This is a genomic window from Vibrio sp. 10N.261.54.A5, assembly GCF_041471145.1.
Taxonomy (GTDB): Bacteria; Pseudomonadota; Gammaproteobacteria; order Enterobacterales; family Vibrionaceae; genus Vibrio; species Vibrio crassostreae_C.
Genome location: NZ_JBFRNU010000034.1, coordinates 1 through 57,671 on the forward strand (window position 1 = coordinate 1; position 57,671 = coordinate 57,671).

Here is a 57,671-nt window from a genome sequence, read left to right on the forward strand (position 1 = left end):
AAGACTAAAAGCAGATTCGGGATTCGAGTGGCGGGATGCGAAAAGACTAAACGCAGTTGCGGGATACCCGTGACTAGTGAGAAAAGATAAAAAAGATGCGAGTAAGTGGCTCTTCGTATCACTCATCTCGCATCTCGTATCTATCCGTTAGCCGATAACGCTAATCGGGATCTCAGCCAGTTGGTTGCCTTGGTTAGCAGGGTAAACGATGTATTCACCGTGATACTTCACCGCAGACTTATAGTCCGTGACTTTGTGAAGCATGAAACCCGCTTCCATCGCCGCCTGGATGAACTCGGCGTGGTTACCACGAACAAACCAGTTCATCGGCTTTACCATCAACTCACCGTCGAAAGAGTCGTCACACTGTTTGCCACACAAAGCAAAAGAGTGCTCGCCATCGGTGAAGAATTGAATCTTACCGCCAGTCGTTAGCTCATCTTCACTCGATACGCTCCAACCCATCTCGTACATTTTGTCCATAAACGCTTCAACATCACTGTCTTTTAGCGTTTTAGGCTCTTCGCCTTCAGGGAAAAAACGTCCGTAAAACGCAGAAATACGTTTAAAGGTAAAAGTTAAATCAGAGTTGTTGCCTTTTGAGCGACCCTGTTTCTGCCAGCGAACTAAGTCAGGCACAATCACGCGATCATAAGCTTGAGATTTAATCGCTTTTGTTACCCAACGAACAAGATAAAGGTTGTTCGCGATAGGTGCGTCGATCGCTTTACCAGACTTATGCAGAGCATACAGCTCGCCCAGCGCATCGTTCACTAACTTCTGAATTTCAATATAGTATTTTGACATTATGCCTTCTTTCCTAATGTCCAATATAGTAATGCTGACAGTATTGCACATGCTGCCATCATCATAGCCATTGGCCCTGCAGTGTCACTTGGTAGCATAGCAACAATTGCCCCCACTACAGAACCAGTACCAAATCTTAATGTGCCTGCAAGCGAAGAAGCTGTGCCGGCCATATTCGGGTATCCGCTTAAAAGCAGTGCCATTGAGTTACTACCAATGGTAGACAGTGTGCCGATAAACAGCATCACGAATGGCACAATACCCCACAAACCGATATCTAACATCCAACCGACTAACAGACCTAAGCCCGCAAACAGTTGAATGGTTAAACCGACTCTGAGCATAGCGTGAGAGCCCACTTTCTTAACGATTCGACCGTTGATGCTCGTCATCAAGATCATAGCAACAATATTCAAGCCGAACAGGTAGCCAAACAGATCAGGGCGAACGCCATAGATATCGATGTAAACGAATGAACCTGCCGTTAAGAACGCAAACATCCCTGAAAATGAGAATGCACCAGAGAAAATCAGGCCCATCGCCGTTGGGTTCTTACACAGTCGAGCATAGTTACGAATCGTTGTTTTAAAGCGCAATGGTTGTCGGTTTTCTGCAGGAAGCGTTTCTGGGATCTTCATCGATACCGCCAGAATCACGATCACCGCAAAAATAGCCAGAACCCAGAAAATTGAACGCCAACCGAACCACAACGCTAAGTAACCGCCAATCATCGGAGCAACCAATGGCGCAACTGTCATCACCAAAGTAACGAAAGACATGGTTCTTGCGAAATCTTCACGATCGAACATATCTCTTACCACCGCTTGGATGATAACGGCCGCCGCAGCACCAGCAAAACCTTGAGCGGTACGGATGTAAGTCAGCGCTTCAATGCCATGAGTTGTCGCACTCACCATAGAAGCGATAGCAAACAAGAATACACCAATAAGCAGTACAGGCTTGCGACCATAGCTATCCGCCAACGGGCCATGTAACAACTGCCCCAGCGCGAAACCTGCGGTATAGGCTGTTAGCGTGATTTGTACCTCACCCGCCGTCACACCAAGATCTTTAGCAATGGTCGGCATCGCTGGCAGATACATATCAATGGCTAGCGGAGTAAGTGCACCAATCGCACCTAGAATCAAAAACAGCACTAAGCCTAATTGAGGTGTTTCTAGTTGGGAGCTTTGGCTCTGTGAGGTCGATGTTTGCATGGTTCTCCGAATGTTCAACTGATAGAGCTAGGGACTAGCGTGAGTACGCGAGTCAAAGATTGGCTGAGACTTTCCTAGTACCAGTCAACATCATCAGCCGACGCTATCCATGGTCGGCTTTACAACGAAAGGGCTATTTCCAGCAAAAGTGGTCTCTTGTTAAGAACAATTTCTTGTTAAGAGCAACTTCTAGCTAAGGACTACTTCCAGATTGAATCGACTTCTTCTTGCGTTAGGTAACGGTATTCACCTAACTCTAAAGATTCGTCCATCTCAATTTCGCCAATACGTTCACGGTGTAGTGCTTCTACCTTGTTACCAAGAGCAGCAAACATACGTTTAACTTGGTGGTATTTGCCTTCGTGAATCGTTAGCAGCACTTCACGCTCTGCACGAACTTCTAGGTGTGCAGGAAGTGTTAGGCCATCTTCGCTCTTAAGCTGGATGCCCTCTTTGAATTTTTCAACGTAATCGTCTTCAACAGGTTCAACCAACCACACACGGTACGTCTTCTCGCACTTGTGCTTTGGCGAAGTGATACGGTGAGACCACTTACCATCGTCTGTAATCAACACAAGACCTGTTGTATCAATATCTAGACGACCAGCAAAGTGCAGCTTGTCCATTTTGATTTCATCAAGTAATTCAAAGGCGATACGATTTGCGCCATCTTCATGCGAACAAACAAAGCCTTCTGGCTTATAAAGCATGATGTAACGTGGGCCGTGAACATTCAGTTCATTGCCTTGCCATTCCACAACGCACTCTTCAGTTACCTTGAGCGAACCGCTTTTTTGAATGACATCATTTACTGTCACTGCCTTGGATTTTAATAAGTGTGTTGCTTCTCTTCGAGTGACGCCTAACGCATCGCACAGAAATTTATCTAAACGCATGAATACCTCAACTAATCTAAGTCGGGTATTATAGTCACCTTTGCTCAATTAGTTGAGCTATTTCACACTATTTGTTTTCTACCCTACAAGACGCGATATGTATACACTCCGCCCGTACCAAGCTGATTCTGTAAAATCAGTGATTCATTACTTCAGAAAACACCAAACACCGGCTGTTCTTGTGTTGCCTACAGGCGCTGGAAAAAGCCTTGTGATTGCAGAGCTAGCAAGGCTTGCGAAAGGTCGAGTGCTGGTACTCGCTCACGTTAAAGAGCTGGTCGAACAAAACCATGAAAAGTATGAAGGTTATGGGCTAAAAGGCTCAATTTTCTCTGCGGGTTTAGGGCGAAAAGAGACAGACCAACAAGTGGTGTTTGCTTCGGTTCAATCTGTGGTTCGCAACCTCGATTCATTCTCTAACCAATTTTCACTGTTGGTTATCGACGAATGCCACCGTGTTCCCGATGAAAAGACCAGTAGCTACCAAAAAGTGATCACTCACTTGCGCGAGAATAATTCGGGCATCAAGGTGCTTGGACTGACCGCGACCCCCTATCGTCTTGGTATGGGTTGGCTTTATCAGTATCACACGCGTGGACAAGTACGCTCTGAAGAGCCTAGGTTTTTCAGAGATTGTATTTTCGAGTTGCCGATTCGCTACTTGTTGGACGAAGGCTTTCTAACACCAGCACGCATGATCGATGCGCCAGTATTAAGCTATGACTTCTCACAGCTAAAACCTGCAAGTACAGGCCGCTACAAAGAAGCCGAACTCGATATGGTGATCGAACAATCTAAACGAGCGACCCCACAAATTGTCGACCAGATCATTGAACTGGCCAAAGACAAGTTAGGGATCATGGTATTTGCTGCCACTGTTAGACACGCACAAGAGATCCTTGGCTTACTGCCTGAAGGTGAATCGTCAATCGTAATCGGCGACACACCAACTCTCGAACGTGACCAAATCATCAGTGACTTCAAAGAACGTAAAATCAAGTTCTTGGTTAACGTATCGGTATTAACCACAGGTTTTGATGCCCCTCATGTGGATTTGATCGCGATTTTGCGCCCGACAGAGTCCATCAGTTTGTATCAACAAATCGTTGGCCGTGGCTTACGCTTATCGCCGGGTAAAAAAGAGTGTTTAGTGCTCGACTATGCAGGCAACAGTTACGATCTTTACCAACCTGAAGTGGGCGACCCTAAACCCGACTCAGACAGTGAAATCATCACCATCCCCTGCCCTGCATGCGGCTTCAACAATAACTTCTGGGGCAAGCTAGACAGCAATGGCTTCTTGCTAGAGCACTTTGGCCGTAAATGCCAAGGCTACTTTACCGATGAAGACACGGGCGAACGCGAACACTGTAATTATCGCTTCCGAGCCAAATACTGCGGTGAATGTGGCGCTGACAACGACATTGCCGCGCGGATTTGTCATGAGTGTGATGCAACCTTGGTCGACCCAGATAAAAAACTGAAAGAAGCACTGAACTTAAAAGATGCGTTGGTGTTTGAGTGTTTAGAGATGGACTTGAACGTTCTTAAAGACGATAAAGGAAAATCGCAGCTTAAAGTCACTTACCTTGGAGAAAACCAAGCTCAAGTGCATGAATTTTGGTCACTAACCACCAAGAAACAGAAGCAGAACTTTAAGGATCAGTTTGTTCGCCCTCACCTTGCCGACAGACACCGCCCTTTTGAGGAAGCTTCACCAACGAAAGTGGTTGCTCACCAACATAGATTCCGCCCACCGCAATTCGTGATTGCACGTAAAGTCGGGCGTTTTTGGAAAATGAGAGACAAGATATTCGAAGACGAGCTTCAGCAACGTTAACATCTCATTTTTTGAGAACCTAAATCTCATTATTCATCAGGTTCACTTTCTGTTCAGAATTACTTTTTTATACTGAACGCTATCAACCTTCTCTAGGATTCGCTATGTTTAGTAAAGTTATGATTTCTATGTTTTCTTTAAGCTTAGGCTTATGTGTCGCCGCTAGTGCGTGGGCTGACTCAGATCATAACGGTCATGATCTTGTGCAAGATGTCCATAAAGCGGGAACCCGTATCGAATTTGAAGAAGATCAAGACGAAGTCTACGAAGCCGTACGCGAAGGCTATATTCGCCCTTTCTCAGAAATGTATGCGGCCGTTGAGAACGATCTTCATGGCAGAATCATTAAAGTAGAGCTAGAAGAAGATGACGACATTTGGGTGTATGAACTAAAAATCAATTACCAAAACAACATCATCAAAGTCGAATACAACGCAGAGACGTTAGAAATGCTCATGATTAAAGGACGAAACTTTAAAGACGCAATTAAGCACGGTGAATAAGTAAGAGCCGCAACTTTACATTGATCACGACGAGCAATTAAGCACAACGAACAGTCATTACAAGAATTAAGAAGAACAATTATGAAAATTTTAGTCGTTGAAGACGAACCTCGCTTGGGCCAACAAATTCTAGAAACCCTTGAGGGAGCCGACTGGGTTCCAGAGCTTTCTCAAGACGGTATCGACGCACTCTACCGTGCAACATCAGAAGAGTGGGATGCTATTGTTCTCGATTTAGGTCTACCTAAGCTGGACGGCCTAACCGTATTAAAAGGCATTCGAGACGAAAACATTAACACGCCAGTGATTATCTTAAGTGCGCGTGACACGCTGACCCAACGTGTAGAAGGCTTGAATGCAGGCGCTGATGACTACCTAACTAAACCATTCGAAATGGTCGAGCTGATAGCCCGCATTCGAGCTCAACTACGCCGAGCGTCAGGCAGTGCTGCTCCTATACTTCAAATTGGTGATTTAAGCCTAGACACACGCAGCTCAAAAGTGTTGTGGCAAGGTCAAGCGGTTAGCCTCACGGCGCTAGAATATAAAGTTGTCGCGTACTTCATGCATAACCAAAACAAAGTTATCTCGCGCACTGAGTTGGTTGAGCACATCTACAAGCAAGACTTCGACCGCGACTCAAACACGGTTGAAGTGTTCATCGGTCGTATTCGTAAGAAAATCGCACCAAAGATCATCAAAACCGTTCGTGGCCTTGGCTACCAACTGAATGCTGAATAATGCTGTATTTAATTAAGCTAAGAGCAATCTCCAATTAGTGGACAGCCTGTGCTGATCGTTGTTGTTCTCATAGCAAGATGAGCAAAGACAGGCTGGTAACGTATGAATCTAAAAAAACGAACACTTAAAAACGTCAGTCTAAAAAGCCGCTTGCTCCTCGCCGCGGCTTTTTGGCTAGGTGCGATGATATTAGCGGCTGGTGTCGGGATTCCGAAACTGGTTAACGACTACCTCGTCGATGACATGAAGCAGCAGCTTGGCTTAACCATGGATGAGTTAACCGCCAATATCGAAACCAATGACAGTGGTAACCTGATCATGGCAGAGCGTCTGTCTGATCCTAGGTTCAACCAGCCCTACAGTGGTATTTATTGGCGCGCCGCTACCCAAGAGCAGATCATTCGATCTCGCTCGCTATGGGATAAAGACCTCACCATCAAGCGTTCACCGATTCACACATCAGTCAAAGGGCCAGAGAAAGAAAAGCTGATTTACATCGAGCAAGATATCTACCTGCCTGAACTGAGCGACCCTGTCACGATCACCATTGGTATTGATGAAGATCCATTAGAATCCACACTGACAGAGCTTACTGGTCAAGTCTGGTTGATCCTAATGTTGCTGTTTGTTGGCGTGCTGATGTTGATCGGTATTCAAGTCAGTTGGTCGTTATTACCGCTCAGCAAGATGCAACGCGAACTGGTAATGCTAAGAAACGGCGAGCAACAAGGGTTAAGCGATAACTACCCGAAAGAGGTTTCTCCATTAGTCTCTGACCTCAATGCCCTGCTCTTTCACTATCAAGAGTTATTAGAACGAGCTCGTAACCACGCGGGTAACTTATCTCATGCGTTGAAAACACCGCTTTCAGTTCTAAAAAATGAGATAGAGCGACTTCCAGAGGATGACAAGGCACTGCTGCAACAGCCCATTCATCAGATTCAAAGCCAAATTGATTATCACCTTGGCCGCGCTCGTATGGCAGGTGCAATGAACATTCTTTCGGTGAAGTCTTCACCTTGTGAGCGTGTCGAAGCTATCTCAATGGCGTTTGATAAAGTCTACGCTGCCAATGAAGTCACCATGATTAACGAGCTAGACTCTGAGATTGAAGTGGCAGTAGAAAAAACCGACCTTGATGAAATGGTCGGCAACCTACTCGAGAACAGTTACAAGTGGGCGGGCAGCATTATTCGCGTCCATGCAAATGAACTCGACGATGGCAACATAGAGTTGGTGATTGAAGATGATGGCCAAGGCATTCCTGAAGAGAAGCTTGAGCAAGTGACCAAACGCGGCGTTCGACTTGATGAAACCACACCAGGAACAGGCTTAGGGCTTAATATCGTAAATGAAATGGCACACAGTTACCGAGGCAGCCTAACGCTCAGTAAGAGCTCAATGGGCGGCTTAAAAGCTTCTCTGGTGCTTAAAATAAGTAAAGGCTGAACAAGCTAAGTAAAAGTTAAACACAATAAGCCCTAACGTAATGCTAGGGCTTAATTCTATCGACCTTATATACAACTCTATATATCGTTCACAGCAACATCCAAAGTTTGTGAATTATCACTAAGGGTCGTTGCTCCAATCGTTAATACCCGGCCATCAGTGTAATAGTCATGATCATCATTGATCACTTCCACCGTTGCTAATGGGTACTTGTCTAACTCGATGTCTGGTAGTAACGTCCGTATCTGATTAGCGAGCCGATCTCGCTCTTCATCAACATTAGGGTCAATGTTATGAAGGACGGTCACAATGCCAGAGTAAGGGGTGACCTTAAGGCCATCATCATAGCTAATTGCACCTAACCACTGAGGTTGGTTAGTTTTAATATCAACACCTGCGCGCCACCAGCGAATATGGCTGCGCTTCATCAGGTTACCCGGCAATTGAAAAGCCATATCTTGCGGCTTGTCTCGCCAATATAAATCAGACACTGGCGGCGTTTTTTCTCTAAGCAATGCGAGATAACCAACCCATTCAATCTCATTTCGAGAGAAGGTTTGATTCTCTATCCAGCCTAATTGCTTCATTAAGTCTCTTGGGGTTGCTCCAACATAAATTACGTTGATCGCTTGCGCCGAGTAGAACGAAGATTTACCGGGGAACGCTTTATAGGTAACCGAGTTCCAGTCGACTTTGTTTATTTGAGCCGTCTCTGGTTGATTCTGAAAGTCATCCGCTTTCCAGAAAAAGTGAGCGTAGTTCGCAAACAATACCCACGCCAACAACAGCGCACTAGACTTAAGTACTAAGCATCGCCACTTCATTCGGTAACCGATAATGGTGAAGACTAATACCGCGAACACACCAACGATCAAGCTATTATGCTCCGAGATAAATATGTTAAGGCTATTAAGCCACGGGAAGTTTTCAACGCCGTGCGCCAGTAACATGCCCCAAGCAATGAACTGCCCTCCACCAAGGGCCAAACCGATAAACGCCAACACACTAAAATTACGCCACGGTACACGATGCGAGCCAGCTATAAATGGCACAACCCAAGCGATAGGCCCTAATAAACGAGCAAAAAGAATGATGTATGTGCCTTTGCGAGCAACCAGATAGCGGCAGCGCGCAATTAATCTTTTGGTTTTAGGGCGAAACTTAATGAGCCTTCGTTGCACCTTAACACCGTATTTATAACCAATGAAATAACTGAGTTGATCACCAAGCAAACCACCTAGCATCACCAAAACCAACGCCATCCATGCACCTGAATACAGTTGAAAGCCCGCTGCGATAAAGAACGGCTCTCCCGGTACAAATAGGTTTGGGCCAATGAGAGCATCACCCAATGCTCCCAGAAACAACCCTAGTCCATCAAACATAACAACCTCAACGCTTACTGTTCTTTGTAGTGACCAAACTTGTAGTTCATCTCGTTATTACGCATTTCTCCTTTAAAGAAGCGTCTTACATTGGCTTTAAGATAAGTAGAGCCTGTCTTCACAACGCCATCTTGGTCTAAGCGACGTGGGTCAAAACCAAAAGTCATATTTAGGAATCTAAATCGCCATGTTTTGCTCGCACGTTTTACGTAGTCACAATCTTCACACAGGACGATCTCTTCATCAAAACCGCCGATCTCATCATGCGCCCGTTTAGTCGAGAAAATACATGCGCCAATCGCCGTCGGGAAAAAGAACTGAGTAGTAAACAAGCCTGCGTTAAATAGCCCGTAACCAAACTTGTGTACAAGCGGCAAACCTTTCGAGCTCATGTACACACCCGCCACTTCAAGCTTCTTCTCTTCTAGTTCATAAAGCGCTTTCGCAAGGAAGTTTCGAGGCAAGCTCACGTCAGCATCTAAGAAAAGGATTCGGTTGTATTGCGCCAATGAAGCACCCGTGTTTCGGCCAAGGCTCACACCACGGTTTTCCATGTAATGCACCGTTAATTTTGGCAACGCGTTTTCATAAGCTTGCGCCACTTCTCTGGTGTTATCTTCACTGTTCGAGTCGACAACAATCACTTCAAACTCTTGGTGGGTTTGCACGCTCAACTCTTCCATTAAGCGGCTAATGCGTTTCTCTTCGTTTAGCGTAATTACGACAATGCTTACCGGTTTCATATTTTCACCTATTCATTCTGCTGTTTAATTAACACTAAGATTAACGAACTAAGACTTAACCAAGTCTTAGGCAAACATTCATTTTCCGTTCATTAACTTGATGATTTAGCAGTGATATAAATAGATAAGGATTGCGATGTAAAAGGGAGTAAAATGCGCTAAACAAGCGTTAGCGAACGTTTTATCTCCAAACGAACCCATTATCGAAGGAAATTCACTTTGAGATGGGCTTCTGACTTGCTCATATTGGAATGTGATGTTAGTATCCGCGCTCGCTTAAGCATGAACTTTTATGTTTAAGCATTACCACACACTCAAGGTCGCATTGAGGTGTGAAGTTAATTTTTACTAATTTGAGAGTAAAACTATGAAATTTGAAGCAGTAGTACGTACTGAACTAGGTAAAGGTGCGAGCCGCCGCCTACGTCACGCTGGTAAATTCCCAGCTGTAATCTACGGTGGCGAAGCTGAAGCTGTAGCTATCGAACTTGTTCACGCTGAAGTGATCAACCAAATGGATAAGCCTGAATTCTACGAAGCAATCACTCTACTGATTGACGGCGCAGAAGTTAAGGTTAAGCCACAAGACGTTCAACGTCACGCGTTCAAGCCAAAAGTTGAGCACATGGACTTCATCCGTATCTAATTCCCTACCAAGGAATAAGATTGGATTAATCCAGCCTTCTGCATAGAAAAGATAATCGATCTTACCAGTCGAGAAATCTAGAAATTCGAAACCCCGATGCTACCAACATCGGGGTTTCACCGTTTTTGAGCCCTCAAAAACGTCGAAAACATGTTATCGAATCCAAACTAAAGATACCTACCCACGCGCTCTACTTCTTTCAAAGCAATACCATCGGCTGCTATACCAACAGGAGCTGAACCTAGTGAATACCACTTAACATCATCAGCCTCTTGAGCGGTGATATCTCCTTCCCAGTCACTCACGATAAAATAATGAATCAACTGAAGTTCCTTCGTAGGATGGTAAAGCGAACACAAGTATTGGTAATCAATCGGAACAACATTAAGCTCTTCATCGATCTCACGAAAGAGTGTCTGAACCTGGTTTTCACCGTGTTCAATATGGCCGCCAGGTATAGTGATTAAGCCGGGATCGGTCTCCTTAGACTCACTACGCTTTTCTAGTAATACCTGCGATTCCTTCAGCATGATAAAAGAAACACACTCGTGGACATCCATCTAATTTTCCTAAAGCCGTTACAAAGGTAGTTAAGTTTGTTGTTCTAGCTTGTGTTAATGCTTAATTTACAACAAGCTTTTTACTCAGCCTTTCATACAATTCAAAAGCTTCTGTTTTAGATATCAAATTTCCGAGAGCGTATTGATGAGCTAGCTCAATATCGTCGCTTTGATTGGAGTAATAGCGCTTGGCGACTGCAGCACACTGGCTCAGGTTGGTGTACCAGCTGCCGTCTTGCTCAGCCACAAAGTAATACGCAACTCGAACCAACTTCTTTCCAATCACCTTAGCGACATCCGCATCAGTCATTGTTTTGAAACTCGAGGGCATTTGCTCAAGAAAAGTAGACAAGTCACCATTGAGAGCTTGAGCGATTTCAATGCTTGGTTTGTATAGTGGGAACTCATTAGATAAATCATTCCCCCAAACACAACAGCAGCAATGCTTGATCCAAAAGTGCCAGTGATACTTTTCCGTGGGTTGCAGAACATCCCGCAGGAAGCCAGGATCGATATCAAGCTTGGTCACTTGCGGATAGGTTTGGGGTATGGTGTCGGAAAGTAGGTTAAATACTTCCTTTTCTCTCTGACCAACAGGCGTAGCAAGTACGATAGAAACATCCAAATCAGAGCGACCAACAATGGCCGTTCCTCTAGGCACGCTTCCATACAAGTAGATACCATCAACTTGACCTGGAAGTTCTCTTAGCAGCGAATCAACGACTGCTGACACCACTTCTTGAAATTCAGGCGCAATGTTCTTTGGCGAATAAAGATTTTGAATGAACCCTTCTCTATCGAGCCCTCTATCTAGCTTCTGCATACCACTTTCCATCACTAAGCCTTTTTCCAATCAGAACGTAGAACCGCCAACACAACTGTATCCCACCATTGACCTTTGAAGAATCGATGATCTTTAAAACACGCTTCTTGTTTCATTCCTAGTGACTTACATAATTTAATGGCAGCCAAGTTCTTGCTGATGGTTTCGGCGTAGATGCGGTGTATGCCTAACTCTGAGAAACCAAAATCAGCGAGGGCTTCAGAAGCTTCTATAGAAAGCCCTTTTCCCTGAGTTTCCCTCGATAAAGCACAGCCCATTGAAGCTTGTTTATCGCGTTCAAGACGTAAACAAACAGTTCCAATAAACTTCCCCGAGTCTTTGCTTTCAACCGCTAATTGAAAAGACTGGCGTGGGACTTCCAAAGCCTGCGCAACAAACAACTGAGTTAGCTCTCGATATTTGTTAGGTTCGCAATCACTTTCATCATAGAAACGCTGATACTTAGCGTCTTGAGACATCGCAACAAAGGCACACTCGTCTTCGAGACTCATATCTCGAAGAATCAACCTGTCAGTTTCCAGCTTAAACATCAAAATTCCTTTTTATCTTATAGCCTTGAAGGGAAAAGTCGCGGAGGTGTTTACTCGTATACTTTCCCGTTATGCTTCAACCAACCATGAGTGTGATGATTACGAGGGTCTTTGTGCGTCCAGTGCATTACGCCACCTTTATTGTTCCATTCATATTCACCATAAAATTCAACTCGATCGCCCTTTGCCAGTCCCTGAACACGAGGCGCTAAGTCAATATTATGTGCGACTAACAAGGTTTGTCCGCTATCGAGTCGCAAAATGAATTTCTGATGTCGAGAGCCTTTATTATCATCAGGAAGTACTCGATACACCGTACCCGATCCGCGCACCTGAACGTCGCTTTGGTGATCTTCGTAAGCTTGCTTAAGTCGCGTATCATTCGCTTGAACATGACTGATGCCGAAGCTAAGCAGCACCAAAAGTAGAGCGCAAAATTGTTTCATTCCTTTCATTTCCCATATCTGTGTGTTGATTTGGGATACTTGCTGGGCATCCCCTCTTTTAACGATGCTTGTACTGAGTCGGACAATAACCTCTCGAAACGTCCGAACTGCGCAGTTTTACATGCTTGGTCGAGCGCCCAGAAACACGTGAGCGCCACAGCTTAAAACTGCCAAGCTTGAGATGGCTACGCATAAAACGAATCACTTGCGATTCATTCAAACCAAATTGCTGTTCTATTGCTTCAAACGGCGTTCTGTCTTCCCACGCCATTTCAATAATTCTTGATTCATTCTCTTTGGATAACATCATACATACTCTTCCTTAATAAACTGGGAGAAATACGCTCGTTCCAAATTTAAAGATCACAGGACAAACACTTTGAATTGAACGCGTTATAACGTTCGATAAAACAACAGGCTACCAACTAGGCAATCATGGGATTAAATAAGCTTGTGCGAACTCTCTAAGCACTCTCGCATTATTGTGGTATTTGCTATCCCCGCACTTTGTGCCATCTACTCTGATGTCCGGGCTGGAATATGCAGGTATAACATCTCGCTCATAAGACATCACTGTGCCTCTGTCAGCACAAATTGTACCGAAGGAATATTGAGGAGCTCTTGGATACGTTCCAGAAATGTAACTTTCTATACTATCAAAATCTTTCAATAACGTTTTATAGTCATGATTAGCACCACTTAAATGGCCAATTTCATGCTCCATTAAGTAATCAGGGCAGTTTATCGCTAAAGAAAAAAAGTAGGATACCGAAGAAGACATACCACAATAATCAGACTCAAAGCTAAAATTATAATTAGAAAATACTATCCCAGTAAAAATGGGGACGCCGTCTTCTGTTGTTTCTGGAATCGGTTCTTCCATCGAGAGTTTTAATAACCTCTCTGCTGCGCCCAAATCTTGAAACCAAAGGCTGTCGATTTCAGACGTATAAGTCACCTTAGTGACTTTTCTCGTCATAGGGACGCAGGAGTTTTTTAACACCAGATTCGAATAGCTTTCCCATGTCGCTATTTTAGAGGCTATAAATGCTTTGGAATATTCATCTAACACCGATTCATCAACATAAAGGTGGATTTCTGTATTCAAAACCTCGCTCTGTACACAAGTAGGAAACTCGATGCTTTGAGCATTGGAGAGTCGACTATTGCTCAACACTATAATCAAAACACAACCAACTAACTGGATGAGCCTTTTAAAAGAACTCTCACTGACTCGTGTATTCATTTCCACCCTCTCCCTATATTCAAAACCACAAAGAGCATCAAAAACGCCGTGACTTAAGATTCATATCAACCCCCATTACACATATAAGCATTGGCCTCTCAAAGTAACCTGCACTACCTGTGTTTTTCAGAAAATAAAAAGCTCGCCATACAATGACGAGCCTTGTTGATTATGGGAGCTTAACGCTTATAAGACCTTAACCTTAACAGATCTAGCCACTAAGACAGCTGATCGCGTAAAGCCAATTCAACGTTTTTCAATACTTTGAACTCTTCTCGAGTACAACCGCGCGCCACGGAAACCCAATGGTCGCCAGTTTCATCGGCCCCTTTAAACTCTGCACGCAACTCATATCGTCGCCATGTAACAAACGCCAAAATAAAGGTCAGTGCAAGCATTGGTAAACCGAACTGAGGAACAAATGCCCAAGTCGCCGCCGAGAGGACTAAAGCCAACGAAACGATATTGATTGCGTTTTCTTTAAGACCCAATTGACGAATTTCTAACTGTTTGATTTTACGTAAGCTATACACATCTTTTTTAACTCGGAGTTCATCAGAACCCACCAGAAAGTCTGATGCTTTGTATGACCTACGAAGTCGCACTAAATTCGCTAACCTGTTGCGTGTTTGGTTCTTATTCATCGCCTTTCTCCATGTTATTTAAAGGTTAGTAAAAACTAATATAATCATGAAGTTAATGAACGAATGCTTGTTTTATAAATCAAACCAATATTAAAATCAAGCCTATGCAATTAATAACAATTATAACAACACCACTTAGCATATAAAATTCAAATAAAAAGAAGGCTTATTGAGGAGTCTACTCATCGTAAATCGATGTACTTTAGTTAAGTGAGATATAGGCCGATAATATTTCCAATAACCGACCAAACATACCAAACGGCGGGCATAATTCCTCCTGCTTTGTAACCACTTATTTCAACGCGATTTTTGCGACAAACTTCGTGTTCAAGGAATGCTGAACAGTGGTCACATAACGCTCCACTTGTCATAGGTCGCATAACTCCCTTGCCCACTATCCATCCGGCTTTTAAATACCTGAATCACTCAATTGAACATATCAATATAGCTTATCGATTAAGCAATTGATCTCATAATGTAGAGTCTGTACGCTTACACTATGCACACGGTTACCTAATGAAGATCACGATGAACGAACTACTGACATGCGGTATGGAACAGAAACAACGAACAACGGTGACGAGTTTATTCGCAAGAAATGGATTTAAGATCGCAACGACTGACTTTGATGATGTGACTTTCGAACGTGAAAATGTGTTGGTCAACGTTCGATTTGATTCCTCTTCTAACGTTGAATCGATTTCAATTCTAAACAACTAACGAGCTCACAAGCAGGTCGCTAAAATAATTGAATGGCCAACATTCGAGTCATTTTAGCGTATCTTGCAACCTGCCATTTTCTACTTCATCCCCATCCTCTTCTTTTCAAAAGCCACCGAGTGACAATTAAATCAATAACTCGCAATTCCATGAGCTTGGCTTATATTTATTAATACCCTTTGAACAAAAATCCGAAATGATGCCTATGTTCCTAACTCGGTTAATTTATGTCAGTACGCTTTCCGAATGTTGTGATTCCAAAGCATTGGAGGAGATACTCGCTATCTCGCGAGATCATAATCGGCAAAGCCATTTAACGGGGCTTCTCAGCCATAATCAAAAGTACTTTCTTCAATGTATTGAAGGGTCTAGAGAGGCCGTTAACCACACATACAATCATATTCTTAACGACGAGAGACACAATCACGTCGCAATACTTTATTTTAAAGAGGTTGATAGCAGAGAATTTGGAGACTGGTCGATGGGAGACATTCCGCAGTCCAATTTAACCGAGCTGTTGAACTTACAGTTTTCAACATCTGATCAATTTAACCCGTACGAAATGTCTGGCGAAAGTGCTTATCGAATGCTTTTAGAGTTAAAGCAAAATTTGCCATCTGAATAGATCTTCGACCCGACTTAATCCGTAGAGCGAGCAACAAAAAGCCCCAACGTATGGGGCTTTTTGCGTTTTATTGTAAAGGCAACTATTCGTTATTCTTCGGTGAACTCTAATCGCTCTCGCTGCTCACCGCTTCTTGTTCACTGCCAGCAAGAGCTTGCTGTTCGGCGGTAATATCAGATTCTTTGAACACAATGAACGCGCGGCGGTTTAATGCATCGGCTTTTTCAGAGCGTTCATTAATCGCAGGCTGCAACTTACCAAATGACTTCACTTCCCAGATAAACTGCTTAGGATCGAGTTTGGTTTTGAGGTATTCAACCACCGTTTCTGCGCGGCGCTCTGCCAGCTTTTCATTGTAAGAAAGTGAACCCGATTGGTCGGTGTGCCCTGCCACCATTATGCTGCCTTGCAGGCCGCTCAACTTCGTTGTGAAGTCATCTAACTGAGTTAGATCTTCTTGCTTGAGTACTGACTTATCGAAATCGAAGTGTGGCGTCATTGCCATATAAACTTTACGTTCTGGTTTTGGTGGCTCACAGAAAGGCATCTCTTCGTACTTCTGAGCTTCTTCAAACACAATAAATGCACGGCGGTTCTCCGCTCGGTCTTTATCTGTCTTACCAAACAGAAGAGGTTGAGTCTCACCAAGATGTTTCACTTCCCAGTCATATTGCGTTGGGTCTAGTTGCCCTTTCAAATAATCTGCGACCGATTTAGCACGGCGCTGTGAAAGACGTTCGTTGTATTCCAGAGAACCTTTGTAATCAGTATGGCCGACAATCGTGATACGCCCTTCGAGGCCTCTGATCTCTTTAACAAAGGTATCCAAGTTGATCTTATCGAGGTCGCGTAATTGGTATTTATCAAACGCAAAATGCTCTGCGATGGCGATGTGCACCTCACGCTCTGGCGCCAAACACTCGCTGATTAAAAACTTAGACACATCGATGCCTGCGAACTTGTCTCGGTTCTCCTGGCTCACATAGGTGTCGGTTGCACAGCCGGACAGCAGCAAAGTACTCATCACTGCGCTTATTAGGAAAATAATTGTTTTCATCTTACTCTTTACTGTCACTTTGAATTCTCAACTCTTAACTTTCAACCCGCTTTGGGGCATGCTTAGATCTTACCGACTAAGTTAATAAACACGCCGGATGCGTCGTAGTCGTCATCATTGGTTAAGTCACTATCAAACGCAGAGAAGTTATAACCAATCCCCATTTTGAAGTTCTCGCCGATGTGCTTGTTCACCGAAACTAACGCACCGTGTTCTAGCTCATCGTTGAGTGTGTCTGTTTTCCAGTGGTATTCACCCGTCACATCCCACTCTTTCATCACACGGTAAGAAGCGCTTAATCCGTATAGGTCGATATCGCTTTTAACCAGCTCATTCGAACCAGATGCTCGTTCAAAAGCTTGCTGTTTGTCTTTATGGGCGTACTTAGTACCGATATCCCAGTGTTGGTCAATCGAATAGATCGCCTCAACTTCAATGATCTGACTGGTTTCGTCTTGATAATCCACATCGCGATCCAGTTGATCGAAATCTGCAATATACGTGTAGCGGCTCAGTAAATTGAGTCGATCGTTGTAGATCGGACGATACGCGAGGCCGCCAGTGGCTTCAGTAAATTGCGCCATAGTTTCGCCCGTAGTCTCGCTTTCGGTAATGGAGTAGTTGTACTTGCCGAACAATGTGTACTCTTCCGTTAAGTGATGCGTATAACGGTTGGTCGTCACGATTTGTTGAAGTTCTCGCTGAGCGATGTCAGGGTCGTCTTCACTCTTATCCACTCGGTATTCAAATTTGTGGCTAAGGGTTATGTCATCTAGGTCAATTGAGGCATTGAAGCTGATAGATTCACGCTCTGTGGTAATGTTCTGGTCATCTTCAATTTCACCAAGCTGATAACCAATCCCCATCTCGACATCTTCCGTCACATCGTAGCCAAAGCCGTATGAGTCGATACGGCCATGACCATCATTTTCATCAACAAACTGGTTCTCTTGGTAAAAATCGACACTGCTGGTGAGATCTGCACGCTGACCAACAATCACGTTGTTTTGGCCTTCGTAGTTATCATCTACATAAGTTACGTAGGTTGAGTGGTCATCGGATACATCGTAAGTCACAGTCGCTTCTGCTACTTGGCCTCGGTCGCCATCGGTGTATTCGCCACCAAGAGACAAGTCTTCCAACACTTGGAATTCAGCACCAATCGACGCGCTGTCGTTTTCATCATAGTCATCCGACTGGTCGACGGTCTTTTGCCCTTTGACGTAAACGCTGTTCTCGCTGTCCCACATGTATTCCAAACGCACACCTGCTAAGGTCGCATCGCTGTGCTCGTCGTTTTGGTTAAGCTCTTCAGTTTGTTGCCCTGCCGCCGAAACCTTAATGTGCTCGGTGATTTTAACTTGAGTCTCAATCTCAATCATTTCAGTATCTGTTTCTAGATTACCATCGACATCGCGCTCTTCATTGGTCGAGAAACGAGATAGCACCGCCAAGCGATCAGTTGCTTGTAAACGAAGTTCAGCACCGTATGCCTCTTGCTCTAAATCATCGCTGCTGCTCGCGTAGCTGTATCCCGCGTCTTTGTCTCGATACCAAAGTTTCAGGTCATTACCAACGGCACCAAAGATGGTTGGGGCAAGGTCATAAAGGCTGGTGACAGCGGTGATTTGGACACTATCACCCTCGCGGTCTTCCAACGTGTCGCCAATGGGCGTAAAGGTTAAACCACCATCAGTAGAGACGAAATTCGACTCGGTTTGCCTACCTTCACTATGTGCAAACTCAGCCTTAATGTAGGTCCCCTCAGTGGCACGTAGCGTTAAGTCCGTTCCATAAGACTCGTAATCTTGATTGTCCTTTTCTTGAGTCGCATACGTCACGCCAGCACCAACGTAATCGTTGATCCAACCTTTAGCACGACCACCGTAAGACATCGCATCTAATGAATCTGAACCTTGTGGGACGTACTCATAGTCGACAACCAGAAAGTTTTCGTAATCATCGCCGTTTTCAATCACGCTGCCAAAGCTGTCGGATAGAATGTTATCGAGTGGCTTGGTCAAAATAATGCGACCTTGGTACGGGTCAAAGTCATAGTCGACGCCCGGCTCAAGTGGGATTTCATTCTGCACTAGGCCAGATTCATCTTTTACTTTGACGTAAACTTTGTCACTTCCCGGTACCGCTTCACCATGACGAAGGAAGTACAGAGAACCGCCTGTGCCCAAGAACTCATCGTGTGCATACAACGAGTCTGCTTCTGCGGTAAAACCAACCATGTTCAGACGATCTTCACCGTATTGTGTAGTATCGCGAGTGCGATAATCAGCTTTGAAACCATAGAGGCTACGGTTGTAATCGTTGTTCTCAGTGCCTGTTAAACCCGTGTTGTAGTTACCCCACAAGTATTGAGACTTATCGTATTCCACATTGAGGTAAACCTTGCCCTTGGTGTTGACCACTTTTTCGATGTTTGAGCTGTCACCATAGTTACCGTAATAAAGCTCATCGTCGTCTTCGAGGATATCGAACACATCCGAATCGTCTGAGGCGAACGGATGTTTGAACATGTCTTTGATTTCACTTTCTCGCGTATCAAAGTGAGTTGTTACACGAAGTTTGTCGCCAAATTTACCCTGACCAAAGTACGCTAAACGACCTTGGTTATAGATGTCATTTTGATACTGGTCATCGACACTTAATGCATCGCTATTACCAGACACATTATTCTTACCAACATAAAGATCAGCCAAACCGGTTTGTGCGTAGTACGTATCTGGAATACGAACGTACAGCTTGTAACGACGTTCATCACCGTTATCAAACACAACCTTGGTAGGGAAAATGTAGGAGTCTGTTGGTAAGTACTGCTCTGCATATAAGTTGCCATCTTCGACATCAAATTCATCTTCACCGATGATGACTTTATCTACGCCTTTCAAGCCAGTGCCGATGAACTTCGCTAAACCCGCATTGGTCGGGATGTTGTGACGCATCAGCTTTGCCTGTCCGTAACTTTTACCTTTGCTCTCTTCATCGTCGTTATCGTTTCGGTCGATATCGACTTCAGAGTCCGGCTTAACTAAGTCAGTCACACCAACGGTGGTCACATCCATGTTGCCATCTTTGTCCCACGCTTTTAGGCGGAACATCAGCTGCTCACCGACCTCAAACTGATAATCAACATCAGTTTGACCATCCCAATTGATGTCAGAGTCGTTCGCCAGTTTATCGCCTTCAAGCACAGCGATTGGCTCAGACAGACCAAAGTCACCCACTCGGTACACTTCCAACTGGTACTTTTTGATGTAGTAACCGTAGTTGGTGGTAATGGTGAAACCGACGCTGTCACGCAGTGTGCCTTGTTCGACTTCTAATTCATCGCTGACACTGACATCTAATACTGGGTCAAAGCGAGTGATGTCACGGCTTGCCCAAATAGCGCCTTGCTCTAAGTAAATACGCGAGCTGTCTTGGTCTTGGTTCGGCTTGGTGATTTCAATGCCAGTCGTCTCAGAACCGAGTTTTTCAAGCTTACCTGTGTCTTTCGCTACCGCCATCACAGGAATGGCCGTTAACACACACGTCGCTAAACGAGACTTACTAAATACTTTCATACAATTTCCAGTTACGGTTCCAATGGCTTACTTCTGTTCACTTTGTTGGTCTTTGCGATGAACGCTAAAGTTGAACTTGGTGAGCTTGTTCGGGGTAATTCGCAACACTTTTGGGTTTTCGCTCACCACTTCCATGGAGGTGGAGAGCGAATCAGTGTCCAACTTCACGAGGAAGTTCTTACCTTTCTTATTGAGTACCCATTGGTCGGGCACGTGGTAACGACCGTACTGGTCTGTGTAAATAACGATTCCCTCAACCGTCATCAACTTAACGCCCGGAATACCATCTTCGTAAATACCTTTGTTCTCGATAACGATTTCCCACAGGTAATCCTCGCCATCGCGATACAGGTTTCTGGTTACGTTGAGGTTTTCCGCGCTCAGTCCCTTTTTCTTGTCTGATTCATGCTTAAACTGAATCTGACCTTGTGCGTCGAACTCGATACGAGAGCCCGCATCGGTTGTGACGTAGAAATCAAAGCTTTGCTGTGTGCGAGTTTTAAATTGAATCACCACTTTGCTGGTTTCTGGCAGTGTTCGGTTCACTGAATGTCCCCAAAGGTCACCAAGCTCCAAACCTTGTTCAAGTGCAGTGGTTATCGCACCATCTTGAATAGCAACGTCTTGACCATCACGAATGATGTGCGTCGAATCAGCGATGTAGCCTTGTGTTGCTAAGTTCGCAGTTAGCTCAACATCAAACGCGGTTGCATCAGCTTGGAATCCATCTTTGTTATGATCTTCAAAAACTTTACCGATGATCGATGAGGTATCGAACACCTTGTCCGGCTCAATGGTCACTTTGGCGGTGTCTTCATTAGAAACAGCCGAGCCATCAACCTTCGCTACTGCGGTGTTGATGTAATCACCAAAAGTGGCACCTACCGACACACGTAATAAGTAACGAATACGCAGTTTTTCACCCGGGTCAAAGTTCAACGATGTGAACATTAACTTACCTGTGTCTGATGGTTCTTGAGAGATAGCCTGATCGTCTTCCGTACCAAACTCACCATCAATGCCGCTTAGCACAACTTCTGATGTATCCACGATGTATTTCAGACCACCTGGGTAACGGTCTTCCACAGTCACGTTCTTAAAGTAAGATTCATTGTTGTTCTCAACGATGATCTCGTACTCAACCGCATCACCCACTTGCGCGGTATCTTGCAACGCAGACTTGGTCAGCTCCAACTCTCCAGAATTATCAGGAATCTTCTTGATATGAGTAGTTACACTGTCGCTGGTTTCGGTACCGTCAGATTCGGTCGCCGTAAAGGTATTGGTAATGTCGTCATCCAAGCCCTTACCTAGCGTACCCACGACCTCAAACGCGTAAGCATTTCGTTTGTTGGATTTCAGGTTAACGGTTGTGTCTAAGTCTTTATTCGAAGGGAAAGAATGACGCTGAATAACCGCGCCCGAGTCGTCGACTTCCACACCTTCAATTGTCCAATCGATAAAGACTTTATTACCTGTGCTGTTTTGTAGTCCACTGATCTCATCGGTTAGACGAACATTAGCCGCGTTACCTTGACCGTTGTTGGTCACGGCTAAGTAATAAGTGACACTGTCTTCATCTTCGGTGTATTCAGGCTTATCAGAACGTTTTTCAACAACCAGATCAGCACCCACTGGCGGCAAATCCAAAGCAGATACTTGATCTGCCACTGCTTGCATCGAGGTTTCAGAGGCCAACATGCCTTTAGAACGAGCGCGCATCGCTGGGCTACCAGTTAAGTCGAGGTAGTATCCAAGCACATCGATATTAGTCAGCATGTCTTCGTTGACCGTCAATGTGAACGTGTAATCAATCTTGCCGCCCGGCGAGATGTCGACCAAGGTGAACAGGTCTTTGTCGTCATCAAAGGTGCCAGGTTGAGTTTCAGCCCCTTCTGATGTTGCCGTTAGTGTCCATTCATCAAACGCATTACTAAAATTACCATCAATATGATCACCCATGGATTCAGAGAACTGGGTGTAAAGCGCGACATCTTTGGCTATACCTCGGCCTATGTTTTGCACCACTAAGTGATACTCAACCTGCTCTCCCGGCACGTAATACGGGGCATCGGTAAACAGCTCAGCTTGAACCACAGCCGCAACTGTTTGAACTGGAGGACTGATAACATCGCCGCCATCTACTTGCGCAGTATTAATGATGTGTCCGGTCGCGGTATCGACTACGGTGCCTTTTGAGCGGAACACAACTGTGCCGTGCGGTGCAATATCCACACTGTACTCAATCGGGCTAATTTGCTCCGTCGTCGTTCCTACCGTGGTTGACTCAACAACCAAAGAAGTGGTTCCAGCAACAAAAGCAGGCCCAGTGGTACCATCGTAATAGCCCACCTCTATCGTGCTCATGTCATCGACAACACTTAAATCGCTGATGTAGTTGTTAGAGGTGTTTTCAATGGTAATCAAGAATTCCAGCTCACCACCCGGCTCATACTCGGTTTGTACGTTAGTTTTCGTCGCAACAAACTCAGAGTCTTTCGGTGTCATGACTACCGTTGAGTCTTGTGGTGTTCCGTTATAAGTGATGGTTGCCGTGTTACTGATATCGCCAATCGCCGTCGTACGAATCAACGCCTTAACATGGAATGTCACGGTACTTTGTGGCGCCACATCCATACTCACATCGATATCTTCACTCAAGTCGAACGTCTTGGGAGTGACAACAGAGCGATCATCCGAGGCGTCAAAGCTCACTTCCCATAGTAGGAATGCCGACTCTTGTTTATCCGCGGTCGTGTCGACTTGAATGTCACTGATGATGTCTTGAAGTTGAACACCAGATGCAAACGCATCAGAGCTGTTGGTTACGGTGATGTCGTAGTTAATCAGCTTGGTTACTTCATACGATGGCGTATCAACCGTCTTCTTGACCGAAACCGTCGCCAACACTGGTGTACTGGTAGCACTGTCATCAAATGTTGTGCCGTCAAAGGTCGCTGATGCGATGTTAGTAATATCGCCTGTCGCCAACGGATTAGTCGCAACTTGAATAGTGAAAACAATACTGTCTTGAGGCGCAATATCGAGCGTCTCATGAAGGTCTTCACCACGGGTTGCATCCGGTACTGGGGTTTCACCGGTTGTCGATACCGCCGATATTTGGATTGAAGCAGGGTCAAAAGCTTGTTCAGTCGTACCACCTGCAATCGTGGTTTCAACCGACTTCAGCGCATCTTCAATAGCAACATCTTCAGCCCAACCTAAGCCGTTATTCTTAACGGTCACGGTGTACTGAAGTGTTTCTCCCGGAAGGTACTCTGCTTTATCGACATCTTTAGTGATCTCAACTTGCGCATCTTCTGGAATGTAGGTCGCGTCTGCAGAGTGCTCACCGTCGTCGCTATCAACTTTAACGACGTTAGTGATCTCGCCTTTGGCTTTATCATTAACAGTGTTGGTCACGACAAATGAATAACTGTCACCCGGGTGAATGCTGTAAGTCGCACTATAACCCTGTGCGTTATTAACCACATCTTTGCGAGCGTTCAGTGCTGGATCGCCACTGCCATCAAGCTGTTCGTCACTAATGACCCAATTACCTGTCAACGCTTGTTCTTGATCTGGGCTGTTAGCCACCTCTGTCATGATGGTGTCGATACGATCGGTTAGAACTTGATCGACAAGGTAACCTTCACCCGTGTTAGCCACAGTGATCTTGTATGAGATTGGTTGACCCGGTTGGTATTTGGCATCAGGTTCTGCAATTGGCGTCGTTTCTTTGGTTAGAACCAATTGACCCGACTTCGGAGTGATAAAGCCTTCTCGTAAGCGAGCGATCTTCGAATCGTCCAAACCATGTCGCAGATAAGCCGTATTGGTAAAGCGCCCAATCGCGTCATCTCGTACCTTGCCTTGGACGTGAATACGGACAACTGTGTACTTATCGCCGCCACCCGTACCGGCATCGTCACGCCCTGCCATCTTGATCGATTCGACAGGTAAATCGATGTCTGGACTGTTTTGAGCAACTAGCTTATCTAGCTCTGAAAAATCATTAGCGTCAGGGTCTGACGGCGCCGAGTTATAAAGCACATCGTAATCAACCGTCCATTCTGTCAATGCCGTTTTCATTGAGCCATCGACGGTTTCGACTTCAAAGCCGCTGATGATGTCACGAATCGAAAACAGGCCAGAATCCACATCGTCATTGGTGATGTCGATGTAGTAATTCACTGTTCCACCCGGCACGTACTCAGGCGTATCCGTCCATTTATCAATCAGGATATTCGAGCGGCCCGGATCAAGTACGATGTCGTTGGTGTTATCACCGTTCACTTGCGCCGTGTTGGTAATAGTGCCTGTCGCTGAAGTCGACACGGTGCCTTTCACGTCAAACACAATACGCTCACCAGGACGAAGATCGACAGTTGCATTCAATGGTACGCTACCGTTGTAGTTACCTTGCACGTCATAAGTGCCAACAGGTTCAACCGCAATAGCCGTTGTCCAACTAGAGAACGCATCATCACCATCTTCAGTTTTAATGGTGTGAATCGCATCAATAACGCTCACGTCATTTGCGATGCTATCGCCTGTGTTATCTAACGTAACTTGGTACTCAACATCACCACGTGGTGCGTAAGTACAACCGCTGCCATCGTTTGAAGGAACAGAACACCCTGCCGATTCACCATCGGTATACACCAAGGTTTTGAAGTAATCGAGCTCAGCATCTTTAGGTGGTATCACTTGCGATGTTGCAGAGTCACTTCCTGCCGTCACTTGGTTCGCATCAATCGTGCCCAAAGCGTCGTCACGAACGACACCGGTTAAGTTAAAGGTCAGCACTTCTCCCGCGGCAATATCGGTTTCAATATCAAGGTTGCCACTGGTGTTGTAGCTTGGTACATAAGTATCCGCGTTGGCATCAATACCATTGCTGACTTCATGGGTCATATCGCCAGAAACAAAAGCGGATTCCGTTTTACCGCCAATCACTTCGACTTGAATGTCTGTGATTGTGTCTTTGATTTGAATATCATTCGCCCAACCGTTTTCGGGGTTAGTGACGACAAACTCATACTCAACTTCGTCACCCGGCAGATAGGTATCCCCATCATTGAACGGGTTGCCGTTAATCGACACCACGCGTTTTTCAACACTGATATTATTTCCTAGTGGCATTAGAGTCGCAGTACGAACCTTACCGTCATAATTCGCTTTGTTTTGAATATCGCCCAACGCATCCTCACGAATCTCAGCATGGATGGTGAACGTTAGGCTTTCTTGAGGCGCGATAACAATGTCGTTATCAATATTGACGTTATTACCAGAAACGAAGTCAACCGCGTCTGTAATCGAACCTACCGCTGCCGTTTTTTCTAGCTGCACTTCCCAACCAGATAAAAATGGCTGGCCGACAGGGTCAGTGCCAGACGTCGAGGCATCTTCTGCAATGCGAGTCTGAATTGCAGAAATAGTATCTTCAAGGCGAGAACCATACTCAATACCATTACCCGTGTTCTTAATTTGAACTCGGTAGTAAACCTCACTTTCACCAGCGACTTGAGAATACTCAGTCTTTGCCGAGGAGAGGCCTGCGTCATAAAATGCTTTCTTAGAGAACGAAATTTCAGGCTCAGCCATCTTTGCAGGTGGAGATACGGCAATTAGTTCATTTCCGTCATCTTCATCGATGTACGCTCGGTTAGTGAAAGAACCTACTGCTTTCGGACTGATTTTGGCCTTGATGACGTAACGCACAAACGATGACAATACTACACCGCCAAAGTTGTCTGCCGATATATCAAAGTGCGTATCAATCGGTTGATTGTCTTTAATCGAGTTATCTACATCAGGATCTGAAATCCCCGATCCATCAGCGAAAGTTTCAATCGTCCAACTATCAAACGCCGAACCGCGAGTTCCATCGTAGTATTGAGTCGTTATCTGGTCGATATCATCACGTAAACTGATGTCATCAACGTGCGCCGATGCGATGTTCTCGATTAGGATTTCATACTCGATGTAGCCGCCAGGCATGTAATTGGTAGCACCAACCAACTCATTACCATCCGTGTCGTAATACGCCAGAATGTTCTTTTCAAAATCAACTTTTCGAGCTTCTTGACGAATATCATGAGATATCGTGTCGCCATCGACGGTTAGAACGTTAACAACATCGCCATTGGCTTTGTCATTGATGGTCGCGACAACTTGGTACTCAAGCTTAGCGCCCATCGGAATATCGGCTTCAACATTTAGGTTACTGTTGGTTGATGTGTAAACATTGCCAGCACCTGCGCCCGCATCCACATACTCAGAATCAGTTCCAGTTGCGATCGATGTGATGGTCCAATCTGAATACGCTGGTCCTGTATTACCATCCACTAAGCTGACCGTAATATCTTCGAGGTTATCGACGATTGGAATATCGTGAGCGTTACCTTTGCCGTCATTCTCAATCACTAAGTGATAGGTCACGGTTTGAGCGGGCTCGTACACCGCTTCATCAGTCGTTTTATCAAAATCTAAATGGTAGTCATCGGGAATCACGACGGTATCTCGATAATGAATATTACCGACCGCATCCGGTCTTACGGTACCTGTTACTGTGTAAGTCACGTCTTCGCCAGCATCGATATCAATCGAGGTTACGATGTCAGTGTCGTTCGCAACATCACCGTCTTTGGTACCATCTGTTGTACCCGCGTTCGCAGGATCGCTCTTAGCAACCGCCACCGTAAACTTGTTTGAACCTACCGAATCATCGAAAAATGGATTACCTGAATTGCCATCTTGTAGCTCCACTGATATGTCATTAATCAGTTCGTTAACGTCTACGTTGTTTCGATAACCATGTCCATCTTGAGAGTTGTACCTAATGGTATAAGTCAACTCATCTCCCGGAGAGTAGCGGTTAATGTTAGTAGTGCGAACAACGCCGCCGTTATTATGTACCTGATGGTTTTCAGCCACGGCACGTTTGGCATACTCACAATCGTCAGTACAACCGGCATTATCATCATGAATCAGCACGGCTTCGTTGCGGATTATGCCGCCGTCTCTGTCCGCTACACCGTTAGATACCGCATTGTCTTTGACATGCGCCTTAATACGCACCGTGACAAAGTCTTTGGCCGGAATTGAAACTGGGAACTCCACATCTTCAGTCGTTTGAGGGCCGAAACCAGAGCCAGTATCAACAGACCAATAGTCAAACGGGTTTTGATTAAGAACATCTTCTACTTCACCATCTTTATCATTCGCTAGCGTAGTAGTGATCTCACTCAGGCGATCCATGAAGATAAGATCGGTCTCATCAGTGTCACTGTTATTGCCAATAACGATGGTGTAGGTGAGATCTTCACCCGGCGTGTAGCGGACAACATCGGTCGTTTTGGCTAATGAAACATTGATGTCATAGGTACTGTGTGAGTTATCTATTTGTGCAGAAGAGCTGTGGTCACGGTCCGTGATAGGGTCGTAAACATCAACACGGTTGGATACTTGTTCTTCTTCATAGTCAGACTTAACAATGCCGCTCACCTCATAGTGAACCCACCCTCCGGGAGTGATATCAACGTCGGTATCGATGTCAGTGTCGTTAGCAATGTCACCGTAACGAGAACCCGGTTTATCGGTGTTGGTCGAACCTACAATTGTCCAGCTATTAAAGAAGTTAAGCGCCGAAATACTATCTTGTACCGTTGCGTCATTTGCATAGCCAACACCGCGGTTATAGATATAAATATCGAACGTAGCGCGCTCACCTACAACAAAGTCGGTATTTTGAGCTGTCTTAGCGACTACAAGATTAGGTTCACTAGGATAGGTGCGTACCGTATCCGATAGATTAGTATCTGGTCCCGTCACTGTTGCGGTATTGGTGAATGCTCCCCAAAGAATCTCACTGTCGACACTGCGATCGAGTGTCCCAACAATGGTATAAGTAATCGTCGCACCTGGCGGGATCTGAGCGGTGGCATCCAGATCATTGTTATCCGAGAACGATCCAGGGTCAGTCACAGCTTTCACCCACGGAGAGTCTGCCTCTCTTTCTGCACTGATCGTCCACGATGAGAACACGGGCTTGGTTTCACCCGGCTCGTGAAGGAGCTCAGCTTCTATGGTGCTGATTTCATCTTTGACATTGATGTTAGAGGCGAAACCGTTCCCTGCTGGGTTGGTAATGCTGATCGTATAAGTGACAGTATTGGTGGTGTCGGTATACGCGTTTTGTTCGTTATGACCATCAACACGCTTATCCAATACTAAGTAGTAATCTCGTGGGTATGAGCCTCTGTCGGAATAAAGCACGCTGTCGACCGTCACTTCATTACGGATTTCATCATCGGCAATGGGGTTTACGATCGCTGCAATGCTATAAACGATCTTATCGTGTGGGGCCAACTTAGCCTTCTCGTCCAGGATAAGTTTATTGCTTTGATTACCTTCAATTTGACCAGTAAAGCCGGGATCACTGTTTGTCGAAATTGAGCCGTCAGAGGCATAGGATTTCGCAGTAATAACCCAGCTCAAATACGCTTTAGTCGGTGTATCATTAATAGACTGAGTCATGACAGAGACTAAATCATCATAAACCGGTACATCAATCGCGTAGCCGTCACCGTTATTCTCTACCGTGATGTCGTAGTTCAGGGTACCGCCAGCTGAGTAGTAACGAGAATCCACTTCCTTTTGGACCTTTAATTTCGAGTTTGGCATTTGTACACCAGAGCCCGACTCGCCTAAGTTATCCCCTAAACACAAACCCGCATCGGTACCATCATCAACAATCTGACCCACACTGGTGTCTGCCACTTTTGCGGTCAGCTTATAATGAACGAAGCCCTCAGGTGCGAGGTCGACTTTCAAATTGATGTCGTTTGTTGTCCAAGTATTGTAATTAAATGAACCATAGTTCGATCCGTCACCACTTCTATCAGCGACTTCAAGCTTCCACTCGGAAAATGCTGAAGCGTTAGAGCCATCCGCTTGCTCTGTCACGATACAAGCAAATTTATCGACAACTTCGATATCATTGGCAAAAAACTCTGTGTCCTTGTTAGAAATAACAATGTCATAGACCACTTCGTTATCACCGGCTATCCCCGGAACATAAGTAGTATCTGTGGTGTTCTTATTACGTGTAATTTGACTTGACGACGTCGTCAGAACGTCTTTCGAATCGAGAATATTAGCCAAAGCATCGCCAGAATCAGCGAGGCCATCAGCATCAACCACTCGGGCAACGACTTGGGGGATTTGACCAATAGACACAGGGCTAACGTCCACCACAACGGAATAAACAATCTGCTCACCGGGATAGATAGACACTTTGTCTTCTAGTGACTTGTTGGACTCCTTTCCAGATGCATTGAGTTCAGAAAGGCTATTAGAACCGATCGAGGTCACTTCATTGGTCCAAAAATCGTAAGGGTTACCAACCGTGTCAGTTGCGTTCTTTTCGTTGCTGACATCGTTACCTAGATCGGTTTCAAGATCCGCAAGAAACTGCTGAACCGAATAATGGTACGCGATACCAGTGTTTGCTTGATTAGCAACCGTGACCGTATAGGAAAACTCATCGTCGACTAGGTAGTTATCCGATTGGTTCAAGGTATGTGTCAGGGTGATACTAGGCTCAGTGGGTGGAGTGATAACCTCATCAACTGTGACCAAGTCATCGCGTGTTTCAGCGATTATACCGTCATTAACGATGTCGCCGACTAAATTGTCGGCAACGGTCGCTTGAATTTCGTAAGTCACTGACCCACCTATATCAATCGACGCAGCACTTACTGATAAGTCCCCTGATTCGGCGAAGGTGCCTGGATCGCTTTTGCTGCCTTCAACCTTGCTTACTGAGTTAACGTTGTCAGTAAAGGCTTGTTGCAAAGCCCCTTCAATATTGAGTGCCTTTATGTCTGAAATGACATCTTGAACGTCGAGCGCCTGAATAAACGTATCGCCAGTATTCGAAACCTTAATCTTATAGGTGAGTTTGTTATTGAGTTGATAGTTCGCTTTATCGACCGAAACAACAACATCATGTTGATACACACCACGCTGAATGGATTCTGTATTTGATTCAACAGCATCCAATAGTCCAGTGCTCGCACTTGCGAAGTTATCAATCGTACCGGCTGCGTTAGCAGAAACGGTGGCGACCATGGTGTAGGTCACTGACCCACCAGCCGCAATACGCACACCTGATGCATCTAAGTTTCCGAAGCGACTGTAATCACCTGGAGATGACAGGAAGGAGGATTGCGCTTGAGTCGAGACTTGCGAGAACGCGCTGACATTATTCCCTTGGTCATCTGTCGTTAAGATATTTAACAGCTCATCCTTAACGTCCAACTCAGCAATAGCTTTATCCGACTCATTCGTTAAAACAAGCGTATAAGCCACCTCTTGGTCGTTGTCGTAAGACGCGCTGTCAACAGACAGATCCATAACAAGACCCGTTGTGTCCGCATAGGAGGCAAATGGAATCAATAAAATAGATAAGAAAAAGGCAAGGTTGTATCTGAACATTAACGCGCACTTCACAGTAGATTGACAAGTGTCTAGGCAAAAAGCCATAGATTTGACGTCACTAATTTGGCACTTAGCCTATTAGGGACATGCGCAACATACAGTTCAAATAATCCGAACAATTAACATCTGTAAAAAACAAATTACTGAAGATGTTAAATAGAGAATCTGATGTCTAAATTAGAATCAAGACATTGAGTTAATTATCAGAAGGTTAATGTTTTAATGAGTGAGTTTTCACAGTTGTTACGTAACTTCAGAAAGGAACTTCAATTTACACAAACAGAGTTTGCAACCTACTTAAATCAGCTGGACGACGAGTTTAATGCGGTTGACGTCGTAACGATAAATCGTTGGGAAAACAGTAAGGTAAAGCCTAGTACATACAAAGCACTCAAGATCTTACAGTACCTTGGCGGAGATTTGTTTGAGACAATAAAGAGCTTTAAATCCGAACAAAAAGACACACTAATCGAACTGTTTTTAAACGAATCCTATGGCTCATTTCAAAGTAGAATTTCAGCTCTATCAGGCCTGAATCAACAACAAGGCAAACGCAACTTTAAGTCACGGCCTTTAATGTCAGAGCCGTGTGACACTGGCGTTATCGACAGAATCAAACTACTTTCTAAATTCACAAAAGTCGATATTTCGCCATTGGACCAAATTGATTTATATCTCTACTACTGTGAGAAAAAAGCACATGGTCACAAACTGATCAATGTAGATGGTGACATTGTGAGTCACAACGTAGGCTTTTTCTTTGAAGACCATCAATTTGAAACATTAAAAACTCAAGAGCTAGATCTAAGAATGGCCTGCTCTTTAAATTCAAGCAAAAGCATAAATTATTTTAATATAAGCTCACACTCAGAGACAAAAGATCATGTTATTGAGCATATAGTTTCAGATATACAGTTACTTTCTCAGAACAAAAACATTAGAAAATATTCTGTTTTAGTAAAAGACCCCAATATGATGAGACTCTTGAAGAGTGTGGGGTTTGAAGTATTTAAATTTTCAGAACCTTCTGCTAAAAAATGTAATATTACATTCAAAAATAAATATTATAGCTACTGTATATTAACGATTGATAAAATAGACTATCTGACTAATCGGAACGTAATGTCACTAATCAAAGATGAATATTCTACCATGATGAAATTTCCGCAATTACTGCGCGAAGCGCGCAAGAAATTGAAGTTAACGCAAAAGGATTTTGCGGCATACATTAATCACTTAGATGATGAATTCAGCTCTGTAGATGTCGTAACGATAAATCGATGGGAAAATAGCAAAGTAAAGCCAAGTAATTACAAAGCCCTAAGGCTATTGGACTGCCTTGGTCTGGACTTGTATACAACGTTGAAAACCTTTGATTCAGAAGATAACGAAGACAGTGTATTACTTGAAGACTTCCTTCGTGAGAGGTTCTTTTCGTTTCAAAGCCGAATATCATCTATCACTAAAGGGGAAATAGAAGAAGGCTGCGACTGTCAGATCATGCCACTAATGACAGATCAGAATGACAAAGCAGTAATAGATAGAATAAAGCTGATTTCACAATATACAAAGATGGATCCTTCAGCTCTTGATACCATCGACCTGTTTCTCTATTGCAGTGAAAAAAAGGCGCATGGCAGAAAAATGGTCGATGTTAAGGGCAATATTGTTAGTCATAGCCTAGGTTTTTTCTTCAACGAAGAGGTATTCGAGCAATACCAAAATAAGCATCTACATATTAAGCAAGCTTGCTCTTTAGATTCTAACCAGAACTTAAATTACATTGTGGTTAGCGGTCACTCTGAGAAGCGCGAACAATCTATTGCGAACCTGATTTCCGATATGAAGCTTCTTGCAAGCAATACTAAGATCAAGAAATTCTCTATGATGATCAAAAACCCAAATGCATTGGAGCTGATGAAAAACCTTGGATTTGAAATATGGAAGTTTTCAGAACCAACAGAAGAAAAGTCGAACATCACCTTCAAAAACAAAAACTACCGCTATTGCGTACTGACTATCGACAAGATTGAATTACTGAGTAATAAACATGTTATTTCTTTTATTAGTAAATATGGTTAAGCACCGGATTTTACCAACGATAGAAAGCTTATACTAAATTCTGCTTAAGCTTTTCTTCCAACGCTTGGATACACAGCTTGATGGCGATAGGCGTATTTGAAGCGAATGGATTTAGCGCATAAACCGTGTTGGTGGGTAATTCAAAGCTTGGCAGCACGTCGACAACATCACCAAATAACTGAGGAATGCAGAAATCTGGAATCACACCGATACCAACACCTGATTTAATCAGTGCAAGGCAACTGTGGAACGAATTGGTGACGCAACTAGCTTGCTGTTGGTAGACAAAGTCCTGCTCAGTTTGAGAACTAAAATGATGAGTCACCTGCTTTCCCTGCCAAGAGTTTGCAATGTAAGGAATCGATTCAAGCTCACGTTCACGCATGCTTTCAACGCCACATAACACATCTTTAAACTCACCTAACCTCTTCTGCTTTAAGTTACTGTCACGAGAACTGCCCACTCGTACCGCGAGATCAATATCGTGCTCCATGAAGTCTAAATGCTGATCGTCGCTTATCAGTTCTGGCTTTAACTTCGGATATTGCTTCATTAGATCTGCAATGACGGGTACGACGAGCAAGTCCATCAGAGCATTCGACGCCGTAATACGAATCCGACCTTGGGGCTCTTCTAGCTCAGCTTTCGCCATATCCCAAGCCGATTCAGCGATCACGTTGATGTCTTTGCAACTCAAATAAAAACGCTCACCCATACTGGTCAGAGATTGCCTGCGTGTTGTGCGTTTAAGGAGAGATGCGCCTAACTCTTGTTCTAGAATTTTGAGATGTTGACTGACGACAGATTTAGACAACTCTAACTTTTCAGCCGCAGCCGAGACTGAACCCTGCTCTACGATATGAGCGAAAATCGACATCTGCTTTAGCTTACTCATCTTATTGTTCTCTTTTTACAAACAGTATTTTCTATTATCTCTGTTTTTCAAATCAATTTCCAAGACTAAACTCAATTCAACTTATCGAAATACCAAATAAAAAAGACAGTGCTCGAAACAACAAGACTGTTATGGAGAAAGACAATGTTAGACAACCAAATTTTAGAAGCATGTAAGCAAGGCATTAACGCGTGGCAAAAGGCTTTCAACAACCAAGATGCGAAAGGTTGTGCCGATCAATATACTAAAAGCTGTGTAATGGAAGCGCGTCCATTTGGTACTTTTGAAGGTCATGAAGCGATTCAAGCATTTTGGCAAAACATCATCGACCAAGGTTTCAAAGACGTTGATTACACCGATGTAAAATGGGAAGAGCACCCAGACGGCGGTTACATTCTTACCGCGAGTTGGACAATGAACAAAGCGTTTGGCGTTGTACATCATGAACACTGGGCACTTGAAGCCGATGGCTGCGCTCGCTTAGTCAGCGACAACTTCGAAGTTCAAGGCGAACGCTAGAGCTGTAATTAACAGCTAGAAGCTCAAAAATAGAAGCAGAAAACAAAAAGCCAGCAATCCAAATGGACTGCTGGCTTTATAATGTTCACTCTTGTCGCCCTTTCACTTGGTTTGAAGGTGATTGAGTGACTCTACACAATCACTCAACACGCTCATCATTTCAAATCAAAGTGTCTGGTAAGACAGAACAAATACAAGTCAAAGTTACAGTGCTGCTTTCTTCGCTTCTGTAATCCAACCATCGAACGTGCTTTGGTTCGCTTTGATCCAACCGTTTACGTGCGCTTCGATATCCGCAGAGCTGTTCTTACCTTTACTCATCATCATGTTCTGAGCGCTTACATCATTGATGTTAAGTTTGATGATTTCAAAAAGCTTCGCTGCTGATGGGTTGTTCTTAGCAAACTCTTTATTCGCAATAATGCGCATTGAGTTCATTTCGAAGCCGTAGTTTTTGCCGTTAGATAGCGTCGTATCAACGTTCGAACGCTCGCCAGGAAGTGCTGAGAAAGGTACTTCTAACCAAACCACATCTTCGTTAGGCACCAGTACGCCACTTACCCAGTAAGGTGTCCATGTGTAGTAAAGGATTGATTCACCCTTTTGGTAACGAGAAATTGTATCTGCAATGATTGCAGCGTAGTTACCTTGGTTGTGAGTTACCGTATCGTCCAGTTTGAACGCTGAAAGTTGGTGTTCAATCACCATCTCACAACCCCAGCCTGGGTTACAGCCTGTTAGGTCTGCTTTGCCATCACCGTCCGCATCAAACAGCTTCGCGATTTTTGGATCAGTTAATTGACCAATGTTGGTGATGTTGTACTTTTCAGCCGTTTTCTTATCAATTAGGTAACCTTGAGCAGCGCCGCTTACATATTGGCCTTCACGGTAGAATTTCTCATCACCACCTGCCATTGTGTATTTATCAGCATGAAGCGGGAACCAACCTACCGTTAGGAACGTTGCGTCACCCTTTGCAATCGAGGTGTAGCCTACGTTGTAGTCCACTTCTTGAGTTGATTTCACGTCATAACCCAGTTCTTCTAGAGCACGGTTAACGATCAATGTTTGGAATGTCTCTTCCGCTACAGACGATTGAACAGGCTGAACTGATACGCCATCACCCGGTAGGCTTGCTGCCCACACGTTAGTCGATACCGCTAATGTAGAAACGATGCTTACTGCGAGTTTACTCTTCCATGAATTATTCATTGGTGTTTTTCCTTAATTGAAGTTCTGATTTGTTACCGCGATTAAGTACATTCAGTACAAGGGAAACAGGTCCCATGCGATACCAGCGTAATTTTGTATTACCAGCATTGACACCCAGTACTTGGGTGATTCTGTCTAATAAGATGGCTAAGATAACGATGCCTAAACCACCAACAGCGGCCAGTCCCATATCCAAACGGCCAATACCTCTCAGTACCATTTGACCTAAACCACCTACCGCAATCATTGATGCGATAACCACCATCGATAACGACAACATCAGTGTTTGGTTCACGCCCGCCATGATAGTTGGTAATGCAAGTGGCAGTTGAATTCGGTAAAGCATCTGCTTTTTGCTTGCACCGAATGAGTGACCCGCTTCGATCAATTCTTCCGGAACTTGCTGAATACCCAAGATGGTCAAACGAACAACAGGAGGAAGTGCGAATATGATGGTCACCACGACACCCGGAACGTTACCGATACCAAACAACATGACGATCGGTACTAAATAAACGAAGGCTGGTGTGGTTTGCATAGCATCCAAAATTGGGCGCACGAATTTAGCCGCCGTGTTACTTCGAGCGAGCCATATCCCCATGGGTAAGCCAATCAATAGGCAGAAGAATACGGATGTCATGACCAGTGACAATGTGGTCATTGCTTCAGACCAAGCGCCAATCAAGCCAATGAAAGTCAAAGATACGGCCGTTGCAACGCCAAGCTTCAAGTTTGAAAACTGCCATGCCACTAGAAACAAGATGATCAACATGAATGGTGCTGGCGTAGACACCAACGCCGTTTCAAATGAACTTAGGATAAAATCGATAGGCACACGGATTGCCTGGAATAATGGGCGTCCGTGCTCAACTAACCAATTCAGTCCAGACTCAACCCAAGTGTCAACAGGCAGCACAGCCTCTGCAAAAGGGTCAAGTGGATCAAAAGGTGTCGTTTCAACGGTTTCGCTGCTTAACCAATCCGCTGACGGTGAGGTATCAGCGGATTGACCCCAAGGATCACTTGCAGGTTGAGCTGGAGGAGCCGATTGAGACCATGGGTCATTATTTGTTTGTTCAGACGACATGATCTACCCCTTATCCAATGTTTGTAACAGTCGTGACTTAGTCACCACGCCAAAGTAATTACCTTGCTCATCCACAACAGGCACTGAGTAAGGCACACCACCAACTAGGCCAAGCACATCATTGATTGGTAAATCAGGGTTCAGCGTTAGTCCATCATCGAGCTGTGCGCTGATGAGTGATTTGTTCTCTTTGTGGGCTTTACGAAGCGAGTCGATAGAGACAATGCCGGAGTAACGGCTGCTCTTCTCAACTACGATGCCGTACTCGCGGTCGTTATCCATCAAAATTTGTAGAGCGGACGCTGGGCCATCGTGTTCTGATTTTTTAAATACCGCAGCTGGCTTCTTACGCGCAATGTCTTTCACAGTAAGTACGCTTGCGACATTTACACCACGGAAAAAGGCTTCGACATAGTCGTTCGCTGGGTTGTTAAGAATTTCGTCTGGTGTGCCCACTTGAACCACTTCACCGTTTTGCATAATGGCAATACGGTCACCGATTCTCATCGCTTCATCCAAATCATGAGAGATGAATACAATCGTTCGTTTATCGTCATTTTGAAGACGAATCAGTTCATCTTGCATTTCAGTACGAATCAAAGGATCGAGTGCCGAGAACGCTTCGTCCATTAACAGGATATCTGGGTCACATGCCAAGGCTCGCGCTAGACCAACACGTTGTTTCATACCGCCAGACAATTCATCTGGGTACGATTCTGAGTATGCGCCAAGGCCTACGCGCTCTAACGCTTCAAATGCTGACTGTTTTCGTTTATCTACTTCAACACCTGCCAGCTCAAGGCCAAATGCAGCATTTTCGATAACTGTCATATGCGGCATCAGTGCGAAATTTTGGAAAACCATGGAGATGTTGTTGCGGCGGACTTCACGCAGTTCATCTTCTGAGATGTGGGCAATGTCTTTGCCTCGAAGAAGCACATTGCCTTTGGTAGGTTCGATCAAGCGGTTAAGAAGGCGTACTAGGGTTGATTTGCCAGATCCTGACAATCCCATTATGACGAAAATCTCGCCTTCTTGAATACTAAGAGAAACATCGTTAACGCCGATCGTTAGCCCTGTTTCTTCGAAAACTTTATCTTTATTTGCGCCTTCATTAATCATTGTAAAAGCACGGTCGGTGTCTTCACCAAACACCTTGTACAGTCCCTTAACTTCCAGTATGGGATCCATGTAATCTAATCCTTTCTCAGTTATTTAAACTTAAATTGGTTATTTAAACCCGAAAAACAATTAGCACTCTAAGTAATTGACACGTGTAAATCAAGGTTCTTCGTTCGGTAAAACAAGGCAACAGACTGAAACCAGACCAGCAACAACAAGACCAAAAATAAGCAAAAACAAAGCAAGCTACTGATAATAAAAGGGATAAATTAGATAAGCGTACGGCCAATATTATGTATTACGTAGTCGTAGGTTATTGAATATTAATTTTACATTAGAGTGATTAATAGGCTGAATGAACCAACAAAAACCATAATTAGTTCGTGCACAAATAATTCGAGTACGAACTATTTATTGAGCTTTCATGATGTTTCCGAGGCGAAAGTTCGCTCGGTAAAAAATATAAGATCAACTCTCAATCTCTACCTAAAAACCAAAGGTCAACCGGCTAAAGTCAGCGAGTTGAAATCAACCTTTTCAACCAAGAATTTTAATACGTCACACCAACTGTGATACCTGCTGCAAACTGTCAATTGGTGATTATCTAAGCTGAACTTCAACTTGTAGAGTGCTCATTGCTGAGCCATTCTTTATAAAAGAAATAAGCATTTTCCCGTGACGAAATAGAGAAAAAGACAAGGAATTCGAATGATAAAAATGTTGGTGTGTGACTTTGACGGTACGCTTGATGGAGGCTCATCTCACGGTGTTAACCAGCTATTTGATTACCTCACAGAACAACCTGATATTCGCTTTATCATCGCGACAGGAAGAACATTACCTTCGATTCGAATGGGTTTAGAATCGGATAACTACCCGAAGCCACACAGTATTATTAGCGATGTGGGCACCAAAATTCATCATGTTCATTCCCAAAAACCAGACCATGTTTGGCATAACCAACTGGAAGCTTCTTGGAACAAATCAAGGGTAGAGACGGCTCTCGCCCCCCTTGATTTTATGGGTGAGCGCATAGAAAACCATCAAGGCGATTACAAGATCACCTTTGAAGGAAAGCTTTCAGAGCCTCAACACGAACTGATTGAATCTAGCTTGGAGATGCACGGATTAGATGTTCACCTGACTTACTCTCATGATTGGTACTTAGATATCACACCAAAAGGCGTTAACAAGGCGACTGCGATTCACCACCTACTCGAACAACACGATTTGAGCGTTGCAGAAGTGTGCGTCGCAGGTGACTCAGCTAACGACACCTCAATGCTCACCATTGAAGGCGTAAACTCGATACTGGTTGCTAACCATTACCCAGAGGTTGCTCACCTATCGGATAGAGACAACGTATACACGAGTAGAGCAACACATGCTGAGGGTGTCTTAGAAGGCCTTAAATACTGGCAAGGGCGTGCAGCAGCGGGTAATTAGAAATAAGTAGAGGTGACCGACTGCTCCCTACTTGCTATCCTTATTTCCAACCGGGAAGCCAATGATCCTTGTCGGTGAGATCACGCCAGTTGATGTCTTCCTCTCGTTTGGTCATCACCGCTTCTATCAAACAACGAATAACCTCCCCTTCTTCAAACTCTACCTCTGTGACCATAAAGTGTTTTTCTTTCTTTACAGGGCTAACGGCCGTCCATTTACTGCGAAGTAGTTTCTTTGGATTGATTCGATTCATGAGTTTATTTCTCGCTTAGATGTCATTGATTATTATGGATTGTCTAGCCGACACTGAGTAATAGTCTTCGTCGCAAGAAAAGGATCAAAAAAAGCCAGCGATTAGGCTGGCTTCATTCAGTTAGCTATTACTTGTTAAAGATTAGCCGTTTTTAGGTGGATCAAATGCCGTGAGTTCTAATACTGGACCTGTGTATTTTTCAATCTTCACAAGCGCAGAGTTTGCAGCACAGCCATTCGCCAAACGAGAAGTCGGGATATCTAACGTAAGCACGTTACAGCCACCGTTTTTACATAGGCCTGTCTCTTTATCTAAATCAGGCCAACCGCCTTCATGGATACATACAGAGCCTTGTTTGATGCCATCCGTCACTAATGCACCCACCAATACTTGTCCACGACCATTATGTGCACGAACCAAGTCACCCGTTTTAATGCCTCGAGCTTTCGCATCTTCAGGGTGAATTGAAATCGGCTCACGGTCTGCAATCGCATACTCTTCGCGGATCTTCGCGTAGTTGAACTGGCTATGCAGACGGTGCGCGGCGTGCGCTGTCATCAGTTGCAGTTCGCCATCTTTAGCGTTGCCTGTGTACTCTGTTGGTTCTAACCAAGTTGGGTGTGCAGGGCAATCATCTAGTTGGTAACCTTCAATGGTTCTTGAGAATATCTCGAACTTGCCACTTGGTGTACCTAGTGGGTTCATGATTGGGTTCTCACGAAAATCAGCGTAACGAACAAACTGTGCGTTCTTCTCGTTCCACTTCATCTCGATCAACTGATTATCTTCCCAGAACTTGCTGAAGTTAGGCATTACGATACGCTGACCACGACCACCTTGCTGTGCGGTTTTGTAGAAACCATACAGCCATTCCATCTCGGTCTTGCCTTCGGTGTACACATCACGACCACCCGGAGCAAGTAACTCAGACATGTCCGCAAATACATCGAAATCGTTACGAGCTTCACCTTGTGGCTCAACCACTTTCTTCATTGGCACTAAGTGTTGGTTACTGTAGTCACCCGTCATCGTCATATCATTACGTTCAAACGATGTAGTAATTGGCAGAACAATATCCGCGTGCTTAGCTGCTGCTGTCCAGTAAGGTTCTGAGATAACAATCAGCTCAGGCTTTTGCCAAGCTTTGATCAAGCGGTTGGTATCTTGGTGGTGAGTAAAGTTCGCACCGCCTGCCCACCAGATCATTTTGATCTCTGGGAACGTTAGGTTGTGACCATTGTGATGGTAGCTTGAACCCGGGTTTTCTAGCGCTTCAACAATACGCGCTACAGGGAATGCGTTCACAGATCCTGAAACAGCCCAATCGTTACCCGCCGAAGAACCACCGCCAAGTGACGCTGAAATCGCAGGAAGTACGCCTGCATCACGAGCAGGGTTACCACCGTTTGAGTAGTGGTAAGAAAGACCGAAACCACCACCAGGCAAGCCAACTTGACCTAGCATTGTCGCTAGCGTAACCAACATCCAGTGACGTTGTTCACCGTATTGTTGACGCTGCATACCCCAGCCAGACATCAGCATAGTACGGTTCTTACTGAAGATATCCGCAAGTAGCTCAAGCTGCTTCACTGGCACACCACAGATCTCAGACGCCCACTCAGCAGATTTTTCTACGCCGTCTTCCTTACCCATCAAGTAAGCTTCGAATACGTCGTAACCTGTTGTGTATTTACCCAAGAATTCTTTATCGTGCTTGCCCTGTTTCACTAACGTGTGTGCGATACCCATCATCATGGCTACGTCAGTCATTGGGTGAGGAGCAATCCACTCTGCGTTGTCACCAAAAAACTCGATAGTCTCAGAGCGCATTGGGTCAATCGCAATCACTGTCTTGCCCGACTTCTTCAACTGGTGGAAGAACTCAAGACCTGCACAGTCGGTTGAGCTCCAAGCGATCTTCAAGGTGTTAATTGGGTTTAGGCCCCAAAGTACCACCACATCACTGTGCTCAAGGATAACTGGGTAAGTCGTCTGCTGTTCATACACCTCAATCGAACCCACAACGTGCGGCATGATAACTTGCGCAGCACCTGTTGAGTAATCACCTAAGTGACCAGAGTAACCACCAGCCATGCTCATGTAACGTTGTAGAAGCGTTTGCGCTTTGTGCAGAACACCACTTGAACGCCAGCCATAAGAGCCTGCGAATACAGATTCCGCACCGTGCTCTTGACGAATACGTGAGTGTTGTTGGTGAATCAATTTGTACACTTCATCCCAAGAGATACGAACAAATTCATCACTACCACGTACACCTTCAGGTGCAGATGGGTTAGCCAAGTAGCCTTTACGAACCATAGGGTACTTAACACGCGCTTTGGTGTGTACTTGATCAGGGCCTGTGGTCTGCAGGCTATTTGGAACCGTTTGTGCCAGTGCATTCGTCGTCGACACTAACTTGCCATCTTTCACTTCACACAGCATTGGTCCCATACGACCTGATGTTAGAACACCAGAACCACGTTTGTCCGAAGCAATTGCGCTCATCGGCGTCAAAGATGTGAATGCCAACGCACCAGCTGTAATACCTGTGCCTTTCATAAATCCACGACGTGTCATATTAGTCATAATTTTATCCTTCTAATTCTCTTTAGTGACCAACAACGTCTTTCGCGTGGTTTTGGAAGTACTTAGTCAGCAGCTCAAGGTTTTGCTCAGAAATGTCTGTACGGTCGCCCATACTTTTCGCAACAGGCCCCCAAGCATTCACAGTGAAGTGGTTTGAAGGAATTTTCGCGTGACACGTTGCACAGTAAACGTTGTCCAACTCTTCTGCGTAAGACCAGATTGGGTCTAGTTTATCGACAACTGGAGAAGTGATATCACCCGTTAGCGCAACTGAACGCCACTCGTTACCATAAGCATCTGCTTTATAGTCACCAGTAGTCAGTGCTTCTTGACCTTTGTCTGTCAATGTCGCAACGATTGCACGTTGGCCTTCACCGAAGTAAAGCACTTGCTCTGCACCTTTCATTTGGAATGCATTCAAAGTCACAGTACGGTTGTCGCCTTCAGCCTTAACCACTTGCAGTTCTGCTGTTGGGTTTACACTGCCGAAGTCACCCATTGCGATATCGGTTACTGGGTAAACCACTTTCGCATCTGCTGGCGTGTTTTTCGTAAATGCGATCAGGGTATCGAACGCTTTGCTATCTAGCTGAGCTTCAGGAGCAAAATGTGCAACGCCTTTGTGACAATCGATACACGTTTGGTTATTTTCACGACCATAAGCATGCATTTTTTCTGCATCACGAGATTGCTCGAACTCTTCCATTGCATCGAATTCGTGACAAGAGCGACAAGTCGCTGAGTCATTCTCGCGGAATTGAGCCCAAACTGTCTCAGCCATCTCTTCACGGTGTGCTTCATATTTCTCAGGCGTGTCTATCTTACCTGAAATAAATTCGTGGTAGATGTCTTTGGACGCTCTTACTTTGGTGATCACGTAGTCAATCGGATCAGTTGGAATGTGGCAATCGGCACATTCAGCTCGAATGCCTTTTGCGTTACTGAAGTGTACAGAACCTTGGTATTCTTTGTGGGGTGCTTCCATTGTGTGGCAAGAAACACAAAACTCAGTGCTCGATGTATAGTGCATAACGGCTGCAGTTCCCCCTAAGGTTAACCAGCCAATACCTATACCAACCGCCGCAATTAGTGCGATATAACGTTTTTTTATTGTCATAATTCTTAATCATCTTCAACAATTGGTTACAATTAAGATCAGAATAGTACTTTAGGGGTAGATCAGTTTGATTTGGATCATAAATCGCATTCTGAGGAACAAAAATTGAACCTTTATGAGAACCCAAGGTCACTTCACGAAATTATTCCCCACCAGATACAATCACCCACCAAATAAGAGGCAGCGGTTAAATATTCATTATTGATTAATCCAACATCAACGAGACAAAACGGCTTTCTAAGTCAAAGAAGTAAATTGTAAATCTATTACAATATTGGCTATCTATTTTTCATAAACTCCTCACTCAATGAACCAAACAGAATTCCAACAAAAAATGGCGAGTTTCACCTCGATTGAACAAGCGCTTGATTACTTCGAAATTGGGTTTGATAGCAAGTTCATCAACCAAAATAGAGTCGAGCTTATGAAACGCTTTAATGGTTATCTGATCCTGTCAAAACCCGATGATTGGTTCTCAGGAAGAAGAGCGCTGAAAAACGCTTATTGTAAGGTTCAACGCAGCAAGTTAGATCGCCACACACGTTCAGCCTGTCGTGGGTGTACAACTTGTCAGCGTCGATAGATAGGAAGTACTGCTCAAAGTAGAGAACTAAAAAGTAGATAGTTGAAATAACATCTCATTACGATTTAGTTAGTGGTTTGCTCGAAAAAAAGTGTGCTAGTCTTACGGCAACTCAACTACGAGATAAAAACTACAATGAAAATTTTCAGCAATTTCGAAAGCGGCAACATTCACGTCGTTTCTGCAGATTCACCACAAAACATTCAACTGACGATCCCAGCAGACTACCAAACTGAAATCTCTCAGTGGTTTCACTTCCGCTTAGAAAGTGAAGCTCAACAATCTCACCACTTTGAAATCGGTCAATTGGCAACATCTGCCTACCCTGAAGGCTGGAAAGATTACGATGTAGTTGCATCGTATGACCGTGAAGAGTGGTTCCGTATCCCATCTCAGTTCGATGGCGATACATTAAGCTTCGATATCATCCCTGAACACGATTCAATGTACTTCGCGTACTTCGCGCCGTACTCATACGATCGTCACCAAGATCTTCTGCACAATGCTCAAACGCACCCTGCTTGTAAGCTTGAAACTCTAGGTCAGACGCTAGACAACAACGACATCACTTTGCTAACCATCGGCGAGCCAAGTGAAGAGAAGAAAAACATCTGGGTTATTGGTCGCCAACACCCTGGCGAGACGATGGCTGAATGGCTGATCGAAGGCCTGCTACAACGCCTACTTGATGAAACAGATACGGTTGGTCGCTCTCTTCTAGACAGCGTTGTGTTCAGAGTTGTACCAAACATGAATCCAGATGGCAGCATCCGCGGTCACCTGCGTACTAACGCGATTGGCGTAAACCTGAACCGCGAATGGCAATCACCTTCTATGGAACGCAGCCCAGAGGTATTCCTTGTTCGCGAGCGTATGCTGGAAACGGGCGTTGACCTGTGTCTAGATATTCACGGCGACGAAGCGATTCCATATAACTTTGTAGCAGGTAGCGAAGGCACACCTTCTTACAACGAGCGCATCGCGAAGCTAGAGAGCCACTTCAAGCAAGCACTGCTCACTATCACGCCAGAGTTCCAAGATGAATTTGGTTACGATAAAGACGAACCAGGCAAAGCAAACATGACAGTTGGCACAAACTGGATTGGTGAGCAATTCAAGTGTTTGACTTACACCGTCGAGATGCCATTTAAAGATCACATCAGTCACGCTGACGAACTTTACGGCTGGTCTCCAGAACGAAGTGTCGCGTTTGGTCACGATATGCTAGCCGCAGTTTGGGCTACAGTAGACGAGCTATAAGGCGAACTAAGCTCATTAGCTTTACCTGTATCGCCTTTGGTTTATAAGAATCTGGGCTATAGATAGAACAAAGCCCAGCACTTGTGAAAGTGCTGGGCTTTTTAATATCGGCTTGGATGAGTGAATCTAACTTTAAAAGCTTTCTATGCCACTCTGAGGCTAGCAAAAAACACTGGGTATCTTTGCCTAATGTGGCGTTGTTCAGACACCATATCTTTGAAGCTCGGACCTTGTGATAACTGAACGATCACTTCGTCACCTTCTTGTCGCAATACAGCACCGCTAATATCGATACTGTTGTTGTCATGCAACCTCAAGGTGCCGGCCATTGAAAAGCCACGATAAACCGGAATGATGTTACGCATCATCAGGCGTACACCCTTTTCAGAAACTTCGCTGACATGAAAAAGCTCATCCTTAATTCGCATCACCGGACGAGCCTTTTGAGGGTACTTTAAGCGGTAATATTTGCGTTTCTGGGTGAATGAATCTTCACGCATTGGTGACTCCCTGTCTCTGTTATTTCGGTCAAGCAATAGGCTGTAGCTTCAATTGGTCTCAAATAAACACATTCACCAAATTGATAGCTAATAATTATATCGACTTCCCGAGCTAATGCTTTAGAGATTTATACAGAGAAACACTGATTGCTTAGCATTCAGTAAAAAATGAGAACTGAATCGGAAATGAAAACTAAGATGGAAACGAGAACTAAGCCGGAAATGAACTGAACCAATAGCTAAAAACCCAATTCTTCGCATCGCACCCTAAAGCTGAAACAATGCCAACTGAATGCTGAAGCCCACGAATAGAATCCCACACACAATGTTCATCATTTGCGAGGTGCGCTTTTGAACTAACAAGCGCTTAAAGGTATCCGCCATTAAGATCACAACTAAGAACCACATCGACACCACTGACGCTTGAATTGCACCAAGTATCAAACTGTCTGTCACAATCGCATCTGTTGAAACAAATTGAGGGAATATAGAAAGATAAAACAGGACAATTTTAGGATTCAGTAGATTAGTGAGAAGCCCTTTGAAAAATTGCTTATAAAGCTTACTTCCCGATGCACTGACCACAGAGAGCACGCCCTCTTGAGCGCGCAGCGCCGCACGAAAATGGTTATACCCAAGCCAGACAAGATACAAAACCCCAGCCCACTTTAGCCCTTCAAAGGCCATGGGAGTGTTCGACAGTAATAAGCTTATGCCGTTAGCCGAGATAAAGGCATGAAAAAAGAAACCACATGACACGCCCAACACGTTCACAAATGCGAACAGCTTCCTTTGAGTTAAGGCTGTGCTTAATACCAACAGCGCATTTGGGCCCGGGATAATGGCAATAAAAAACACGATAACGATAAACAGCCAGATACTGTCCCAACTCATTTCGATCTCATTTCATGAACATTTTTAGGGCGGACATTGTACGTCCATTCAGTGCCATTACAATATGATAAACGCTTAATTATCGCGTATAGCTAACAGACATAATTCGCGCGTATAATGAATGTGTTTATCGTCTAACATACAAAACTGATTCTCTAACATTTGTAGCCCTGATAGACTCCACCTCCTTTTTGATACTTGGTTCATTTATGTCATTTGATAGCCTCACCCTTAACGCAAAAACCGTCTCCGCGCTCTCATCTCAATTCAATAAGCCGACAGAGATACAGCAAGCGGTAATTCCTACCATTATTGCGGGGAAAGACGTACTCGCATTGGCTCAAACGGGCAGCGGTAAAACATTGGCGTTCGGCTTACCTTTACTGAATAACATCAACCAAGATGTGAATGAACTGCAAGCACTGATCATTGTTCCAACCCGTGAACTTGCATCTCAAGTGACCAAATCTTTAGAACCGATCGCGACAACGCTCAATATCAAATTGGTAACGCTAACGGGCGGCGTAAATACTGATGATCAACAGCAACAATTATCGACTAAACCACAATTAGCCATCGCCACACCGGGCCGCCTACTTGCTTTAATCAAAAGTGATGAACTGGATATAGCTCGGTGTTCATCATTGGTTCTTGATGAAGCCGACCGCCTGATCGACATGGGATTTTGGCCAGATATTCAAGCGATTACTTCAGCACTACCGAGCAAACGTCAGTCACTGTTGTTCTCTGCGACACTTCCGCCCGAATTAGTAGGTCAGGCTGAAGAGCTTCTTTCAAATCCAGTTAAGGTCACGACACATCAAGAAAACAGCGTGGTCGCGGCTATTGAAGAAACCCTGTATTTAGTGAACAAAGGCAGTAAAGCTCAAGCGCTCATCGCACTACTCAATCAACACACATGGCCGCAAATATTGGTATTTATTGGCGCAAAAGACAATGCCGATGCATTAACCAAACGATTGAATAAAGCCAAAATCAGTGTGAGTGCGTTACATGGAAATAAGAGCCAAGAAGAACGAGAGCAAGCATTAGAAAGTTTCAAAAATGGCGAGACTCGTGTGCTTATCGCGACAGACGTGATGGCTAGAGGCATTCATATTGATCAATTACCTGTCGTAATTAACTTCGAATTACCTTCTCACTCAGCAACTTACGTACACCGCGTTGGTCGTACAGCAAGAGCAGGAAGTACTGGCTGCGCGGTCTCTCTGGTTAGCCACAGCGAAACTGACTACCTCAATGCGATTCGCACCTTGACCAATAAGCCGTTAGTGCTGCAACCATTAGAGGGTTTCCCGGTTACCGACAAACCTGCATCTGAAACGACCGCTCGCAAGCGTCCACCTAAAGATAAAATGGCCAATCGAAGAACAGCTAAAAAGAAAAGCATTAAGCAATTTAAAAGCAAACCAAATAGCTCTAAGTAACCAGAAATAACTCTAAGTAACCAGAAATAGAATGGTCAGCTCAGTTTGTACTGGGCTTTTTTATATGCAACAAAATACAAATTCACACCCAAAAACTTCCCTAAAGTTGCCAACTTAAATGACACTTTTGTGAATTATGATGCCAACGTATTGATTCTTGGTTGCTCAAAAAAAATACTCTTAAATCACGTTGACGCCCCTATATCTAGCAACTAGATTTTTCTATTAGTGTCTACAACAGGAGGTCATTGAAATGAAACGTGCTAGCTCTACATATCGATTACAACTGATTAAGGAAGTGGCAACTCGCCGAGATCGTCAACGTTCCAATGACCCGATGGCAAACTACATACAAACCCTAATAGATAATAAAGATGATTGTGATACTTCGGTTGAACGCAACCAGAGGTTCAGTGGCAGTCATTTTGATGAGCACATAGGTGGTTGGGTAAGTGACCACTGGGGTAACAAGTAGGACAAAGAGAGTAATCCAACCAGCATAATCGCTGTAGAATTCGTCTCCGAATTAACCTATCATCTGCAACAATTCCCTATCCTAGAGTAAGCAGAAAGTGTCTGAGTTAAAAAGAGAAAAAGAAGTGATGGTTGCCTTCCAAGTGATACCTCGCGTTAAAGAAGGCAACAACTTCGAAGTGGTTGATAAAGCCATTGAAGTTGTGAAAGCTGCCGATGTGCCTTTCCAAGTCGGTGCGATGGAAACTACGATGAAAGGTGAACTCAACCAATTACTCGATATCGTTAAAAAAGCAGAACAAGCTTGCTACGATGCAGGGGCGGTAGAAGTGATCACAAACATTAAGATTCACAGTAAAACCACCGAGGCCGATGATACATTTTGCACGTACCATCGTGGTGTAACGAAAGCGAATCACATGTTTGTTTAATCACATTTTTGTTTCTGAAAACTGAGCTTTAAGAAAGGCTCTGAAGAACCAGTGGTGTTATTGGAAAGGCATGTCTGAGAGGTGAGAAAGGATTTCCATTCGTTCTTCTTCTGACATCGAATGCCAATCACGCGGAGTCTCTTCAGGGTCATCTTTTGCCCCGATCGGTTTTCGGTCAAGTGCTTTGACTGGCTCTTTTTTGATTTTTACGTTCTTTTTATTCATACCGACACCACTCCTTCAGGTACAAAGGTACCTACTTTAATATTACACCCCAACCATTATGTAAAGTAATAGTTACTTCGGAGTTAAATAAAATCTAAATACTTCCTCTTTAGCCAAAAAGATCTCTTTGGGGACTGGTATTTCCCTCTTCATCGACCTGCTTACCAATCAAGTTTTTTTGATTCATTATTTTTCTTCTATAGCGCTGACGACACAGCTTTATCACGTGCAATTGTTCTGACGGTGTCATCGACATCCAATTAAAGCGCTCTTCTCTCTTGCGCATACAACCGTTGCAATAGCCTTTGTCATCGCTTGAACAAACCCCAACGCAAGGGCTTGGAACTTGGAAAAACTCTAACTGCTCCACCATGCCTCCTTACACATTCAAAATTACGCTTACTCTCTCAAAAATAAGCGATTAATTTGTCGCCTGGCTCGTGAAATCCATACTAAACTATGACCTTATACTGACACATATAGTGTTTTGTAAACTATACTTTGAACCCATCAAGTTACACTTATCCGGTAACTTCGTTCTTTCCTTTGGAGCCTTATAATATGAAGTTTAGTTCAAAAAAATTACTAGCAGTAGCCGCTTTACCTATGATGCTAGCAGCATGCACAACAACAGGTGACAACGCGATGCAAGTAACACCAACCGATCTACAGCACCATAATTGGGAACTTGCGCAAATTGATGGCAAGGACATTGTGAAAAGCGAAGACCAAGCAGCTCCTCGTCTAGAGATCGGCGAAAAGATGACTGCAAACGGCATGGCTGGTTGTAACAACTTCTTCGGTCAAGGCGAGCTGAAAGACGGTCAATTCCGTATCAAGCAAATGGGCATGACAATGAAAATGTGTCACGGCTCTGCGATGGAAATCGAACAATCGGTTTCTGCTACTCTAAGCGAGTGGAGCGACGTAACGCTAACAAACGATACGCTAGTACTGAAAAACGATGTACACACGCTAACGTACACAATTCGTGACTGGGTAAACTAATCCGTCATCGAAACCAAATACTGATTAAAGGAGCCTGATGGCTCCTTTTTTATTGTCAGCTTGCCCTCACTACTTCTTCAAAATTGACGCTCATCGCCGACTTTTCGTACCAACCTCCAATAAACCTCAAAAATCTCTCATTTAGATGCAATAAATTCAACGGTTCAGCGGTCTGTTGCTAGGATGGCAAAAGCCTAGAGTCTGTCGAGTTTTCGAGATGATTACGTATCGAACAAAACTCGACCGCGAACTCCCTGCTTATTCTCAAGTAATTGATTGAATTTACTGTTGAATTAGAATTTATTTCAGAAACAGATAGAATAACTATTAGGGCATGTTGATCTTTCGTTAACCACGAAGGGTCAATACGCCCTAGGGAGTTTGAAAATACAATGCTCTTGCCCGTTCACTACCAAATGGAAAAGTTTATGAACAATATAGTAAGTACGTTAGGAATCATGGCAACCGTTGCATACAGCGCAACCATTTATGCTGATGAAGCAACATCCATCGACAGCTGGAACCAAATAGAACAGCAGGCAGAGGGAGAAACTGTCTACTTTCACGCTTGGGGCGGAAGCCAAGAGATCAATCGTTACCTACAGTGGGCAGGCAAGAAATTACAAAGTGACTACGGTGTCACGTTAAAGCATGTGAAAGTGACCGATATTGCGGAAACCACCACTCGACTGCTTGCTGAAAAAGCGGCAGGAAAGAACAGTGAAGGCAGCGTCGATATCGTCTGGATTAATGGCGAGAACTTCCGTTCGATGAAAGACAACGCGCTATTGTTTGGGCCATTTACGGAATCACTTCCAAATTGGCAGTATGTCGATAAGTCTCTGCCAATTGATGTCGATTTCTCAGAGCCGACAGAAGGCTTAGAAGCACCGTGGGGCGTGGGACAACTGGTGTTCATTCATGACCAAGAAACACTTCACAACCCGCCACAATCATTCTCTGAGATGTTAAGCTACGCTCAGGCTTTCCCGAACCGCTTAAGCTACCCTCGCCCACCAGAGTTTCATGGCACGAGCTTCATTAAGTCACTACTGATTGAACTAACAAACAATAACCCTGCGCTGGCTCAGCCGGTTTCAGAAGACAACTTCCAAGAAGTAACGGCACCACTGTGGGCTTACTTAGATAAATTCCATAAAGTGGCGTGGCGCGGTGGAAAGCAGTTCCCAGCAGGCACATCGGAAAGCATCCAACTTCTGGATGACGGACAGATCGACCTCGCGATTACGTTCAATCCAAACTCTGTATATTCAGCACAATCAAGTGGCCGCCTAGCGGAAACTACCAAGGCTTATGCGTTAGAAAGCGGCGCTCTGTCTAACATTCACTTCCTTGCGATTCCTTGGAATGCCAATGCAACCGCGGGTGCTCAAGTGACCATCAACTTCTTGTTGAGCCCAGAAGCACAATCTCGCAAAGGTGACCTTAATGTCTGGGGTGACCCTTCTGTATTGAGCAGTAAGTACTTAACCGGCAGCGCTAAAAATACTCAGCAATTTAAATCGATTGATGAACCGCATCCTAGTTGGCAAAACGCGCTCGAGAAAGAGTGGCTTAAGCGATACGGTAACTAACCTCCATGCTTCGCGCTCTATATTTTGTTGTTATAGCGGTATGTATCATCCCAACCATTCCTGGGGTAGCGGGAGTCGTGGCTTCGTCACTGAGTTTCATCCCGCCCTTAGGTTTAGACGAGCCAACACTCAACGGGTTTAGCCAAGTCTTTCAATGGGAAGGGGCTTGGCACTCTATTGGCTTAAGCCTAGGTTCAGCGGTCGCCAGCAGCTACATCGCCTGCTTTCTTACCTTTTGCATTCTTCAGGCTTCTTGGGGAAACAAGTTTTGGAGAAAGATTGAGCTAACGCTATCGCCAATGCTTGCCATTCCGCATGTGGCTTTCGCTATCGGCTTTGCTTTTTTGTTTAGCCCAACAGGCCTTGGAGCAAGAGCCGTACACCACTTACTTGGTGAATCGGCTACAAGCTCTGAATTGGCTTTGTTGATCAAAGATCCTTACGCGTTTGGCCTAATCATTATGCTCGCACTCAAAGAAGTTCCTTTCTTGTTGCTGATGAGCATATCGATACTTCAACAAATCGATGTAGAACGTATCACTAAGGTGAGTGCATCACTCGGTTACAGCCGCGCTCAGATCTGGTGGAAGTGTATTTTCCCGCAATGGTTTACTAAGCTTCGCTTCCCAGTGCTGGCTGTGCTCGCCTATAGCGTCTCGGTTGTCGATATTGCTCTGATCATTGGCCCAACCAACCCGCCGACTTTTGCCGTTTTAGTGTGGCAATGGTTCAACGATCCAGACCTTAATCTACTGCCACGAGCTGCTGCTGGTGCGATCGTTTTGTTTGGCTTGGCTTCGTTGATCATCGCCTTGGCGCGTTTAGTTGAATGGGCGGTTCTTAAGTACTTTCGAACTTGGCAGTATTCCGGAAGAACAGGGGCAAACCTTCCGGGGAAAACGGTATTCACTGTCCTTGCTAGCCTTTCACTGCTGATCATTCCTTTAATGGTAATTTGGAGCGTTGCTCAGCGTTGGCGCTTCCCTGATTTACTGCCGAGCCGCTACAGCATGCGCTTCTGGGAGTTCGAGTGGGATGCCATCATGAGTACTGTGGGTCAAAGCTTATGGATTGGTCTGATTGCCGCTTCAGTCGCTTTGTTGCTTGCGCTGGTGGCTCACGAATACAGAATCAAATACAAGTGGCAAGTTCCGGGCTTCATTATCGCTATTCCAATGCTAATACCACAGCTTTCAGTGTTGTTTGGTATGCAAGTCACGACCCTCTACATCGGCAGTAGTGCCTATGAGTTCTGGGTGATTTGGGCGCATGTTTTCTTTGCTTTCCCGTTCGTGTATCTGTCTTTGGATGGCCCGTGGAAAAGCTTCAATGATGGGTTGATTAAAGCCTCGCTGAGCCTAGGTAAATCGCCATTTCAGAGTTGGTATTCGATCAAACTACCAATCTTGCTTCCTGCGATTGCCTTTGCTTGGGCGGTCGGGATCAGCGTGAGTTTGGCCCAATACCTTCCAACATTAATGCTCGGCGCGGGCCGTATTAGCACGATCACCACAGAAGCCGTTGCACTTACCAGTGGTTTCGACCGCAGGGTGACAGCAATCTATGCCATTTGGCAGGCCCTATTGCCTCTGTTCTTTTTCTCTTTAGCGATATTAGTCAGCCGACTTCAACTCAGATATCGCCGTCTTACTTTTAAAGGTTTCCTAAGTAATGAGTCTGTACCTCAACGACCTCGCCATCCGTAAAACCGATGGAGATTCGCTGTTCTCAGCGCTAAACGTCACATTAGAATCTGGCCAAATACTGGCTTTGATGGGGCCGAGTGGCTGCGGAAAGTCGACCTTACTGGATGCGATTGCTGGTCACTTAAGTGAAGAGTTTTCGTACTCTGGCACCGTTGTGTTGAACAATATTCAGCTCGACGAGCTTCCATCACATCAGCGTGAAGTCGGTATTTTGTTTCAAGATGACTTGTTGTTTCCGCACCTCAAAGTATGGGAAAACTTGGCCTTTTCGTTACCGAACTCTGTTAAAGGTTCCGCTCGCCAAAAACAAGCAATGGCTGCACTAAAAGACATAGAGCTAACTCACTTAGCTGAATCTTTCCCGGATCAAATATCCGGCGGTCAACGCGCAAGAATAAGCTTGACTCGTATGTTGTTAGCCAAGCCTAAACTCGCCCTGCTTGACGAACCGTTCAGTAAGTTAGACCAAGAGCTCAGAGCACAATTTCGCGATTGGGTCTTCGAACAGCTGACCAAAGCGAATATCCCTACATTAATGGTCACGCACGACGAAGCCGATGTACCTCAAGGGGCAGAAGTACTGTCTTGGCCATGGAGAAGTAACCATGCTGGATAAGTACTCCATTAAGGTCATTAAGTGGCCATTAAATCAGTCTGCTAAGTTACTAAACCAATTGGGTATCACGGCCAATCAAACCACGTTATTCGGATTTCTGATTGGGTGTTTAGCGTTTCCAGCGTTGGCATTTCAACAATATGAGTGGGCGTTAGGCTTCATTGTGTTTAATAGAGTATGTGATGGGCTTGATGGAGCCTTGGCTCGAATCCAAGGCATTAGTGATGCGGGCGGTTTCCTCGATATCAGCCTAGATTTCCTATTCTACTCGCTGATCCCTTTTGGATTTGTCATTGCCAACCCAGAACACAACGCCATTGCCGGTGCATTTTTGATTTTCTCTTTTATCGGCACAGGCAGCAGCTTTTTAGCGTTTGCGGTTATGGCTGGTAAGCGAGGTATTGAAAACCCAGTCTATAAACATAAGTCTCTCTATTACATGTCGGGGTTAACCGAAGGTACAGAAACCATCGCGTGTTTCATTGCTTTCTGTATTTGGCCTCAACACTTTGCGGTTATCGCTTACACCTTTGGTGCAGCTTGTTGGCTAACCACGTTCATGCGTATTTATTTTGGTTTTCAGACACTAAAAAACCAAGCTAGTTAACAAATGAGTTAGTTTCTTGCACCTATAAAAACGCCGCTCATTGTGAGCGGCGTTTTCTATATTAGTATGGATAATGCCCGCTAAATCATGACATCAAGCTTCAGCTGAAGCCGTGATTTTAAACCTCAATACCTTTAGGCTTGAATCAAGGTCGACATCGACAAACTCAGGCGGGTTGTCCAGACGTTCAATAAACTCAACGCTTGGCGCTTCTTCTGCCATCGTCTCAATCAGGAAGTTTGGTGAGACTGCTGGTGAGTTCACACACGCAATCACTTCACCGCCTTCAGTTAGAAGTTCAGGCAAACGACGTAAGATTTTTTTGTAGTCTTTAGTTAGGGCGAAGCTGCCTTTTTGGAACGAAGGTGGATCGATAATCACCAACTCATAAGGACCGCCCTTCTTGATTTTCCCCCACGACTTAAAGATATCGTAGCCAAGGAAGTTAACCGAGCGCATATCGTGTTCATTCAGACGGTGGTTATCGCGACCTTTGTTTAGCGAGCCACGTGACATGTCCACGTTCATGCATTGACGAGCGCCACCAGCGATAGCCGCGACAGAGAAACCACAAGTGTATGCAAACAGGTTAAGAACGTTCTTATCCTTGGCATTATCTTGTACCCACTGACGACCATTACGCATGTCTAGGAACAAACCGAAGTTCTGATTACGGCCAATGTCTAATTGGTACTTAAGGCCATGCTCAACCACAACCGGAGAGTCATTCAACTCACCCCATAGAACCTCTGAAGGCGCACCATCGGCATAACGGTGTTGCAGAACAATGCTTGTGCCCTGCTTTGATTGCCAGATATCTTTGTTGGTGAGTTCAACCAATCCAGCTTTAAGAGATGACAAGAATTCATCGTCGACTTCTTTAAACACGTTAACCAGTAGCTGTCCATCAACCCAGTCACATGTCAGTTGCTCTAGACCAGGCCAAAACTTACCGCGCCCGTGGAAAATACGGCGTAGTTCGTTTGGTACTTCATTAAGTTGCTGTTCAATATGACTAAAAAACAGAGGTAAAGCTGATGCTTCCATTATTTCACTCACTTAGTGTTTAGCTTTGGCCAAGTTAATGACCAAGGTTCAAGCCAACTGTCCAAACCGTTCGACACGGTTTCTTGATGCCACTTCTCACCCAAGGAGTTTAGGCTTCTTGGATCGCAGACATATTCGTAGGCTTGTGATTGATAGGCAAATCGAGTCGCGAAGGCATGCAGATAACCTCTGTCAGCCTCACTCGATGGATTATAAATAGGGTCACCAACAATGGCTGAGCCGATCGACTTCATCGCGACACGGATCTGGTGAGTTCGCCCCGTATAGGGTTTGCATAACAGCAGACGCTCACCGGGTTCAGCCGTTGCTGATAAAAACTGAGTAATCGCAGGGTTCTCTTTGGATGTCAGAAGTTTCCAACTTGAGCGTCGTGAGCGCTCCATATCCCCAGAAATCAAACCCTGCTTTTTCTTTGGCTTCTTAGAACCGATCGCAAGGTAGTATTTCTCTACTTCACGCTTTGCAAATAGCTGTGAAAGCTCGCTCGCCGCCGACGCATTTTTTGCCAGCAGCAGAATGCCCGAAGTCATTTTATCTAGTCGATGAACGAGATACAGCTTAGGCTCATTAATTGCCTTAGCAACTTCTTGAAGCAACATGGTATCGCCATCGTCTTTGTGGACGCTGACTCCAGGGTGCTTATTGATAAGTAAAAAATCAGAGTGGTTCAGAAGAATATCGAACATTAAAGGCTAGCTCCATTGTAGAACGTAGAGTATACCTCGTCTGAACCCAGATTCCAGCTACGAAAAAGCCCAACTCACTCAATAAATATTGAATCGTTGGGCTTCTTTTCAGCAACTAGCGATCAGTGCGTGGTCTTTACTCGATTACCAATAGGTAAATAGAACCAAGCTACCGCTTTACGCCAGTTTAAACTTACCAACTAATGCTTCTAGCTCAGCAACCTTAGCGTTCAAGCCTGATGTATTTTCGGAGCTACGAGTTGCTAGCTGCAGAGATTGCTCAGAGATATCGCTAATCGCGGTAATGTCCGCTGCAATTTCTTTGGTCACAGCCGTCTGTTCTTCTGCCGCAGTCGCAATAGAGTTAACCATGCTTTGTACATTGCCCGCACCGCTCACAATCGCTTCTAGAGCCGAAACAGCACCTGAGCTTTGCTCAACACCAATCTCAACTAAACGACAGTTATCTTGAGTGTAAGTCACCGCTTCTTGAGTGCCCGATTGAATCGATTGAATGATGCCCGAGACTTCTCGTGTCGCTTTGGTTGTTCTTTCTGCTAGCGCTCGCACTTCATCGGCTACCACAGCAAAACCACGACCAAACTCGCCAGCACGCGCAGCCTCAATCGCAGCGTTAAGAGCTAACAGGTTAGTTTGCTCAGCAATGTCTTCGATTACCTTGATAACGCTACCAATCTGCTCACCGTGAGAACCTAGAGTATTCATTTGCAACGACATATCGCTCATTTGAGTCGACACTTGTTGAATACTCGCCACCATCTCAACAATCACGTTGCGGCCATCTTCTGCAGAGGTTTCTGAGCGACGTGCTTCTTCATAAGTTGAAGTACCTTGCTGCGCCACTTCAGAAATGGTCAAGCTTAGCTCTTCAGCAGCCGTTGCAATCAAGTTAGCTTTGTCTGCTTGAGCTGATGCACCAGTAACGATGTCTTGGCTAATAGAAGAGAGCTCCCCTGTCACCGATTGGACTTGGTGAGTCACAGACGAGATTGAACCTAATAGGTCTACTAGTGATTTCTGCATCTGGTTAATCGACTTAGCCAGTTCAGCCAATTCATCACCAGAATCATCAATAATGTCGCCTGCCGTTAGGTCACCATTTGCTACACGTCGTGCTACTTGTTCTACACGAGTAAGACGATTGGTAATAGAGCTAGACAATAGATACGCAATCACACAACCAAAGACAATCGCAATAGCAGACAACACCATGATGGTGCGCTCGATGGTAGTAAACGTGTCGG

General features: G+C 44.7%; 49 protein-coding genes (1 of these 49 running past the window's edge). 20 read left to right on the forward strand and 29 right to left on the reverse strand.

What is annotated here, in order from left to right:
• Positions 1–147: 147 nt before the first annotated feature.
• The 3 genes from AB4329_RS10965 to rsuA all read right to left on the reverse strand — a co-directional run bounded on the left by AB4329_RS10965 (position 148) and on the right by rsuA (position 2,920).
• The gene (locus AB4329_RS10965) at positions 148–807 is read right to left on the reverse strand and encodes a DUF2913 family protein (protein ID WP_017060382.1); all 660 of its coding nucleotides are present in this window, start codon (positions 805–807) and stop codon (positions 148–150) included.
• Positions 807–2,024, reverse strand: a complete 1,218-nt coding sequence (locus tag AB4329_RS10970) for a Bcr/CflA family multidrug efflux MFS transporter (RefSeq protein WP_017060381.1) — start codon at positions 2,022–2,024, stop codon at positions 807–809. Before AB4329_RS10970 ends, AB4329_RS10965 begins: the two co-directional genes overlap by 1 nt.
• A 200-nt stretch (positions 2,025–2,224) precedes the next feature.
• On the reverse strand, positions 2,225–2,920 hold the full coding sequence (gene rsuA, locus AB4329_RS10975; protein ID WP_017060380.1) for a 16S rRNA pseudouridine(516) synthase RsuA: 696 nt from the start codon (positions 2,918–2,920) through the stop codon (positions 2,225–2,227).
• Positions 2,921–3,017: 97 nt separating this feature from the next.
• Here rsuA and AB4329_RS10980 point away from each other — a divergent pair, with 97 nt between their 5' ends.
• The 4 genes from AB4329_RS10980 (at position 3,018) to AB4329_RS10995 (ending at position 7,453) form a co-directional block, all read left to right on the forward strand.
• Positions 3,018–4,760, forward strand: a complete 1,743-nt coding sequence (locus AB4329_RS10980; protein ID WP_372138298.1) for a DEAD/DEAH box helicase — start codon at positions 3,018–3,020, stop codon at positions 4,758–4,760.
• Positions 4,761–4,864: 104 nt separating this feature from the next.
• Positions 4,865–5,263 (forward strand): PepSY domain-containing protein, encoded by a 399-nt coding sequence (locus AB4329_RS10985; protein ID WP_004734667.1) that lies wholly within the window; start codon positions 4,865–4,867, stop codon positions 5,261–5,263.
• Between the two features lie 81 nt (positions 5,264–5,344).
• The gene (locus tag AB4329_RS10990; RefSeq protein WP_004734666.1) at positions 5,345–6,004 is read left to right on the forward strand and encodes a response regulator transcription factor; all 660 of its coding nucleotides are present in this window, start codon (positions 5,345–5,347) and stop codon (positions 6,002–6,004) included.
• Between the two features lie 102 nt (positions 6,005–6,106).
• Positions 6,107–7,453, forward strand: a complete 1,347-nt coding sequence (locus AB4329_RS10995; RefSeq protein ID WP_372138299.1) for an ATP-binding protein — start codon at positions 6,107–6,109, stop codon at positions 7,451–7,453.
• A gap of 77 nt (positions 7,454–7,530) precedes the next feature.
• Here the strand turns inward: AB4329_RS10995 and AB4329_RS11000 are convergent, their stop codons facing one another.
• Together AB4329_RS11000 and AB4329_RS11005 are read right to left on the reverse strand one after the other, a co-directional pair.
• Positions 7,531–8,838, reverse strand: coding sequence for an LssY C-terminal domain-containing protein (locus AB4329_RS11000; protein ID WP_372138301.1), 1,308 nt, complete (start codon positions 8,836–8,838; stop codon positions 7,531–7,533).
• Between the two features lie 14 nt (positions 8,839–8,852).
• Positions 8,853–9,581 carry a glycosyltransferase family 2 protein gene (locus AB4329_RS11005; protein WP_372074195.1) on the reverse strand — a complete coding sequence of 243 codons (729 nt, stop codon included), beginning with the start codon at positions 9,579–9,581 and terminating at the stop codon, positions 8,853–8,855.
• A gap of 367 nt (positions 9,582–9,948) precedes the next feature.
• On the opposite strand from AB4329_RS11005, the gene rplY reads away from it, so the two are divergent.
• Positions 9,949–10,227, forward strand: a complete 279-nt coding sequence (gene rplY, locus AB4329_RS11010; protein WP_048658383.1) for a 50S ribosomal protein L25 — start codon at positions 9,949–9,951, stop codon at positions 10,225–10,227.
• 167 nt (positions 10,228–10,394) lie between these two features.
• Here rplY and AB4329_RS11015 read toward each other — a convergent pair whose 3' ends face one another.
• From AB4329_RS11015 to AB4329_RS11045, 7 genes are all read right to left on the reverse strand, one after another.
• Positions 10,395–10,787, reverse strand: coding sequence for an NUDIX hydrolase (locus tag AB4329_RS11015; RefSeq protein ID WP_372074193.1), 393 nt, complete (start codon positions 10,785–10,787; stop codon positions 10,395–10,397).
• 61 nt (positions 10,788–10,848) lie between these two features.
• Positions 10,849–11,610 (reverse strand): nucleotidyltransferase domain-containing protein, encoded by a 762-nt coding sequence (locus AB4329_RS11020; protein WP_372074192.1) that lies wholly within the window; start codon positions 11,608–11,610, stop codon positions 10,849–10,851.
• 14 nt (positions 11,611–11,624) lie between these two features.
• Positions 11,625–12,161, reverse strand: a complete 537-nt coding sequence (locus AB4329_RS11025; RefSeq protein ID WP_372074190.1) for a GNAT family N-acetyltransferase — start codon at positions 12,159–12,161, stop codon at positions 11,625–11,627.
• A 50-nt stretch (positions 12,162–12,211) separates the two neighbouring features.
• On the reverse strand, positions 12,212–12,607 hold the full coding sequence (locus AB4329_RS11030; RefSeq protein WP_372074188.1) for a DUF3465 domain-containing protein: 396 nt from the start codon (positions 12,605–12,607) through the stop codon (positions 12,212–12,214).
• Between the two features lie 58 nt (positions 12,608–12,665).
• The gene (locus tag AB4329_RS11035; RefSeq protein WP_065583896.1) at positions 12,666–12,917 is read right to left on the reverse strand and encodes a TIGR03643 family protein; all 252 of its coding nucleotides are present in this window, start codon (positions 12,915–12,917) and stop codon (positions 12,666–12,668) included.
• 123 nt (positions 12,918–13,040) lie between these two features.
• Positions 13,041–13,853: a zinc-dependent metalloprotease gene (locus AB4329_RS11040; protein WP_229647203.1), complete on the reverse strand. Its 813-nt coding sequence runs from the start codon at positions 13,851–13,853 to the stop codon at positions 13,041–13,043.
• 218 nt (positions 13,854–14,071) lie between these two features.
• Positions 14,072–14,497, reverse strand: coding sequence for a hypothetical protein (locus AB4329_RS11045; RefSeq protein WP_017065381.1), 426 nt, complete (start codon positions 14,495–14,497; stop codon positions 14,072–14,074).
• Between the two features lie 528 nt (positions 14,498–15,025).
• Between AB4329_RS11045 and AB4329_RS11050 the strand changes: the two genes are divergently transcribed.
• Both AB4329_RS11050 and AB4329_RS11055 read left to right on the forward strand, forming a co-directional pair.
• Positions 15,026–15,217, forward strand: coding sequence for a hypothetical protein (locus tag AB4329_RS11050; protein ID WP_372058825.1), 192 nt, complete (start codon positions 15,026–15,028; stop codon positions 15,215–15,217).
• Between the two features lie 205 nt (positions 15,218–15,422).
• Complete coding sequence (locus AB4329_RS11055) at positions 15,423–15,842, forward strand: BLUF domain-containing protein (protein ID WP_017065379.1); 420 nt, start codon at positions 15,423–15,425, stop codon at positions 15,840–15,842.
• 106 nt (positions 15,843–15,948) lie between these two features.
• Here the strand turns inward: AB4329_RS11055 and AB4329_RS11060 are convergent, their stop codons facing one another.
• The 3 genes from AB4329_RS11060 to AB4329_RS11070 form a co-directional block, all read right to left on the reverse strand.
• Positions 15,949–16,899, reverse strand: coding sequence for an OmpA family protein (locus tag AB4329_RS11060; RefSeq protein WP_017067279.1), 951 nt, complete (start codon positions 16,897–16,899; stop codon positions 15,949–15,951).
• A 62-nt stretch (positions 16,900–16,961) separates the two neighbouring features.
• The gene (locus tag AB4329_RS11065; RefSeq protein ID WP_372138303.1) at positions 16,962–20,477 is read right to left on the reverse strand and encodes a hypothetical protein; all 3,516 of its coding nucleotides are present in this window, start codon (positions 20,475–20,477) and stop codon (positions 16,962–16,964) included.
• 27 nt (positions 20,478–20,504) lie between these two features.
• Complete coding sequence (locus tag AB4329_RS11070; RefSeq protein WP_372138347.1) at positions 20,505–30,899, reverse strand: hypothetical protein; 10,395 nt, start codon at positions 30,897–30,899, stop codon at positions 20,505–20,507.
• Between the two features lie 306 nt (positions 30,900–31,205).
• On the opposite strand from AB4329_RS11070, the gene AB4329_RS11075 reads away from it, so the two are divergent.
• Positions 31,206–33,065 carry a helix-turn-helix domain-containing protein gene (locus AB4329_RS11075; protein WP_372138304.1) on the forward strand — a complete coding sequence of 620 codons (1,860 nt, stop codon included), beginning with the start codon at positions 31,206–31,208 and terminating at the stop codon, positions 33,063–33,065.
• Between the two features lie 28 nt (positions 33,066–33,093).
• Here the strand turns inward: AB4329_RS11075 and AB4329_RS11080 are convergent, their stop codons facing one another.
• On the reverse strand, positions 33,094–33,960 hold the full coding sequence (locus AB4329_RS11080) for a LysR family transcriptional regulator (protein WP_372073070.1): 867 nt from the start codon (positions 33,958–33,960) through the stop codon (positions 33,094–33,096).
• Positions 33,961–34,104: 144 nt separating this feature from the next.
• Between AB4329_RS11080 and AB4329_RS11085 the strand changes: the two genes are divergently transcribed.
• The gene (locus AB4329_RS11085; protein ID WP_017060338.1) at positions 34,105–34,479 is read left to right on the forward strand and encodes a nuclear transport factor 2 family protein; all 375 of its coding nucleotides are present in this window, start codon (positions 34,105–34,107) and stop codon (positions 34,477–34,479) included.
• A gap of 204 nt (positions 34,480–34,683) precedes the next feature.
• On the opposite strand, the gene proX is transcribed toward AB4329_RS11085, so the two are convergent.
• Genes proX through proV form a run of 3 tightly spaced genes read right to left on the reverse strand, consistent with a single transcriptional unit; the run spans position 34,684 to position 37,969 of the window.
• Positions 34,684–35,691 (reverse strand): glycine betaine/L-proline ABC transporter substrate-binding protein ProX, encoded by a 1,008-nt coding sequence (proX, locus tag AB4329_RS11090; RefSeq protein WP_017065955.1) that lies wholly within the window; start codon positions 35,689–35,691, stop codon positions 34,684–34,686.
• Positions 35,684–36,778: a glycine betaine/L-proline ABC transporter permease ProW gene (proW, locus tag AB4329_RS11095; RefSeq protein ID WP_102333175.1), complete on the reverse strand. Its 1,095-nt coding sequence runs from the start codon at positions 36,776–36,778 to the stop codon at positions 35,684–35,686. Before proW ends, proX begins: the two co-directional genes overlap by 8 nt.
• 3 nt (positions 36,779–36,781) lie before the next feature.
• Entirely contained in the window at positions 36,782–37,969 is a 1,188-nt protein-coding gene (gene proV / locus AB4329_RS11100) for a glycine betaine/L-proline ABC transporter ATP-binding protein ProV (protein WP_372073073.1), read from the reverse strand.
• Positions 37,970–38,608: 639 nt separating this feature from the next.
• Between proV and AB4329_RS11105 the strand changes: the two genes are divergently transcribed.
• Positions 38,609–39,346 carry an HAD-IIB family hydrolase gene (locus AB4329_RS11105; RefSeq protein ID WP_017068049.1) on the forward strand — a complete coding sequence of 246 codons (738 nt, stop codon included), beginning with the start codon at positions 38,609–38,611 and terminating at the stop codon, positions 39,344–39,346.
• 40 nt (positions 39,347–39,386) lie between these two features.
• On the opposite strand, the gene AB4329_RS11110 is transcribed toward AB4329_RS11105, so the two are convergent.
• The 3 genes from AB4329_RS11110 to AB4329_RS11120 all read right to left on the reverse strand — a co-directional run bounded on the left by AB4329_RS11110 (position 39,387) and on the right by AB4329_RS11120 (position 43,305).
• Positions 39,387–39,599 carry a TIGR02450 family Trp-rich protein gene (locus tag AB4329_RS11110; RefSeq protein ID WP_017068050.1) on the reverse strand — a complete coding sequence of 71 codons (213 nt, stop codon included), beginning with the start codon at positions 39,597–39,599 and terminating at the stop codon, positions 39,387–39,389.
• A gap of 141 nt (positions 39,600–39,740) precedes the next feature.
• The gene (locus tag AB4329_RS11115) at positions 39,741–42,188 is read right to left on the reverse strand and encodes a molybdopterin guanine dinucleotide-containing S/N-oxide reductase (protein ID WP_017071931.1); all 2,448 of its coding nucleotides are present in this window, start codon (positions 42,186–42,188) and stop codon (positions 39,741–39,743) included.
• Positions 42,189–42,210: 22 nt separating this feature from the next.
• On the reverse strand, positions 42,211–43,305 hold the full coding sequence (locus AB4329_RS11120; RefSeq protein WP_372133402.1) for a NapC/NirT family cytochrome c: 1,095 nt from the start codon (positions 43,303–43,305) through the stop codon (positions 42,211–42,213).
• Between the two features lie 307 nt (positions 43,306–43,612).
• Between AB4329_RS11120 and AB4329_RS11125 the strand changes: the two genes are divergently transcribed.
• On the forward strand, positions 43,613–43,888 hold the full coding sequence (locus tag AB4329_RS11125) for a nitrogenase-stabilizing/protective protein NifW (RefSeq protein WP_017060331.1): 276 nt from the start codon (positions 43,613–43,615) through the stop codon (positions 43,886–43,888).
• 135 nt (positions 43,889–44,023) lie between these two features.
• A complete protein-coding gene (locus AB4329_RS11130; RefSeq protein WP_372132426.1) occupies positions 44,024–45,148 on the forward strand; it encodes a M14-type cytosolic carboxypeptidase in 1,125 nt (374 codons plus the stop codon).
• A gap of 143 nt (positions 45,149–45,291) precedes the next feature.
• Here AB4329_RS11130 and AB4329_RS11135 read toward each other — a convergent pair whose 3' ends face one another.
• Both AB4329_RS11135 and AB4329_RS11140 read right to left on the reverse strand, forming a co-directional pair.
• A complete protein-coding gene (locus tag AB4329_RS11135) occupies positions 45,292–45,648 on the reverse strand; it encodes a hypothetical protein (RefSeq protein ID WP_017060329.1) in 357 nt (118 codons plus the stop codon).
• A gap of 267 nt (positions 45,649–45,915) precedes the next feature.
• A complete protein-coding gene (locus AB4329_RS11140; protein WP_017060328.1) occupies positions 45,916–46,542 on the reverse strand; it encodes a LysE family translocator in 627 nt (208 codons plus the stop codon).
• Positions 46,543–46,751: 209 nt separating this feature from the next.
• On the opposite strand from AB4329_RS11140, the gene AB4329_RS11145 reads away from it, so the two are divergent.
• The 3 genes from AB4329_RS11145 to AB4329_RS11155 all read left to right on the forward strand — a co-directional run bounded on the left by AB4329_RS11145 (position 46,752) and on the right by AB4329_RS11155 (position 48,895).
• Positions 46,752–47,990 (forward strand): DEAD/DEAH box helicase, encoded by a 1,239-nt coding sequence (locus AB4329_RS11145; RefSeq protein ID WP_372138305.1) that lies wholly within the window; start codon positions 46,752–46,754, stop codon positions 47,988–47,990.
• Positions 47,991–48,243: 253 nt separating this feature from the next.
• Positions 48,244–48,465: a hypothetical protein gene (locus tag AB4329_RS11150; protein ID WP_017057116.1), complete on the forward strand. Its 222-nt coding sequence runs from the start codon at positions 48,244–48,246 to the stop codon at positions 48,463–48,465.
• A gap of 127 nt (positions 48,466–48,592) precedes the next feature.
• A complete protein-coding gene (locus AB4329_RS11155; protein ID WP_017065764.1) occupies positions 48,593–48,895 on the forward strand; it encodes a thiamine-binding protein in 303 nt (100 codons plus the stop codon).
• Positions 48,896–48,952: 57 nt separating this feature from the next.
• On the opposite strand, the gene AB4329_RS11160 is transcribed toward AB4329_RS11155, so the two are convergent.
• Both AB4329_RS11160 and AB4329_RS11165 read right to left on the reverse strand, forming a co-directional pair.
• Positions 48,953–49,120 (reverse strand): hypothetical protein, encoded by a 168-nt coding sequence (locus tag AB4329_RS11160; protein WP_017060325.1) that lies wholly within the window; start codon positions 49,118–49,120, stop codon positions 48,953–48,955.
• Between the two features lie 109 nt (positions 49,121–49,229).
• Positions 49,230–49,493 (reverse strand): DUF1289 domain-containing protein, encoded by a 264-nt coding sequence (locus AB4329_RS11165; RefSeq protein ID WP_017060324.1) that lies wholly within the window; start codon positions 49,491–49,493, stop codon positions 49,230–49,232.
• Positions 49,494–49,681: 188 nt separating this feature from the next.
• On the opposite strand from AB4329_RS11165, the gene AB4329_RS11170 reads away from it, so the two are divergent.
• The 5 genes from AB4329_RS11170 to AB4329_RS11190 all read left to right on the forward strand — a co-directional run bounded on the left by AB4329_RS11170 (position 49,682) and on the right by AB4329_RS11190 (position 54,652).
• Positions 49,682–50,128 carry an META domain-containing protein gene (locus tag AB4329_RS11170; RefSeq protein ID WP_004734625.1) on the forward strand — a complete coding sequence of 149 codons (447 nt, stop codon included), beginning with the start codon at positions 49,682–49,684 and terminating at the stop codon, positions 50,126–50,128.
• 428 nt (positions 50,129–50,556) lie between these two features.
• Positions 50,557–51,723: an ABC transporter substrate-binding protein gene (locus AB4329_RS11175; RefSeq protein WP_372138307.1), complete on the forward strand. Its 1,167-nt coding sequence runs from the start codon at positions 50,557–50,559 to the stop codon at positions 51,721–51,723.
• Between the two features lie 5 nt (positions 51,724–51,728).
• Complete coding sequence (locus tag AB4329_RS11180; RefSeq protein WP_372138308.1) at positions 51,729–53,429, forward strand: ABC transporter permease; 1,701 nt, start codon at positions 51,729–51,731, stop codon at positions 53,427–53,429.
• Positions 53,395–54,045: an ATP-binding cassette domain-containing protein gene (locus AB4329_RS11185; protein ID WP_017065359.1), complete on the forward strand. Its 651-nt coding sequence runs from the start codon at positions 53,395–53,397 to the stop codon at positions 54,043–54,045. Before AB4329_RS11180 ends, AB4329_RS11185 begins: the two co-directional genes overlap by 35 nt.
• Complete coding sequence (locus AB4329_RS11190) at positions 54,035–54,652, forward strand: CDP-alcohol phosphatidyltransferase family protein (protein WP_017060320.1); 618 nt, start codon at positions 54,035–54,037, stop codon at positions 54,650–54,652. Before AB4329_RS11185 ends, AB4329_RS11190 begins: the two co-directional genes overlap by 11 nt.
• 93 nt (positions 54,653–54,745) lie before the next feature.
• On the opposite strand, the gene AB4329_RS11195 is transcribed toward AB4329_RS11190, so the two are convergent.
• From AB4329_RS11195 to AB4329_RS11205, 3 genes are all read right to left on the reverse strand, one after another.
• Positions 54,746–55,699, reverse strand: coding sequence for a class I SAM-dependent methyltransferase (locus AB4329_RS11195; RefSeq protein ID WP_017068057.1), 954 nt, complete (start codon positions 55,697–55,699; stop codon positions 54,746–54,748).
• An 8-nt stretch (positions 55,700–55,707) separates the two neighbouring features.
• Positions 55,708–56,406, reverse strand: coding sequence for a TIGR01621 family pseudouridine synthase (locus AB4329_RS11200; protein ID WP_372138310.1), 699 nt, complete (start codon positions 56,404–56,406; stop codon positions 55,708–55,710).
• Between the two features lie 177 nt (positions 56,407–56,583).
• A protein-coding gene (locus AB4329_RS11205) for a methyl-accepting chemotaxis protein (RefSeq protein ID WP_137002277.1) crosses the window boundary here: on the reverse strand, positions 56,584–57,671 show its 3' portion. 529 nt of this gene lie beyond the right edge of the window; 1,088 of the gene's 1,617 nt are visible here — the last part of the coding sequence; the start codon falls outside the window, past its right edge — the gene reads right to left on this strand; it ends in the stop codon at positions 56,584–56,586.

Excerpts from the sequence above, each read along its gene's own strand:
- AB4329_RS10965 (WP_017060382.1), bottom strand. The coding sequence starts at position 807 with ATGTCAAAATACTATATTGAAATTCAGAAGTTAGTGAACGATGCGCTG.
- AB4329_RS10970 (WP_017060381.1), bottom strand. The coding sequence starts at position 2,024 with ATGCAAACATCGACCTCACAGAGCCAAAGCTCCCAACTAGAAACACCT.
- rsuA (WP_017060380.1), bottom strand. The coding sequence starts at position 2,920 with ATGCGTTTAGATAAATTTCTGTGCGATGCGTTAGGCGTCACTCGAAGA.
- AB4329_RS10980 (WP_372138298.1), top strand. The coding sequence starts at position 3,018 with ATGTATACACTCCGCCCGTACCAAGCTGATTCTGTAAAATCAGTGATT.
- AB4329_RS10985 (WP_004734667.1), top strand. The coding sequence starts at position 4,865 with ATGTTTAGTAAAGTTATGATTTCTATGTTTTCTTTAAGCTTAGGCTTA.
- AB4329_RS10990 (WP_004734666.1), top strand. The coding sequence starts at position 5,345 with ATGAAAATTTTAGTCGTTGAAGACGAACCTCGCTTGGGCCAACAAATT.
- AB4329_RS10995 (WP_372138299.1), top strand. The coding sequence starts at position 6,107 with ATGAATCTAAAAAAACGAACACTTAAAAACGTCAGTCTAAAAAGCCGC.
- AB4329_RS11000 (WP_372138301.1), bottom strand. The coding sequence starts at position 8,838 with ATGTTTGATGGACTAGGGTTGTTTCTGGGAGCATTGGGTGATGCTCTC.
- AB4329_RS11005 (WP_372074195.1), bottom strand. The coding sequence starts at position 9,581 with ATGAAACCGGTAAGCATTGTCGTAATTACGCTAAACGAAGAGAAACGC.
- rplY (WP_048658383.1), top strand. The coding sequence starts at position 9,949 with ATGAAATTTGAAGCAGTAGTACGTACTGAACTAGGTAAAGGTGCGAGC.
- AB4329_RS11015 (WP_372074193.1), bottom strand. The coding sequence starts at position 10,787 with ATGGATGTCCACGAGTGTGTTTCTTTTATCATGCTGAAGGAATCGCAG.
- AB4329_RS11020 (WP_372074192.1), bottom strand. The coding sequence starts at position 11,610 with ATGCAGAAGCTAGATAGAGGGCTCGATAGAGAAGGGTTCATTCAAAAT.
- AB4329_RS11025 (WP_372074190.1), bottom strand. The coding sequence starts at position 12,161 with ATGTTTAAGCTGGAAACTGACAGGTTGATTCTTCGAGATATGAGTCTC.
- AB4329_RS11030 (WP_372074188.1), bottom strand. The coding sequence starts at position 12,607 with ATGAAACAATTTTGCGCTCTACTTTTGGTGCTGCTTAGCTTCGGCATC.
- AB4329_RS11035 (WP_065583896.1), bottom strand. The coding sequence starts at position 12,917 with ATGATGTTATCCAAAGAGAATGAATCAAGAATTATTGAAATGGCGTGG.
- AB4329_RS11040 (WP_229647203.1), bottom strand. The coding sequence starts at position 13,853 with ATGAATACACGAGTCAGTGAGAGTTCTTTTAAAAGGCTCATCCAGTTA.
- AB4329_RS11045 (WP_017065381.1), bottom strand. The coding sequence starts at position 14,497 with ATGAATAAGAACCAAACACGCAACAGGTTAGCGAATTTAGTGCGACTT.
- AB4329_RS11050 (WP_372058825.1), top strand. The coding sequence starts at position 15,026 with ATGAACGAACTACTGACATGCGGTATGGAACAGAAACAACGAACAACG.
- AB4329_RS11055 (WP_017065379.1), top strand. The coding sequence starts at position 15,423 with ATGTTCCTAACTCGGTTAATTTATGTCAGTACGCTTTCCGAATGTTGT.
- AB4329_RS11060 (WP_017067279.1), bottom strand. The coding sequence starts at position 16,899 with ATGAAAACAATTATTTTCCTAATAAGCGCAGTGATGAGTACTTTGCTG.
- AB4329_RS11065 (WP_372138303.1), bottom strand. The coding sequence starts at position 20,477 with ATGAAAGTATTTAGTAAGTCTCGTTTAGCGACGTGTGTGTTAACGGCC.
- AB4329_RS11070 (WP_372138347.1), bottom strand. The coding sequence starts at position 30,899 with ATGGATCTGTCTGTTGACAGCGCGTCTTACGACAACGACCAAGAGGTG.
- AB4329_RS11075 (WP_372138304.1), top strand. The coding sequence starts at position 31,206 with ATGAGTGAGTTTTCACAGTTGTTACGTAACTTCAGAAAGGAACTTCAA.
- AB4329_RS11080 (WP_372073070.1), bottom strand. The coding sequence starts at position 33,960 with ATGAGTAAGCTAAAGCAGATGTCGATTTTCGCTCATATCGTAGAGCAG.
- AB4329_RS11085 (WP_017060338.1), top strand. The coding sequence starts at position 34,105 with ATGTTAGACAACCAAATTTTAGAAGCATGTAAGCAAGGCATTAACGCG.
- proX (WP_017065955.1), bottom strand. The coding sequence starts at position 35,691 with ATGAATAATTCATGGAAGAGTAAACTCGCAGTAAGCATCGTTTCTACA.
- proW (WP_102333175.1), bottom strand. The coding sequence starts at position 36,778 with ATGTCGTCTGAACAAACAAATAATGACCCATGGTCTCAATCGGCTCCT.
- proV (WP_372073073.1), bottom strand. The coding sequence starts at position 37,969 with ATGGATCCCATACTGGAAGTTAAGGGACTGTACAAGGTGTTTGGTGAA.
- AB4329_RS11105 (WP_017068049.1), top strand. The coding sequence starts at position 38,609 with ATGATAAAAATGTTGGTGTGTGACTTTGACGGTACGCTTGATGGAGGC.
- AB4329_RS11110 (WP_017068050.1), bottom strand. The coding sequence starts at position 39,599 with ATGAATCGAATCAATCCAAAGAAACTACTTCGCAGTAAATGGACGGCC.
- AB4329_RS11115 (WP_017071931.1), bottom strand. The coding sequence starts at position 42,188 with ATGACTAATATGACACGTCGTGGATTTATGAAAGGCACAGGTATTACA.
- AB4329_RS11120 (WP_372133402.1), bottom strand. The coding sequence starts at position 43,305 with ATGACAATAAAAAAACGTTATATCGCACTAATTGCGGCGGTTGGTATA.
- AB4329_RS11125 (WP_017060331.1), top strand. The coding sequence starts at position 43,613 with ATGAACCAAACAGAATTCCAACAAAAAATGGCGAGTTTCACCTCGATT.
- AB4329_RS11130 (WP_372132426.1), top strand. The coding sequence starts at position 44,024 with ATGAAAATTTTCAGCAATTTCGAAAGCGGCAACATTCACGTCGTTTCT.
- AB4329_RS11135 (WP_017060329.1), bottom strand. The coding sequence starts at position 45,648 with ATGCGTGAAGATTCATTCACCCAGAAACGCAAATATTACCGCTTAAAG.
- AB4329_RS11140 (WP_017060328.1), bottom strand. The coding sequence starts at position 46,542 with ATGAGTTGGGACAGTATCTGGCTGTTTATCGTTATCGTGTTTTTTATT.
- AB4329_RS11145 (WP_372138305.1), top strand. The coding sequence starts at position 46,752 with ATGTCATTTGATAGCCTCACCCTTAACGCAAAAACCGTCTCCGCGCTC.
- AB4329_RS11150 (WP_017057116.1), top strand. The coding sequence starts at position 48,244 with ATGAAACGTGCTAGCTCTACATATCGATTACAACTGATTAAGGAAGTG.
- AB4329_RS11155 (WP_017065764.1), top strand. The coding sequence starts at position 48,593 with ATGGTTGCCTTCCAAGTGATACCTCGCGTTAAAGAAGGCAACAACTTC.
- AB4329_RS11160 (WP_017060325.1), bottom strand. The coding sequence starts at position 49,120 with ATGAATAAAAAGAACGTAAAAATCAAAAAAGAGCCAGTCAAAGCACTT.
- AB4329_RS11165 (WP_017060324.1), bottom strand. The coding sequence starts at position 49,493 with ATGGTGGAGCAGTTAGAGTTTTTCCAAGTTCCAAGCCCTTGCGTTGGG.
- AB4329_RS11170 (WP_004734625.1), top strand. The coding sequence starts at position 49,682 with ATGAAGTTTAGTTCAAAAAAATTACTAGCAGTAGCCGCTTTACCTATG.
- AB4329_RS11175 (WP_372138307.1), top strand. The coding sequence starts at position 50,557 with ATGAACAATATAGTAAGTACGTTAGGAATCATGGCAACCGTTGCATAC.
- AB4329_RS11180 (WP_372138308.1), top strand. The coding sequence starts at position 51,729 with ATGCTTCGCGCTCTATATTTTGTTGTTATAGCGGTATGTATCATCCCA.
- AB4329_RS11185 (WP_017065359.1), top strand. The coding sequence starts at position 53,395 with ATGAGTCTGTACCTCAACGACCTCGCCATCCGTAAAACCGATGGAGAT.
- AB4329_RS11190 (WP_017060320.1), top strand. The coding sequence starts at position 54,035 with ATGCTGGATAAGTACTCCATTAAGGTCATTAAGTGGCCATTAAATCAG.
- AB4329_RS11195 (WP_017068057.1), bottom strand. The coding sequence starts at position 55,699 with ATGGAAGCATCAGCTTTACCTCTGTTTTTTAGTCATATTGAACAGCAA.
- AB4329_RS11200 (WP_372138310.1), bottom strand. The coding sequence starts at position 56,406 with ATGTTCGATATTCTTCTGAACCACTCTGATTTTTTACTTATCAATAAG.